Source organism: Methylobacterium sp. GXS13, from assembly GCF_001455965.1.
Taxonomy (GTDB): Bacteria; Pseudomonadota; Alphaproteobacteria; order Rhizobiales; family Beijerinckiaceae; genus Methylobacterium.
Map to the genome: position 1 here is coordinate 1 of NZ_LKKO01000102.1, position 55846 is coordinate 55846.

The 55846-nt window shown below is 66.5% G+C and carries 53 protein-coding genes and 7 pseudogenes (1 of these 60 cut by a window edge); 37 read left to right on the forward strand and 23 right to left on the reverse strand.

Features of this window, described 5'->3' with window-relative positions:
* From AO398_RS26475 to AO398_RS26485, 4 genes and pseudogenes are all read right to left on the reverse strand, one after another.
* Positions 1 to 120, reverse strand: a 120-nt coding sequence (locus AO398_RS26475) for a transposase (protein WP_152997577.1), incomplete at its 3' end; no start/stop codon positions are given.
* Positions 121 to 210: 90 nt separating this feature from the next.
* Positions 211 to 539: pseudogene (locus AO398_RS26480) on the reverse strand (IS5 family transposase); the annotation flags it as partial.
* 311 nt (positions 540 to 850) lie between these two features.
* The gene (locus AO398_RS27905) at positions 851 to 1105 is read right to left on the reverse strand and encodes a hypothetical protein (protein WP_082643465.1); all 255 of its coding nucleotides are present in this window, start codon (positions 1103 to 1105) and stop codon (positions 851 to 853) included.
* A 423-nt stretch (positions 1106 to 1528) separates the two neighbouring features.
* Complete coding sequence (locus tag AO398_RS26485) at positions 1529 to 1894, reverse strand: cytochrome c family protein (protein ID WP_058195198.1); 366 nt, start codon at positions 1892 to 1894, stop codon at positions 1529 to 1531.
* A gap of 348 nt (positions 1895 to 2242) precedes the next feature.
* Here AO398_RS26485 and AO398_RS29580 point away from each other — a divergent pair.
* Positions 2243 to 2788, forward strand: a pseudogene (locus AO398_RS29580) (SOS response-associated peptidase family protein); the annotation flags it as partial.
* Between the two features lie 35 nt (positions 2789 to 2823).
* Here AO398_RS29580 and AO398_RS26495 read toward each other — a convergent pair.
* Complete coding sequence (locus AO398_RS26495) at positions 2824 to 3153, reverse strand: helix-turn-helix domain-containing protein (RefSeq protein WP_058195199.1); 330 nt, start codon at positions 3151 to 3153, stop codon at positions 2824 to 2826.
* Positions 3154 to 3575: 422 nt separating this feature from the next.
* Positions 3576 to 4055, reverse strand: coding sequence for a hypothetical protein (locus AO398_RS26500; protein ID WP_058195201.1), 480 nt, complete (start codon positions 4053 to 4055; stop codon positions 3576 to 3578).
* Here AO398_RS26500 and AO398_RS28665 point away from each other — a divergent pair.
* Together AO398_RS28665 and AO398_RS29590 are read left to right on the forward strand one after the other, a co-directional pair.
* The gene (locus tag AO398_RS28665; RefSeq protein WP_152997670.1) at positions 4054 to 4290 is read left to right on the forward strand and encodes a hypothetical protein; all 237 of its coding nucleotides are present in this window, start codon (positions 4054 to 4056) and stop codon (positions 4288 to 4290) included. The two genes, AO398_RS26500 and AO398_RS28665, sit on opposite strands and share 2 nt — an antisense overlap.
* Before the next feature lie 346 nt (positions 4291 to 4636).
* Positions 4637 to 5119 (forward strand): annotated as a pseudogene (locus AO398_RS29590) (sigma-70 family RNA polymerase sigma factor); the annotation flags it as partial.
* A gap of 24 nt (positions 5120 to 5143) precedes the next feature.
* Here AO398_RS29590 and AO398_RS29595 read toward each other — a convergent pair.
* The 3 genes from AO398_RS29595 to AO398_RS26520 are packed head-to-tail and all read right to left on the reverse strand — an operon-like array spanning position 5144 to position 8954.
* Positions 5144 to 6580, reverse strand: coding sequence for an MATE family efflux transporter (locus AO398_RS29595; protein ID WP_160329363.1), 1437 nt, complete (start codon positions 6578 to 6580; stop codon positions 5144 to 5146).
* Positions 6581 to 6585: 5 nt separating this feature from the next.
* Entirely contained in the window at positions 6586 to 7917 is a 1332-nt protein-coding gene (locus AO398_RS26515; protein WP_058195205.1) for a SidA/IucD/PvdA family monooxygenase, read from the reverse strand.
* Between the two features lie 32 nt (positions 7918 to 7949).
* A complete protein-coding gene (locus AO398_RS26520) occupies positions 7950 to 8954 on the reverse strand; it encodes a GNAT family N-acetyltransferase (protein ID WP_058195207.1) in 1005 nt (334 codons plus the stop codon).
* 150 nt (positions 8955 to 9104) lie between these two features.
* Between AO398_RS26520 and AO398_RS26525 the strand changes: the two genes are divergently transcribed.
* Positions 9105 to 11945, forward strand: a complete 2841-nt coding sequence (locus tag AO398_RS26525; protein ID WP_058195209.1) for an amino acid adenylation domain-containing protein — start codon at positions 9105 to 9107, stop codon at positions 11943 to 11945.
* Positions 11946 to 11947: 2 nt separating this feature from the next.
* The gene (locus AO398_RS26530) at positions 11948 to 12715 is read left to right on the forward strand and encodes a GNAT family N-acetyltransferase (protein WP_058195210.1); all 768 of its coding nucleotides are present in this window, start codon (positions 11948 to 11950) and stop codon (positions 12713 to 12715) included.
* A 517-nt stretch (positions 12716 to 13232) separates the two neighbouring features.
* On the opposite strand, the gene AO398_RS26535 is transcribed toward AO398_RS26530, so the two are convergent.
* The gene (locus AO398_RS26535) at positions 13233 to 13556 is read right to left on the reverse strand and encodes a hypothetical protein (RefSeq protein WP_058195387.1); all 324 of its coding nucleotides are present in this window, start codon (positions 13554 to 13556) and stop codon (positions 13233 to 13235) included.
* Between the two features lie 198 nt (positions 13557 to 13754).
* Between AO398_RS26535 and AO398_RS26540 the strand changes: the two genes are divergently transcribed.
* Positions 13755 to 14123, forward strand: coding sequence for a hypothetical protein (locus tag AO398_RS26540; RefSeq protein WP_058195212.1), 369 nt, complete (start codon positions 13755 to 13757; stop codon positions 14121 to 14123).
* A gap of 3 nt (positions 14124 to 14126) precedes the next feature.
* Here AO398_RS26540 and AO398_RS26545 read toward each other — a convergent pair whose 3' ends face one another.
* Positions 14127 to 14381 (reverse strand): hypothetical protein, encoded by a 255-nt coding sequence (locus tag AO398_RS26545; RefSeq protein WP_058195388.1) that lies wholly within the window; start codon positions 14379 to 14381, stop codon positions 14127 to 14129.
* 439 nt (positions 14382 to 14820) lie between these two features.
* Here AO398_RS26545 and umuD point away from each other — a divergent pair, with 439 nt between their 5' ends.
* Together umuD and AO398_RS26560 are read left to right on the forward strand one after the other, a co-directional pair.
* Positions 14821 to 15273, forward strand: coding sequence for a translesion error-prone DNA polymerase V autoproteolytic subunit (gene umuD / locus AO398_RS26555; protein ID WP_058195214.1), 453 nt, complete (start codon positions 14821 to 14823; stop codon positions 15271 to 15273).
* The gene (locus AO398_RS26560) at positions 15270 to 16598 is read left to right on the forward strand and encodes a Y-family DNA polymerase (protein ID WP_058195216.1); all 1329 of its coding nucleotides are present in this window, start codon (positions 15270 to 15272) and stop codon (positions 16596 to 16598) included. Before umuD ends, AO398_RS26560 begins: the two co-directional genes overlap by 4 nt.
* Positions 16599 to 16861: 263 nt before the next feature.
* Here the strand turns inward: AO398_RS26560 and AO398_RS26565 are convergent, their stop codons facing one another.
* The 6 genes and pseudogenes from AO398_RS26565 to AO398_RS27920 all read right to left on the reverse strand — a co-directional run bounded on the left by AO398_RS26565 (position 16862) and on the right by AO398_RS27920 (position 25795).
* Complete coding sequence (locus tag AO398_RS26565; protein ID WP_058195218.1) at positions 16862 to 17095, reverse strand: hypothetical protein; 234 nt, start codon at positions 17093 to 17095, stop codon at positions 16862 to 16864.
* 339 nt (positions 17096 to 17434) lie between these two features.
* Positions 17435 to 18769: an IS1182 family transposase gene (locus tag AO398_RS26570; protein WP_058195220.1), complete on the reverse strand. Its 1335-nt coding sequence runs from the start codon at positions 18767 to 18769 to the stop codon at positions 17435 to 17437.
* Between the two features lie 323 nt (positions 18770 to 19092).
* Positions 19093 to 19524: pseudogene (locus AO398_RS26575) on the reverse strand (transposase); the annotation flags it as partial.
* Positions 19525 to 19839: 315 nt separating this feature from the next.
* Positions 19840 to 21111, reverse strand: coding sequence for an efflux RND transporter periplasmic adaptor subunit (locus AO398_RS26580; protein WP_058195225.1), 1272 nt, complete (start codon positions 21109 to 21111; stop codon positions 19840 to 19842).
* A gap of 13 nt (positions 21112 to 21124) precedes the next feature.
* Entirely contained in the window at positions 21125 to 24322 is a 3198-nt protein-coding gene (locus tag AO398_RS26585; protein ID WP_058195227.1) for an efflux RND transporter permease subunit, read from the reverse strand.
* Between the two features lie 708 nt (positions 24323 to 25030).
* Positions 25031 to 25795 (reverse strand): hypothetical protein, encoded by a 765-nt coding sequence (locus AO398_RS27920; protein ID WP_243959531.1) that lies wholly within the window; start codon positions 25793 to 25795, stop codon positions 25031 to 25033.
* 496 nt (positions 25796 to 26291) lie between these two features.
* Between AO398_RS27920 and AO398_RS26590 the strand changes: the two are divergent.
* The 9 genes and pseudogenes from AO398_RS26590 (at position 26292) to AO398_RS26625 (ending at position 33053) form a co-directional block, all read left to right on the forward strand.
* A pseudogene (locus AO398_RS26590) lies at positions 26292 to 27314 on the forward strand (IS110 family transposase).
* A gap of 609 nt (positions 27315 to 27923) precedes the next feature.
* Positions 27924 to 28112, forward strand: coding sequence for a hypothetical protein (locus AO398_RS28670; protein WP_152997671.1), 189 nt, complete (start codon positions 27924 to 27926; stop codon positions 28110 to 28112).
* Between the two features lie 783 nt (positions 28113 to 28895).
* On the forward strand, positions 28896 to 29336 hold the full coding sequence (locus tag AO398_RS26595) for a hypothetical protein (RefSeq protein ID WP_243959533.1): 441 nt from the start codon (positions 28896 to 28898) through the stop codon (positions 29334 to 29336).
* Positions 29333 to 29584, forward strand: coding sequence for a monovalent cation/H+ antiporter complex subunit F (locus tag AO398_RS26600; protein ID WP_082643469.1), 252 nt, complete (start codon positions 29333 to 29335; stop codon positions 29582 to 29584). The genes AO398_RS26595 and AO398_RS26600 overlap by 4 nt, the downstream gene beginning before the upstream one ends.
* Complete coding sequence (locus AO398_RS26605) at positions 29581 to 29865, forward strand: monovalent cation/H(+) antiporter subunit G (RefSeq protein WP_058195229.1); 285 nt, start codon at positions 29581 to 29583, stop codon at positions 29863 to 29865. The genes AO398_RS26600 and AO398_RS26605 overlap by 4 nt, the downstream gene beginning before the upstream one ends.
* Complete coding sequence (locus AO398_RS26610; RefSeq protein ID WP_058195231.1) at positions 29862 to 30113, forward strand: DUF4040 domain-containing protein; 252 nt, start codon at positions 29862 to 29864, stop codon at positions 30111 to 30113. Before AO398_RS26605 ends, AO398_RS26610 begins: the two co-directional genes overlap by 4 nt.
* Complete coding sequence (locus tag AO398_RS26615; RefSeq protein ID WP_058195233.1) at positions 30110 to 30886, forward strand: MnhB domain-containing protein; 777 nt, start codon at positions 30110 to 30112, stop codon at positions 30884 to 30886. The genes AO398_RS26610 and AO398_RS26615 overlap by 4 nt, the downstream gene beginning before the upstream one ends.
* Positions 30883 to 31302 (forward strand): cation:proton antiporter subunit C, encoded by a 420-nt coding sequence (locus AO398_RS26620; protein ID WP_058195235.1) that lies wholly within the window; start codon positions 30883 to 30885, stop codon positions 31300 to 31302. Before AO398_RS26615 ends, AO398_RS26620 begins: the two co-directional genes overlap by 4 nt.
* Entirely contained in the window at positions 31299 to 33053 is a 1755-nt protein-coding gene (locus tag AO398_RS26625; protein WP_058195238.1) for a proton-conducting transporter membrane subunit, read from the forward strand. Before AO398_RS26620 ends, AO398_RS26625 begins: the two co-directional genes overlap by 4 nt.
* A gap of 405 nt (positions 33054 to 33458) precedes the next feature.
* On the opposite strand, the gene AO398_RS26630 is transcribed toward AO398_RS26625, so the two are convergent.
* Positions 33459 to 34270, reverse strand: a protein-coding gene (locus AO398_RS26630) for an IS5 family transposase (protein ID WP_244498899.1) whose coding sequence is annotated in 2 segments (ribosomal slippage) — positions 33459 to 33487 and positions 33487 to 34270 — 813 coding nt in all. Because the reading frame shifts where the segments join, the coding sequence is not laid out codon by codon here.
* A gap of 583 nt (positions 34271 to 34853) precedes the next feature.
* Here AO398_RS26630 and AO398_RS26635 point away from each other — a divergent pair.
* From AO398_RS26635 to AO398_RS26680, 10 genes and pseudogenes are all read left to right on the forward strand, one after another.
* Positions 34854 to 35297: a DMT family transporter gene (locus tag AO398_RS26635; protein ID WP_058195240.1), complete on the forward strand. Its 444-nt coding sequence runs from the start codon at positions 34854 to 34856 to the stop codon at positions 35295 to 35297.
* A gap of 48 nt (positions 35298 to 35345) precedes the next feature.
* Positions 35346 to 35789 carry a DMT family transporter gene (locus tag AO398_RS26640; RefSeq protein WP_058195242.1) on the forward strand — a complete coding sequence of 148 codons (444 nt, stop codon included), beginning with the start codon at positions 35346 to 35348 and terminating at the stop codon, positions 35787 to 35789.
* A 110-nt stretch (positions 35790 to 35899) separates the two neighbouring features.
* Positions 35900 to 37100: pseudogene (locus AO398_RS26645) on the forward strand (IS3 family transposase).
* A 406-nt stretch (positions 37101 to 37506) separates the two neighbouring features.
* On the forward strand, positions 37507 to 37773 hold the full coding sequence (locus AO398_RS26650) for a hypothetical protein (RefSeq protein WP_058195244.1): 267 nt from the start codon (positions 37507 to 37509) through the stop codon (positions 37771 to 37773).
* A complete protein-coding gene (locus AO398_RS26655) occupies positions 37770 to 37970 on the forward strand; it encodes a hypothetical protein (RefSeq protein ID WP_058195247.1) in 201 nt (66 codons plus the stop codon). Before AO398_RS26650 ends, AO398_RS26655 begins: the two co-directional genes overlap by 4 nt.
* A gap of 323 nt (positions 37971 to 38293) precedes the next feature.
* Positions 38294 to 39919 (forward strand): hybrid sensor histidine kinase/response regulator, encoded by a 1626-nt coding sequence (locus AO398_RS26660; protein WP_058195248.1) that lies wholly within the window; start codon positions 38294 to 38296, stop codon positions 39917 to 39919.
* 57 nt (positions 39920 to 39976) lie between these two features.
* A complete protein-coding gene (locus AO398_RS26665; RefSeq protein ID WP_058195250.1) occupies positions 39977 to 40159 on the forward strand; it encodes a hypothetical protein in 183 nt (60 codons plus the stop codon).
* A gap of 75 nt (positions 40160 to 40234) precedes the next feature.
* Positions 40235 to 40792, forward strand: a complete 558-nt coding sequence (locus tag AO398_RS26670) for a PAS domain-containing protein (RefSeq protein ID WP_058195252.1) — start codon at positions 40235 to 40237, stop codon at positions 40790 to 40792.
* 45 nt (positions 40793 to 40837) lie between these two features.
* A complete protein-coding gene (locus tag AO398_RS26675; RefSeq protein WP_244498900.1) occupies positions 40838 to 40996 on the forward strand; it encodes a hypothetical protein in 159 nt (52 codons plus the stop codon).
* Between the two features lie 5 nt (positions 40997 to 41001).
* The gene (locus AO398_RS26680; RefSeq protein ID WP_058195257.1) at positions 41002 to 41202 is read left to right on the forward strand and encodes a hypothetical protein; all 201 of its coding nucleotides are present in this window, start codon (positions 41002 to 41004) and stop codon (positions 41200 to 41202) included.
* 247 nt (positions 41203 to 41449) lie between these two features.
* Here the strand turns inward: AO398_RS26680 and AO398_RS26690 are convergent, their stop codons facing one another.
* From AO398_RS26690 to AO398_RS28895, 4 genes are all read right to left on the reverse strand, one after another.
* Entirely contained in the window at positions 41450 to 41713 is a 264-nt protein-coding gene (locus AO398_RS26690) for a hypothetical protein (RefSeq protein ID WP_244498901.1), read from the reverse strand.
* A 1209-nt stretch (positions 41714 to 42922) separates the two neighbouring features.
* Positions 42923 to 43186, reverse strand: coding sequence for a hypothetical protein (locus tag AO398_RS26705; RefSeq protein ID WP_058195264.1), 264 nt, complete (start codon positions 43184 to 43186; stop codon positions 42923 to 42925).
* A 148-nt stretch (positions 43187 to 43334) separates the two neighbouring features.
* Positions 43335 to 43601, reverse strand: coding sequence for a hypothetical protein (locus AO398_RS28675; RefSeq protein WP_152997673.1), 267 nt, complete (start codon positions 43599 to 43601; stop codon positions 43335 to 43337).
* A gap of 119 nt (positions 43602 to 43720) precedes the next feature.
* Complete coding sequence (locus tag AO398_RS28895) at positions 43721 to 44302, reverse strand: hypothetical protein (RefSeq protein WP_160329364.1); 582 nt, start codon at positions 44300 to 44302, stop codon at positions 43721 to 43723.
* Between the two features lie 287 nt (positions 44303 to 44589).
* On the opposite strand from AO398_RS28895, the gene AO398_RS29600 reads away from it, so the two are divergent.
* The 10 genes and pseudogenes from AO398_RS29600 to AO398_RS27930 form a co-directional block, all read left to right on the forward strand.
* Positions 44590 to 45069 carry a hypothetical protein gene (locus AO398_RS29600; protein ID WP_244498902.1) on the forward strand — a complete coding sequence of 160 codons (480 nt, stop codon included), beginning with the start codon at positions 44590 to 44592 and terminating at the stop codon, positions 45067 to 45069.
* A 116-nt stretch (positions 45070 to 45185) separates the two neighbouring features.
* A complete protein-coding gene (locus tag AO398_RS26720) occupies positions 45186 to 45476 on the forward strand; it encodes a hypothetical protein (RefSeq protein ID WP_058195272.1) in 291 nt (96 codons plus the stop codon).
* A gap of 74 nt (positions 45477 to 45550) precedes the next feature.
* Positions 45551 to 46447, forward strand: coding sequence for a LysR substrate-binding domain-containing protein (locus tag AO398_RS26725; RefSeq protein ID WP_058195274.1), 897 nt, complete (start codon positions 45551 to 45553; stop codon positions 46445 to 46447).
* Between the two features lie 214 nt (positions 46448 to 46661).
* Positions 46662 to 47411: an SDR family oxidoreductase gene (locus AO398_RS26730; protein ID WP_058195276.1), complete on the forward strand. Its 750-nt coding sequence runs from the start codon at positions 46662 to 46664 to the stop codon at positions 47409 to 47411.
* Positions 47412 to 47423: 12 nt separating this feature from the next.
* Positions 47424 to 48290 carry a transketolase gene (locus AO398_RS26735; RefSeq protein WP_058195278.1) on the forward strand — a complete coding sequence of 289 codons (867 nt, stop codon included), beginning with the start codon at positions 47424 to 47426 and terminating at the stop codon, positions 48288 to 48290.
* The gene (locus AO398_RS26740) at positions 48287 to 49309 is read left to right on the forward strand and encodes a transketolase family protein (RefSeq protein ID WP_058195280.1); all 1023 of its coding nucleotides are present in this window, start codon (positions 48287 to 48289) and stop codon (positions 49307 to 49309) included. Before AO398_RS26735 ends, AO398_RS26740 begins: the two co-directional genes overlap by 4 nt.
* Complete coding sequence (locus AO398_RS26745; protein WP_058195282.1) at positions 49300 to 50181, forward strand: NAD(P)-dependent oxidoreductase; 882 nt, start codon at positions 49300 to 49302, stop codon at positions 50179 to 50181. The genes AO398_RS26740 and AO398_RS26745 overlap by 10 nt, the downstream gene beginning before the upstream one ends.
* Before the next feature lie 216 nt (positions 50182 to 50397).
* A complete protein-coding gene (locus AO398_RS26750; RefSeq protein ID WP_058195283.1) occupies positions 50398 to 51414 on the forward strand; it encodes a TRAP transporter substrate-binding protein in 1017 nt (338 codons plus the stop codon).
* Positions 51415 to 51426: 12 nt separating this feature from the next.
* On the forward strand, positions 51427 to 53319 hold the full coding sequence (locus tag AO398_RS26755) for a TRAP transporter large permease subunit (RefSeq protein WP_058195285.1): 1893 nt from the start codon (positions 51427 to 51429) through the stop codon (positions 53317 to 53319).
* 155 nt (positions 53320 to 53474) lie between these two features.
* Positions 53475 to 53939: pseudogene (locus AO398_RS27930) on the forward strand (transketolase); the annotation flags it as partial.
* Positions 53940 to 54457: 518 nt separating this feature from the next.
* On the opposite strand, the gene AO398_RS26765 reads toward AO398_RS27930, so the two are convergent.
* Positions 54458 to 55846, reverse strand: partial view of an acyl-CoA synthetase gene (locus tag AO398_RS26765; RefSeq protein WP_058195289.1) — the 3' portion only. The gene runs 252 nt beyond the window's last position; the window shows 1389 of its 1641 coding nt (coding positions 253-1641); its start codon lies off the right edge, out of view; the stop codon is at positions 54458 to 54460.

The window sequence follows — 55846 nt, forward strand, 5'->3', positions numbered from 1 at the left end:
GCGGTAGAACGTCGGCTCGGACACACCCATCTTCCGGCAGACCTCGTCCACCGTCGCGCCGTTCTCCGCCTGCCGAAGGGCAAAGGCGATCTGTTCGTTCGTGAAGCGTTTGCGAGGCATGGCATCCTCCCTCCTTCAGGGTTCAGGATGCCCGAAAAACTTGCGCTAAGCGCGGACCAGTTTGCTGGGTCAGGGTCACCGGGCTCCAGGCCCCCCTTTTCCGCCCGATGCCGAGCGGTGGGCCTTCACGTGCGTGGCATCGAGCATCAACTCGTCTGGAACAGACCTGCGGCTGCGATCTTGGCAAACAGCCGCTGCCAGATCCCGCGCTGCGACCACCTGTTGTAGCGGTTGTAGATCGTCGTGTGGGGCCCGTAGGCGGAGGGCGTATCCTGCCAGCGGCAGCCGACCTTCAGGACGTGCAGGATGCCGCTGATCACCCGCCGGTCGTCGACCCGAGGCTTGCCGGGTTGGCCGTGCGGCAGGTGCGGCTTGATCCGCGTCCAGGCTTCATCCGAGAGCCAGAACAACCGTGCCATCGCAATCCTCCTGCGCTGGAAACCTCAAACTCATGAAGAAAACGCAAGCGAGCGCAGATGGTTGTATGAGTTCCCTACCTAGTCGCTCCCACACTCGCAGCACATGTGCTGCGGCGCCTAGCCCCCATCCGCCTTCGCCACCTGGCGTCCATGGTTCTGCGCGATGTCGAGGAAAGTGCGACGCGCCCCGTCAGGAGCGCGCCGCAAGTTGGCTCGCGGTCTCCACGACGAGCCGGCCTCCTTGGCAAGGCCTGGGCCATACAATCGAACCGTGCAAGCAGGGTCGATAAATCGAAGGGTATGTTTTACGCTTACGTTTTTTCAAAAGAAATAACCGCTGACGACGGTGTTACAAAGAAATCCAGTCTGAATAGTATCAGATCTGTACCATCCGTTACTTCCATTCGCCACTCTTGGCCAAGGCTTTCTAGCCTTGCCCCTTCTTCTAGGAGCACACCGGCATACCGGATAGCCTCACGGCGAGCGAAAATTAAGTCTGGCAGCTCGACACCCTTTTTGTCGAGCAGGACGACGCCGTCATAGACGTTGAAATGGTAGCGAGGCATGCGTTTTCCCGGCCGTCGCAAGGCGGGAGCCATGGCTCCCAATCATGGTCATGCCTGAGTCAGGGACCGCGACTACCGTCAGCTGTGCCATACAGCGGCGGGCAGTGATTACATATGGATCAGGTTTCCCGACCCCCGAAAAATATGCCGCACTGTATGGGCGAACGGTATAGTCGCCAAAAGAAAGCCCCACCCGGCGACTGCCGGCGGGGCTAAGGTAAATGGACGCTCGGTGCGTTACGCCGGCGACTGTTTTCAGGATAGCGATTCTGATTGCAATATAAAACCTGTGAAGTAACGGCTTGATACTATTTTTGCCAAGGCGTGTGCTGATGCGCGGAAAGGGCCGTTCAAAAGCTCACAAGCCACCAGAGAGGTTAGGCTTGAAAAAAATGCTGCTTATCTAAGCGAAGTTTTGTTTTCTTAGGATTGTGTTTTAAGATAGGCGATGACGTCACTGATTTTCTTGTCGTCTGAGAAGCCTTGAAAAATCATCTTGTTGCCTGGAACTTTGGACTTCGGATTTTTCAGCCATTCGTGGAGCGTGGCCTCGTCCCAGGTGAGGCCGGAGTTCTTCAGAGCGGCGGAATAGTTGTAACCCGCGTAGGTGCCGGCCTTGCGTCCGACGACACCCTTCAGGTCCGGGCCCACGCCATTCTTCTGGAAGTTGTGGCAGGCCTTGCAGGGCGCGAATGCCTTCTCGCCAGCCGCAGCATCGCCGACTTCTTGGGCTTGGGCAGAGAGCGGGATCAGAACGGCAAGAACGGCGCCGAGAACGATAGAACGCATGAATTTCCTCATAGGCCAAGCGTGGGTGATGGCGATGCGAAGCTTGGCGCAGTGAGGCATAGACGTCCGCTGAAGAGGCTTAATCCAGCCGCTCCTTCAATTGCGGCTAAGGCAGCCGAAGTTGGGACCCATTCCGCCCGCCGCATCTGAGCGCCGCTACGCAGAAGGCCATGCCGTGCCCTCAGTCGGGGCCATCGTCTGGCCGCGGCTCAGCGCTCCGTCCTCGAACAGATTGCCGGAGGCCGAGGTCCTGACGTTGGTATCTAGCCCTGCTTCTGAACGAGGACGTTGACGCTGCCATTCGCCTCGACCTTCGTGCCGCCCACGATACCGGCACGGCCGGCGGAGATCCGCATGCGCGACGGCGCCCGTGCCCTCTCAATGATGCGGTGGGGCATGCCGTCGCCCGCCTTCGCCTTGAAGGGCAAGAAGGTCGATCCCGGTGTCACGAACGTGTGCAACATCGCCTCGCCGCACTGGCGCCGCTGGCTGTCGCCGGAGCATCGCTGCCTTGTGCCGTTCACGAGCTTCTCGGGAGAACGAGAAGGCCGCGGACGGCTCGCACCCGCCGGTGTGGTTCGCTCTGACAGAGGATCGGCCGCTCACTTGCTTCGCGGGCATCCTGGACGAGGGCTGGCAGAGCGTGCGGAAAGTGAAGGACGGCGAGACGACTGACGACCTCTATGCCTTCCTGACCACAGAGCCGACGTGGAGGTCGGCGCCGTGCACCCGAAGGCGATGCCGGTGATCCTCACGAAGCCGGAGGAGTGGGCAACGTGGCTGTCAGCGCCCTGGCCGGAGGCGAAGGATCTCCAGCAGCCTTTGGCCGATGATGCCCTGGTCGGAGTAGCCCGTGGCGCTCGCCGGGATGGGCGAGCTGATGATATGGATTAGTGGCGCCACCCCGTGATGATCGAACGGCGGGCGTGTCAGCCTTCTTCGCACTCCGATTTACGCGACACCCGCCTCGCTGCGCGCCGTTCCTTGAGCAGAGCTTTGAAGTCGATCGCCTCGTACTTGGCGGACATCGAAATGCGACTGCGGCCCGTCGTGATCTCGGACGGCCAGTCTACCCGCCGCTGGCTATCTCGGAACCGGACGAGATCCTCGGGGCTGAACCGTCTGCGGACTCGCTTAAGGCCCAACCCGACCGCGATGTAGGCGATGTCACCTCGGGCCACGTGGTTATCGGAGGTCCGCCGGCTGATCCGCAGCAGATTGGCCGCCTCGTCGGCTGTGAGGAGGTCGATTGCGGGCATAGGGCCCTCCCAAAGCGGGCATCGTGAAAGCTGCTTCTCAAGGGATAACTGCCGATGCAGCTACCTCACGCCCGCCCTCATCGGACAGCCACGCTGATTCAGCGGGGCTGGAAGCCTTGAGCACTCATTGACAGCAACCTGCGGTAGTACGCAGGAATTATCTATGTTGAAAAAACTCCCTCATGGCGCGGCCACCTTTCGCGGTCGCGGATTGGCGTTCGTTCACGGCTCCCACCTCGTAATGAAGGTTTGCCCAGAGTGTTCTCAACGGAACGCCCCAAAGGCTGCCGACACGGGCGTGTGTGGGTGGTGCGCCTACGTCCCCTTCTATGAAGATGTGGAGCCCGTCGTCGAACTCGAAGTTGCAGCTTAGAACTGGCCGGGCCGGCGGCGAGCTACGGTTGCTGCTTGGCCTAGACGGCTCAGCCCTTGAGCTGCTTGTTGCACACCGAGTAGTAGCCGCCACCCTTTTGAATCCACTTCGCATCGCCGAGCGTGCCAGCAGCCTTAGCGGCGTTGTAGCTGTCCAGGCAGGTATGCATCCGGGCCTTGCCCGCTGATTCCTTGGCGTACTTCGGATCGATCGCTCGGGGGTACGCAGCAGATCCCGGAGATGGCGCCGGCGCGGCCCGAGAAGCGGACGTTGTCGGCGCTGGGGCGGGTGCCGCGGTCTTGGTGGCGCCCTGTGCGACGGGGTTCGGCACGGTGTTCGTCGCCGCATCCGGAGCTGCGCCGCACTCGGCCTTGCGGAAGTCGTTCCACTTCTGCCCGTTGAGAGTCCCGGCCTGCTTCGCCGCCTGATACTTCACAGAGCAGTCCTTAAGGGACAGGGCCGCGGCGGGCGTGGCGAGCATGCCGGCGCCAAGGGAGAGAAGTGCAGCGGCAAGGATGGTGCGAGACATGACTGATGATCTCCGGGAAGCTCTGTCGAGCCGCATAGTCACGCTACAGCTAACGAGATTCCTCCGAAAGGCGCTCGGCTTCACGATGTCTTTGGCTTTTGCCATGGCTCTGCCCGCCCATGCCGCCGACATGGTCGATTTCCTGGGCACCTGGGAGCAGGCCACCACAAACGCCGACGCCTACCTGGACTGCGAGGGCACCGGCAAGATGATCGCGGGTATCGGCGGCAGCTAATCGGCTCCGCTGCGTCTTCCGTATCGATGGCCCGGAATGCGCGGTGACCCCGGCGATGCCGCCCCGCACCTACCCGGCAGCGACGCGGATCTGAGTGGAGGCCGGATCGAGAGCAGGATCGCGCAGGGGCACGGCTTCACTTCGCGAGGTTAGAATCTTAGTCTAGACGCTGGAACTTGTAGCATAAAACTCCAGTGTTCTAGCTTGGGACGTAAGTAATTATTTTCAGCGTCCTATATAAATAAATCTGCAGCTCGGCGGGTGGATCGAATTAAAACAATTACAAAATACTCACGGAATATTTCTATCGTGGTGGTTCTGTGTATGCTGTGCCATCCGGAACAGCATGAGTGCGTCGTCCTTGAACAGACACAAGCACCAGGAAAGGGTGGCGCTCGCGTCGCGCCGGGCCGACGCGGCGTCAAAGACGGCGCCCGGGGCTTTGGCATTCACCCAGTGGCATCATTCGGCCTATGTCTCGATCGCGCGGCGCATACTCGCGTGCCGCGAGCAGGCGGAAGACGTCGTGCAGGACGTGATGCTGCGCCTCGCGGCCGCGCCGCCCTCGGACGAGGTCCGATCGACGGCCTATGTCGGGCGCATGGTCCGCAACCTCGCCATCGATCAAGCGCGGCGGCGCACGCTCGAACGGCGGCTGTTCGCCCATCTCGACGAGGCCGTCGACCCCGCCGACCCTGTGGCCGGGACGCCGGAGGATGCGACGGCTGCACGGGAGGCTCTGCAGCGGGTCACTGCGGCGATGGCGCAGCTGCCGGAGCCGGTCGGCACCGCCTTCCGCCTGCATCGGGTCGACGGCGTGCCGCAGAACGTGATCGCTGCGCGGATGGGCGTCTCACGCGCTCTGGTGTGCGGCCTCGTGCGCCGGGGGCATCTCCACTGCCTCGCTGCCCTCGACCTGCGCTGCGCCGCCTGCCCTGCGAGTGCCCGCACCGGACAGCCACGCCAGCATCAGCGCGAGGCCGAGACCGTCGGCGAAGAACTCGGCCAAGATCCGACTCGCCAGCACGCCGTCATACCCGAACAGCCGCGGCAGGATCAGAAGCGGCGGGATCAGCGCCAGCCCCTGCGCAGCCAGAGAGACGGCCGCGGCCCGGCGCGGGGCGCCGATCGCCTGGAACAGGGTCGCGGCGGTGAGCTGTAGTCCCACCGGGGCGAACGCCACCGCGAAGGCGGCCGTGGCGCGCGCGCCTTCCCGGGCCGTCTCAGCATCCTGCGCGAACAGGGTGGTCAGGGGCTCGGCGAGGGAGAACATCAACCCGCCCACCACCACCCCGTAGGCCAGGGAGGCGGCGGTCACGAAACGGAAGGTCTGGTCCAGGCGGTCGTCGCGGCCGGCGCCGGCGGCATGACCCAGGACGGTCTGGGCGCCGGCCATCATGCCGAGGAGCGGCAGGGCCGCCACCAGGACGAGGCGCAGGGCGAGCCCCTGGGCCGCCACCGCGGCTTCGCCGTAGGGGGCGGCCGCCTCGACGAACAGGGCCATCGCGAAGGCGGCGAGCAGGCTTGATCCGGTGGCCGGCACCGCGAGCCGCAGCGCCTCGGGAAGCAGGCCCGGCCGGATCCGCCCGCCGCCGGGCCGCCGGAACCGGATCCGGTCCGGGCCCCGGGCCAGGGCGAAGTGCAGGCCGTAGGCGGCGGCCCCGGCGGCCTGCGCGCCGATCGCCGCCCAGCCGGCGCCCGCGGTGCCGAGGCCGCAGAGCCGGATCAGGACCCAGTCGAGCAGGATGTTGAGGCCGAAACTGCCGATCATGATCGCGCCGCTGAGGCGGGCATGCCCCTGGGCGCGGACCACGAAGCCGCCGACGATCATCACCAGCATCAGCGCGGTACCGAGGGTCGCCAGCGCTGTGTAGGGGGCCGCGGTTGCGGCCAGCCCGGCATCGGCGCCGAGGAACCCGAGCCAGAACGGCGTGTCGACCAGGATCGCGGCCGTGACCACCCCGCCCGCCGGTAGGCAAAGCCAGAAGCCCAGGGAGGCGGCCTCGTCGGCGTGGTCGCGGTCGCCGGCGCCGAGGGCTCGGGCGACTTGCGAGGCTGCCGCGATCCCGGCCCCGTAGCCCAGCGCCGCCACGAGCAGCGTCACGGGATACGCGATGGCGATAGTGGCGATCGCCGCCGCGCCGAGATCGGCCACGAACCAAGCGTTCACCAGCATCTGCAGCGCATGGGCCGAGATGCCGAGGATCGCCGGCCCGGACAGACGCACGACCAGGGCGATCACCTGGTCGCCGTCGAGATCCACCGGCCCGCGGCGGGGCCGCCCCTCCATGCGCATCACGGCTTGGCCGCGGCGGTCCGGATCGCCGCGCGGGCCGCCCGCTCTTCCGCCAGGATCGTCTGCGCGATGGCGCCCGCCCGCACCGGCAGGATGGACAGCAGCGTCTCGGTCAGCCCGTGGGTCGGCTCACTGAAGCCCTGCAGATGCAGGCTGACCCGCGGTTCGGCGGGGTCCAGCGGCAGGCGGTAGTGCCGGTCGGCGGTCTCGCCGGCCATGAACGGGCGGAGCGGGTCGAGGACCGCCGGGACCGCGGCGCGCGCGTAGCCGGTGGCGCAGATCACGGCCGCGTAGATCTGGCGCTCCTCGGTCCCGGCGACGTCGTCGCGCATCAGCGCGGACAGGCCCTCCGGGCCGGCCTCCAGGGCCAGCACCTGGGTGCTGCGCCGCAGCCGGTAGCGGGTCACGCCGCTGACCTCCTGCTCGTACAGCGTGGCATAGAAGGCCTGGATCAGGTCCGCGTCGACGACCGCGTAGTTGGTGGCGCGGTGGGCCGCGATCAGCTCCGCCCGCACCGGTGCCGGGGCGTCGTGAATGCGGTCGACGGCAGCTGGATCGAAAATCTCGTTGACGAACGGGCTGTCGTCGGCGGGCTTCAGGGCGGGCCCGCGGATCGCGAGGTCGATCAGCGCGCGGGGGTAGCGCTCGCCCAGGTCGGTGGCGATCTCCACGGCGCTCTGGCCGCCGCCTACCACCAGGATGCGGGGCTGGGGGCCGTCGAGCCGCGGCTGCCCGAGGGCGCCGGTGATCCCCGGCAGGTACCAGGAGGAATGGATCAGCCGCGCGTCATCTACCAGCGGCGCGAAGGGCGACGGGATCGCCGAGCCGCCGCCCCCCGCTACGACCAGATGGCGGCAGCGGCGCAGGCGGCGCACGCCCGCCCCGTCCCGGGCCTCGACTATGAATGCGGCGAGCCGGCCCTCCCGGGTCTCCGGCCGGACGGCGTCCACGGTCTCGCCATACGCGACCAAGTCGGCGAAGTGCTCGGCCGCCCAGGCGAGGTAGTCGTTGTACTCAATCCGCGACGGGTTGAACGTCTTCAGGTTGAGGAAGGTGTTAAGCCGCCCCTTCACGTGCAGATAGTTGATGAAGCTGAACGGGCTCGTCGGGTCGCGCAGGGACACGAGGTCCTTGACGAAGCTGATCTGCATGTCGGCCCGAGGCAGCATCATCGCCCGGTGCCAGCCGAAGCGCTCCTGCCGCTCGAGGAAGCGGAAGCTCGGGCGCATCTTGTTGCCGACCATCGCGTCCCGGAGGGCGATGGCGAGGGACAGGTTGGCTGGGCCGAAGCCGATGCCAATGATGTCGTCGGTCGCGGGGTGATCCGTCATCGCGCGTCTCTCGTCAGGTCGTGGGAAGGCGATCAGGCGGCTGGCACCGCCGGGGGGCGCGGTGCAGCGTCTGCGACGGCGGCACCCGGCACCCAGAGTCGGTCGCGGACGAAATGCTCGCGCGACAGGCTGACCAGGGCGGCGCGCTTGTGCGGGAAATCGATCGTGGCGATCGTGGCGAAGCCCGAGCCGTGCAGGTTGCGGATCTGCTGGGCGTGGTCGGCCCGAGGCTCGCCGACGATGCGCTGCGTGCGCGGCTCGTCGAGGAACAGATAGTGCATCAGCGAGGGCAGCCAGGCCGAGAGGTACGGGCGCCCGCGGATAGCGGCATCGCCGATCGCCACGTGCCAGCCGCGGTCGTAGGGGCCGGCTTCGTAGAGGGGGCCGACGCGGCTCTCCCGGGCCCAGTACAGTTCGAAATAACCGAACGGCGCGTCGTCTAGGCAGCCGAGCAGCGGCAGGCTGGCCGGATCGGCCTGCAGCCGGGCGATATAGGCCTGGTGCTCCGTCAGCGTGCCGCGCTCCTGCCAGACCTCGGCGACTCGGGGATCATTCATCCAGGCCGAGAACAGCGCGACATCCCCGGTCTCCGTCATCGTGCGGAAGCTCAGGCGGCGGCCGAGCCACGGGATGTCCCGGGTGTAGACCGTGCCAGCCAGCGTCCCAGGCCGCAGCGGATGCCGGCGTCCGTCCGTCACCGTGACCAGTTCGGGAAAAGGCGGTCGGGAATCGGGCAGCCAGCGGGCGGCGCATTGCCAGAGCAGGCCGGGCAGGATCTCGACCCCGGTTCCGATCTGCCGTGCGGCTCCGAGGGCGAGTAGCCGCGCAGCGGTGTGGGGACCGGCCTCGACGCCGATGCGCAGGACCCGCGTATCCTCGGCCGTCAGCGCCTCGGCCCGGGCCAGGATCGCCTCCGCGGCGATCTGCGGTGGGGCCGGATGGACGAGCCGGATCACCGGCGCCTCTGGGCTCCCGTCTAGGCCGAGCCGCACCGCCCGAGACTCGTTGCTCGCCTCGTCCCTCAAAATGTCCGTCATCCGCCCTCCGCGTGTCGCCAGCACCTCCCTGACGGTTGGTCCCGGCCGCGGTTCAGCATTTTTTTGCCGCCCTGCGGGCGCTCCGCCGTGAACCGTGCCCGGCGTCAACCGTCAGATGTGTCGAGGCCCGAGGGGCGCAGGAGCGAGCGGATGGACATGCAAGCCGGCGGGGATTTGACAGAGGATCCGAGCGCGGATTGGACCCGGGACGCGGTGGTTGTGGCGCGCGACACAGCCGGGCACGCCGCCTTCTGGCCAGCCGGACGCGAACTCCCCGCCGGCTGGACCCAGGCGCACGGCCCCTGCGGGATCGAGGCGGCGCGGGCCTGGATCGAGGAGCCGGCCAACGCTCTGGACCCGGCACCAGCCTCCGCGCCCGACGCCGATCCAGAGAGCGTCCCGGCGCGCCTCGCAAGCCTCGCCGCAGCGGATCCCGAAAAGCCGGCCGTACTGTTCGGCGGAGAGACGCTCACCCGGGGCGACCTCGATGCCCGCGCCGCCGCCGTGGCGGCCGGGCTCGCCGCCCGCGGGATCGGCCGGGGGGAGCGGGTGGCGGTGGCGCTGGAGCGCTCCCCGGAGATCATCGTCGCGCTGCTCGGAGTTTTCCGAGCCCGGGCCGCCTTCCTGCCGCTCGATCCCGAATACCCGGCCGCCCGCATCCACATGATGCTGGAGGATGCCGGCATCACGCAGTGCATCACTACGCCGGAGATCGCCGCCCGGCTCGACCTGCCCGCGGGGATCGCCCGGCTCGATCCCGCCGCCCTGGCTGCGCCGGGCGAGCCCGTGCTCCAGATGCCAGAGCCCGATGACCCGGCCTACCTGATCTACACCTCGGGTTCGACCGGTCGGCCGAAAGGCGTCCTGGTCGAGCACGGCCCGCTGGCCATGCATTGCCGCACCACCGCGGACGCCTACGAGATGGACGCGGCGTCCCGCGAGCTGCACTTCCTGTCCTTCGCGTTCGACGGGGCGCACGAGCGCTGGATGACCCCGCTGGTCGCGGGCGGTTGCATCGTGCTGCGCGGCCCGGAACTGTGGACCGCGGCCGAGACCCTGGCGCAGATCCGCCGCCACCGGGTCACGCATGCCGGCTTCCCGACGAGCTATATCGGCCAACTCGCCGACTGGGCTGAGCGCCTGGGCGAGGCGCCGGAAGTGCAGGTCTATTCCTTCGGCGGCGAGGCGATGGCCCGCGAGACCTTCGCGCGGCTCGGCCGCATCTTGAAGCCGCGGCTGCTGATCAACGGCTACGGGCCGACCGAATGCGTGATCTCGCCGCTGATCTGGAAGGTGCCGCCGGGCACGACCTTCGAAGAGCCCTACGCGCCGGTCGGCAGCTCGGTGGGTGCGCGGGCGGCCTACGTGCTGGGGCCCGATCTCGAGCCGATGGCGCCGGGTGAGACCGGCGAGCTCTATATCGGCGGCGGCCTCGCCCGGGGCTACTGGCGCCGGCCCGCCCTGACGGCCGAGCGCTTCCTGCCCGACCCGTTCGCCCCGCAGGGCGGCCGGATGTACCGCACCGGCGACCGGGTCCGGCAGAGGCCCGACGGCAGCCTCGCCTTCGCCGGGCGGGCGGACGATCAGGTCAAGATCCGCGGCCACCGGGTCGAGATCGGCGAGGTCGAGGCGGCTCTGCGGGCGCTGCCCGAGGTGGCCGACGCCGTGGTCCTGCGCTGGGAAGCCCCCGCGGGCGTGTATCTCGCCGGCTACGTCGTCCCGGCCAGCGGACGTCGCCCGGAGGCCGGACGCCTGCGCGCCGCCCTGGCCCGCCGGCTTCCGGAACCGATGGTCCCGGCGAGCCTGACGCTACTCGACCGGCTGCCGGTGAACGCCAACGGCAAGCTCGACCGCAATGCCCTACCGGACCCGGCCGGGGATGACCGGCGAGGGCGCCCGCCCGGTAGCGCCACGGAGCGGCGGCTCGCCGGGATCTGGTCCGAGGTGCTGGGCTTCCCGGTTCAGGTCGCGGATCGGCGCTTCTTCGCGCTCGGGGGTGATTCCCTGTCGGCCCTGCGGCTGGTGGCGCGCCTGCGCCTGATCGCGCCCCGGGGCGGGATCGGGGTTGCGGATCTCCTGCGCGATCCGACTATCGCGGATCTGGCCGCCCGGATCGACGCGGAGGCGGAGGCCGCCGACGAGGGTCTCGCGCCGACGGTCCGGCTCTCGGCCGGTGGCGGGTCCGAGCGGCCACTCCTGGTGCTGTTCCCGGGCCTCCTGGTCAGCACCCGGGAATACGAGCCGCTGGTCGCCCATCTCGGGCCCGGGCAGGAGGCGCACGGCATCCTGTGCGCTTCCCTGGTCGAGGCCGTGCGACCGCTGCCGGAGATCGCCGAGCTCGCCGCCGCCTATGCTGAGCGGGTGCGGGGCCTGATGCGCGGCCGGCCGCGCGGCTGCGCGTTCCTGGGCTGGTCCTGGGGCGGGGTGCTCGCCTACGAGACCGCCCGGCTGCTCGGGCCAGGATTTCCCCTGGAGTTCGTCGGCATGCTCGACGCCTGCGGGCTAGAGCCGAATTTCGCCAGCGGCGCCGGCCGTCCGATCGAGGCCGAGGAGCGGGCCGCGCACGAGTCGATGGTGACCGGCTGGCTTGAGCGCTCTCCGATGCGCGCCCAGTGGGAGGGCCTGCGGGAGCGCATGGACCCGGAGGCGGCGGTGCAGTTCCTGCGCTTCCTGGCCGCCGATCCACAGCCGCTGCCCACCGACGGCCCCGAGGTCGGTAGCCGGGAGCGGATTCTGTGGACGCTGGTCGATCACGCGATCCAGTTCCGGGCACTGCGTCTCGTCCCTGGTTCGGTGCCGATCCGCAGCTTCGTGGCCGCGCAATCCCGCGCCCGCGGCCTGCCGGTGATCGACTGGCAGCCCCTCACGACCCGGCTCCTATCCGTGGAGACCGTGCCGGAGACCGATCATCTCGACATCGTGCTGTCGCCGCACCTGCACGCCCGGATCGCCGCGCTGACAGCGCCGCGCCAGGCCTGGAGCGCAGCCTGAGCATGGGCGCGCACACCTTCGAAGAACTGCGGGACGCGCATCTGACCGCGCTCACCGGCTCCCTGATCGACGGCGTCGAGCACGGTCCGGGCGGGGCCATCTATGTCTGGTCGCGCGCGATCCCGGATCCAACCCTGAACTTCGCCTGCGGGGTCTGCCGGCCCGACCAGTTCAGCTGGGCCGGGGCAATGGCCCCTGGACGCGCCAGGGCCCCCGCCTTCCTCGCCCGGGACGCGGCCGAGGCCGCGGCCCTGCGGACGCTGTTCGAGCCGGCCGCCGCTTATCCGGCGAGCTGGATGGTGGCGCGGCTGACCCCGTCGCAGCCCGCCCCAGACCAAGTCGTCCGCGCCCATGCCACACTCGCACCGCCGCCGGATTTCGAGCAGGTCTTCGCCCATCTGTCGGACGACCCGGCCGTGAAAGCGCATCTGCGCCGGTTCTACCTGCCGGCTCTGCGGGCGGCGCGGTCTCGGCCGGGGCTGGTGCCGGTCCACCTCGTCCTGCAGGACGCGAGCGGTCCAGCGGCCTGCGCAAGTCTCTACCTGCGCGGCGGCCTAGCGGGGCTGTACAACGTCAGCACCCGGGCCGACCGGCAGCGTCGGGGGCTTGGCAGCGCCGTGACGGTTGCTGCTCTGCGCGAGGCGCAGGCGCGCGGGGCGCGCTGGGCTTTCCTGCAATGCCCGGCCGGCGGCGGCATCGAGGCGCTCTACGCGCAGGCCGGGTTCAGGACGGTCTACGCGCCGGAACTACTCTGTATGAGCGAGCCGTAGCATGTGCTTGCGCGAATCCACGACATAGGAGGTATCCTGGCTGCTAACATCTCCGTTAGTTGGGCCGGCGCCAGGATTTGGGTGCGGTCTCCGCCCTGATCGCTCTCCGGGTCGGCATCATCGCCGACCGGTCGCTCCCTCGGGATCCATCGAGCTGACACAGCGATCCGGTCAAAATACTCTGATCCCCTCCCATCCCGGCCTGCTCGGGCCAGCGCGGCGGAGTGCTTTTTTGTATCCGCGGCAGCGATACAATGCCCATGGATCCGGCTCCGCCACCCCTCGGGGATCAGATCTGGGAAAGCCCGCTCGGGGCCCACCGGAGCGGGCTTTTTCGTGCCCGAATCCCGGGCTGGGATTGGCAGCTTTGAAGACGCAGCATGCCCCGGTAACCGCCCGGTCTCATCCTGTCCCCGAGCCGCGTTGCGTATCGGCTCGACCGCTGGTGAGATCGGCCGGGCGCCCGCCCCGTGAGCAGATCGGGGCGGGGCCGAGCGGATCATTCTATGCGGGAAGGCTACTCCGATTTCCGGTGTCCGCGCCCGTGCTGCTCCTTTTCGGCACCGGCCGCAGCCGCAGCCTCCTTCTCAGCCTTGCCCACTGTCGCCGAGCTCGTGGCCGCGTCGCTGGTCCCGCCTGCCGGTGCATTCGATGCCGCCGACTTGGGATGCCCCTTGCCCTCGGTCGTCGACTCCGCTTTCCCACCTTCGAGAACCTCAGGGTGGCCTGCGTCGGCCTTTGCGCTCCCGGCCTCTTGGACCTCGGCAGCCTTCTGTTCCTTGGCGCTCATCGTGCTGTGGCGCTGGCCATCGCCGTGCTGTCCCTTGGCTGGGTTCGACATCGCGCTCTCCTCCATCGTGGTCAGGCGGCAACTGCGTGCGCCGCTGACGGTTCGGAGGAAAAGCCAGCGTGCGACGAAAGGCCGAGCGCTCACCGTCGAGGGAGCGGCGGCGAACACCGCTAATGACATCTGCCCACCCGGCCCAGCGACTGGCCGGTTTTTCCGTTTCGGCAATCATTCGCCCGTACCGCCGGGGGCATGTCAGACCTGCCACCCGCCGTCGCCACCTGGCGCGATCAACTCGAACGCATCTCCGAGCGCGCCTCGCCCTGTCGCTACCTCACGCCGACGCAGTGGGCGACGTTCCGGGAATCGGCTATCGACTTCTGCGATCAATTAGGCGCTGACGCGGTCGCGCTCGGCTGGACGGATCGGCAGCTATTCGGAGTGCATCCTGAGCACGGCACGCTGCGGGTCGACTACTGCGGTGCGCTGATGATCGCCGGCAAGAAGGCGCAGGCCGTCGAGGCTGAGAGGGTCGTGTTCGAGCGGACCGCCGGCTACCGGAATACGCCGGGCAAGGCGTGGGGCCCGCCGATCTGGGAGTTCAAGGCGAAGGTCGGCTGACCTTCACCCGCCCTGTAGGCTCTCGGCGAAGTCGTCGGGGATCTCGCCCCACTGCCCGAGGATCGTGACGCCTTCCAGCTCGCCAGTCTCGTCGTCAGCTACCGCCTTCAGCGCCGCCGCCCCGGGCATACGGTTGGCTAGGTTTTCAGCCTTCTTCAGGGCGCCGCCCTCAGTCTGAGCGGCCTCCTGGCGGGCAGGACGCAAGCGCTTGCGGTGGATTTCGAACGGCTGCACCACGTAGCTGGTTTTCATCGCTATTGCGTCTCTCCCGTCTGCTACGCCTACTCGCAGGCCACCTTCACCAAAGTGAACGCCCGCATCAGCACGGACCGGCCTGCGGCGTCTCGCACATCGACGATCCACGCAGTCCAGTCCTGGCTGCCGCCACCCGCCATCAGGTCTATCGCTACCCGATCCGCTTGCTGTCGGACCTCGCGGCTGCTCGATAGCCATCGCCCGTTCAAATCGAACACGGCGTCGCCCCCACCCAGGCAATGGAAGCGGTAAAGCCTCCGCGGCATTGGCCTTTTCCCGACCTTTCCACACTCGCCCACTGCGATCTCGGCGGGGCCCGACACAGCCATTGAACTACGCTCACGCGCCGTGTTTGTTCATGGTGTGTTCTATTCGATATGGAGGTCGCGATGCACGCCCGGTGGTACGAACCAGCTGTGGACGCCGGAACTCGCTGAGTCTCATGCCAGCTCACCGGATCGACGAGTTGCTCGTCGGCAGTCCCGACGCCGTGCGGGTCCCGCTGATCGGGCAGGCCCTATGCGCTGGCTTCCCCAGCCCAGCCGACGACTTCCTAGAGGGCGCGCTAGAACTGCCGCGCTGGCTCGTGCCGAACCCGCCCGCCACGTTCCTATGGCGCATCTCCGGATCGTCCATGGAGGGGGCCGGGATCTACGACCGGGATCTCGCCTGCGTCGACCGCAGCCTCAAGTCGTCCCATGGTAGCATCGTCGTTGCGGCGGTCGACGGGCAGATGAGCTGCAAGCGCCTGGTGATCGACGGCAACGTCGCCCGATTGGCGTTCTGCAATCCAGCCTTGCCAGCCTTCGCGGTCGACGAACTCGGCGAGGGCGTGATCTGGGGCGTGGTCCGCTTCTCGATCCGCTGGCACGTCGCCCGCGGGCAGCTGTCGTGAGTGCGCCGGCCCCGCGCCAACGCGACCGCATCGGTGGCGGCCGCGCCGTGGCCTTGATCGACGGCAACAGCTTCTACTGCTCGTGCGAGCGCGTGTTCGATCCGAAGCTCGCCCTGGTGCCGGTGATCGTCCTCTCGAACAACGACGGCTGCGCCATCGCCCGCACGGCCGAGGCCAAGGCGCTCGGTATTCGGATGGGCGAGCCGTACTTCAAGATCCGCGACCTGTGCCGGCGGCAGGGCGTGCGCGTCTTCTCGTCGAACTACACCCTCTACGGTGATATGTCGGGGCGCACCAACGCTGTGTACCGGCAGTTCAGCCCGCAGGTGGAGATCTACTCCATAGACGAGAGCTTCCTGAACCTCTCGGACGTGGCGCCGGGTCTACGGGAGGAACTCGCCCGGGATCTGCGCGCCACGGTGCGGGCCTGGACTGGCATCCCGACCTGTGTCGGCATCGGCCCGACCAAGACACTGGCGAAGCTGGCCAACCACATCGCCAAGACCGTGCACGAGCTGCAGGGTGTATGCGATCTGACTGACCCGGTCGCCTACGAGCATTGGCTCTGCCGGATCGATGTCGCCGAGGTCTGGGGTATCGGCCGGGCCTCGCTGGCGAAGCTGGAAGCGATGGGCGTAGAGAGCGTAGCGGACCTGCGCGACCTCGACTCGCAGCCGGTGCGCAAGGGCCTAACGGTAGTGGGCGAGCGCATCATCCACGAGCTGCGCGGGCTCGCCTGTCTGCCCTTGGAGATGGTGCCGGCCCGACGGAAGGGCTGCGCGGTCACGCGGTCGTTTAGCAGCCGCATCACCGAACGGGCGGTACTCGAGGAGGCGGTGGCCGCACATGCTACCCGACTGGGCGAGAAGCTGCGGCGGGAGGGGCTGGCCACCAACCACGTGTCGATCTTCTACCATACCAGCGAGCACGATCGGGATGCTCCGATGCGCTCGGTCTCCACTACCATCACCCTTCCCGAGCACACCAACGACACGCTGGCGCTGATTAAGGCAGCACGGCTCGGGGTGGCCAAGACCTGGCGCGAGCCCGGCCAGCGGTCGTGGCGGTACTCCAAGGCCGGCATCATCACCAACGACCTAGTGCCGTTGTCGCACAGCCCGCGGGCCTTGATCGACGCCATGGACCGGGAGCGGTCAGGGCCGCTCATGGCGGCGATGGACGCCTGCAACGCGCGCTGGGGCCGCGGGGCCGTAGTGCCCGCCCGCTCGGGGCTGGTGGCCAAGCGGAGGTGGAACACGAAGTTCGAGATGCGGACGCCGCGCTACACGACGCAGGTGGGCGAGCTGCCGGTGGCGCACGCCTGATGATCGCAGGTCGCATCCAGCCATGGTGTGGAAGCGCACCTGAGAGCTGAAACAACGCCACTTATGCGCGGGCTACAACCTATGGGCGGTTGTTCGCTGCACTGAAGGTGCATAGGTCGATGCTGTGGGACGGCGATGACATCGTGGTCCTGCAGCCCTCCCAAGGGCGTTTCCTCCCAAGACTTCGGGCCGCTCCTTCGGGGGTGGCCTTTTTTCTGCCCAGGCCTGATCGGGGTCGCCGAAATCACAGGTCCAAGGCGTCGTTACCCGGCCTCGGCCAACTCCTCGACACTTGAAGCCACTGTGAAGCCTTCGCGATCGAACACGCTGTAGATCACCGCCGCCGGTTTGAGGTTGAGGCTGGCGATGTGCACGGCAGCAGCCTCACTAGCGCTTGCTACCGTTTCGTAGGGATCGGGCAGTTGGTACATGCGCGTCTCTACCTCCTCATCGGTTGAAGCAGGCTCGGCGATCGTGATTTCGACCGTATAGGACATGTTTGTGCGCACCTTAGCTCGGTGAAAGACACCAAATAACCATAGAAATAGGATGATATGCAGCGGTTTTTAGATTAGCCATAGCAATCCGCCGCGTAGCATTTCTGCCTCCGTACGCTCGCCTAACTCGCTCCGTTCTGAGCGATTGCCAATAAGAAACGCACGAAGACGATAAAGCGATGCGTGTCCCCAGAATGAAAGCTGGGAGTTCGCTGAGTGCTACTCGCCCACCCTCCCGCACCTCTTCCTAACTGCAAGCCCTAGGAGCCCGTCCGAGTAACAGGTTTGCGGATCGAGATCAGGGTTGAGATCAGGGCGAGCTAGCAGCCTGCGTCATGCTCAGTGCCCGGCCTTGGCCAGCTTGAGGAGGTTGTGGGCGGTGCAGATCATCGCCCATTCGCCGCGGACCTGATCGAGGCCGCGTAGCAGGAACTGTCGGAAGCCCCCGGCCTGCTTGACCTGCCCGAACACCGGCTCGACGATCTGCTTCCTGAGGCGGTAGCGGCTCCGGCGGCCAGCCCGCTTCAGCCGCGCGGCCATCGCACGCATTAGGGGCGTCTTCGTCAGCCTTCGACGACCGGTCGCATCGCCCTCGCCGTGACGCGCCCGCCCCGGAGCGAGATAGGGGGTGATCCGCCGCTGCTTCAGCGCGGCCAGGTTCGCCTCGTTGGCAAAGCCTGCATCGCCCGAGACCTCGCACGGTTTGCGCCCGAGATGAGCGCGGACGTCATCGATGAGTGGCACGAGGGCGCGGGCGTCGGCGGCGTTTGTCACGAGGCGGGGCGCCACGATGATCTGATGCGCGGCATCGACGGCGATCTGCCTATTGTAGCCCTGTACGAGCCCGTCGCGGGTCGGCAGGATCCGGCTGTCTGGGTCAGTGAAGTTGCGCTGCGCCCGGTCCGGTCGTCCGCCGTCCTCGGCACGTAGGGGCCGACCCTGCCAGCGCATGCCCGAGGATGCACCCGGCCCGCTCTCGTCCTCGGGGTTGGGCGGATCGATCGCTTCCGCTCCCAGGGCAGCCTTGGCGGCACGGATCGTCTCCAGCCGTCGCTGCTTGTCGGCCATCCAGTCCGGCGTCTCGTCGCCCCGTCGGTTCGCGCCCTGCACCGCATCCCCGGCCGCGTCCGCCTCGCCCGCTTGCTCCAGCCAGGCGTCGACTTCGGCGGCCAGCCCCGGCTCAGCCGTCTTCATGCGTCCGTAGCTCATCGCCTTGTGGCGGGAGGCGTTGGCTTTCACCTTGGTCCCGTCCACTGCCACGTGGGCGAACTGGACCAGACCAGCCGCGCGGCACAGGCGCAGCACCTGCACGAACAGGTCCGACAGGGCCACGAGGTGGCGCTTGCGGAAGTCGGCGATGGTGCGGAAGTCCGGCCGGTTCAGCCCGGTCACCGCCATGACGTCGACCCGTTCCTCGCAGGCCCGGGCGAGCTGACGCGTCGAGTACAAGCCGCGGCTGTAGCCGTAGAGCAGCAGCGCCACCATCATCCCCGGATGGTAGGGTGGGTAGTCTCGCTCTTCGGTGTAGGTGTCGAGGATGGCCGAGAGGTCGAGCGCTTCCCGCACCGTGTCGCGAACGAAGTGCGCCACGTGCCCGGGCGGCACGAACTCGTGCAGCGAGGGCGGTAGCAACCAGCCCTGATCCACATCCCAGGAGCGAAACACCTTAGCCATGAGCCGAGTGAATCACCCTCTAACGTCGCCGTCGAGAGGATTACTTGGACGGGCTCCTAGCGCTTCGGCGAAGGCAAGTGACATTCTGGCCCCGCCTCTCCAGTCTCGACGCGGAGTTCCGGCGCGCTCGCAATCTGCACGGTGGTCGAAGGCTCGGCAGTCCACTAGGCGGCTAAACCACCTCAGCGTGACCGCATTAGCGCCCTGCCCCGAGAAGGCGCATAGGGTGTCATCTCTCCGCGCAATCCCGTGCACTGGGCCACCAACTGAAGGCCACGATGGCGCGCGAACTGACGACGGACAGGACCGCCTTGAACTTCGAGCCCGTCGATTGCGACGCGCGTCCCCGTCAGAAGGCCGATCTCGCGACACAACGCGATGAAGCCGGCACAGACGCGTCCGATGGCCGGTCCGTTCTGCCGGCGGAACTCGGCAATGGTCTTGTGATCGGGCGACAGCTGGCCTGTCAGCCACATGACCTCGACGTTGCGGCCCGCTTCACGCTCCAGACGCCGGCTCGACGGGACCCGGTTGAGATAGCCGTAGACGTAGAGTTTTAGGAGAGCGGCCGGATGGTAACCCGGTCGTCCCGTCCGTGCCGCATCGACGCCCGCGAAGCCGAGCGCGCCGAGATCCAGCGCGTCCACGAAGGCATCGACCACGCGGACCGGGTTGTCCTCGGCAATCCAGTCTTCAAGACAAGGCGGAAACAGCGTCGTCCGATCGCGCTCGGCACCGACAACAAACCGTCCCATGCCATCCTCCGGTCGATCCGGAAAAGATACCATCACCAAGGTTTTGACACAGCCAGGACCTTTTTCCGAAGTTCAGAAAGATTGCTTACCGTAAGTCTGATCCTCATCCGTGACCAATCTTGGTCGGAAGCTGTCCGGCAGATGTAGCTCGTTCGACGCAGCGAAGGAGCGGCCTGCATCAAGTTGCCAAGCCGGGGCCGCCGGCGGCCAGCGAAAGCGCCGTGTTGTCCGGTTGCAGAGGAGCCTGTCCCAGTCGCAACAGCAAGTGAAGTTGCACCGCGCGGAGGCCTGGAACGTCGGTCATGGAGGCTATCGTCAGTTCGCTGAGGCGGTACGCGGCGCAGTCTCTTCCCCGGCGACGCGGACGACGTCTCCGCTGGCCAGGAACTCCTGAGGGTTGTCGATAAGCCGATCGGTAATGCCCACGCCAGCGCGCACCTCGACCTCGTTGCCGAGGTTCCGCCCGAGCGTCACAGGCTTAAGTGCGACCCGGTGATCGTCGCCCACCTGCGCCACCTGCGTGCCGTTGCGGTCGAAAACCAGCGCGGTGGCGGACACGCGCAGCGTCCCCGGGTCTGAAGGCACGTGGAACCGGACCTCCACGAACGCCCCCGGCCAGAGTTTGCCTTCCGGATTGTCAGCCTGGAGCTCCACCAGACCCTTGCGGGTGTCTTCCGCGATGGCATTTGCAGTCGAGGTCACCTCTGCGTCGAACGATGCCTCCTGCCCTGGCACGTGCAAGGAAGCCTTCAGCCCCGGCCTCATCACGGCGAGGAAGGCCTGCGGCACGTTCACGTAGACACGCACCCGGTGGAGGTCCGAGACCCGATAGAGCGGCCGACCCGAGGTTCCCCCTGCGGTGAGCAGGTCGCCGATGTCAACGTTGCGCGCGGTTACGACGCCGTCGAAGGGTGCTCGGACCTCCTTGAATCGTGTCAGTTCCTCCAAACGCCCGACGTTTGCCTGCTGGGCGACGATGTTTGCTTTGGCCACCGATAGGGCCGCCGTACGCGAGGCCGCGGTGAAGCGGTCGGTGTCGCCGCGCTCCTCGCTAGACCAGCCCTGCGTTACCAGGCGGGCGGTGCGCTTGTTGGTGGCCGCACTGAGATCGGCGTTCGCTTGGGCTTGGTCGACCGCAGCCTGGAGCTGAACGAGGGTAGCGCGCGCCTCGGCGAGTTGCTGGTCGAGGTCGGGCGCCGAGATCTCGGCCAGGACCTCGTCCTTGCGCACGCGTGCGCCGATGTCCCGGTGCCAAGCCGTGACGTAGCCGCTAGCGCGGGCATACAACGTACCAGTGTAGAAGGCGCTCAGCGAGCCGGGCAGGGTCAGGTCTTCGTCCATGGGCCCGCGCCGCGCGTGCACTACACGGACGGTGGGTACTGCTTGCTGTTCGGTCCAGCTCGCGACCTCCTGCATCCCCTTCGCCCGGTCGTTGATGCCGACCCAGGCGAGCGCCGCGGCGCCGATTGCCACGCTGGCCAGCAGCAGGCCGACCCGGCGCCCCGATGGAAGGCGAGGCGATGCGACAGCTGGCTCGGCGCCCGCGTGCGCGGCGTCCTCGGATTTGACGTGTTGGGTGGGGTGCATGCGAGATCTGGGGTTAGGCTGATGGGGATGAGAGGGCTTGAGGGGAAGCGTCTTCGCGTCGGGCCCCGGCGCGGCGGGGCCGTCCATGCACGATGCCGAAGACCACCGGCACGAAGAACAACGTCGCAAGCGTGGCGAACAGCAGTCCGCCGATCACGGCGCGGCCGAGCGGCGCGTTCTGACCCGGCTCGATCGCCATCGGCGCCATGCCGATCATCATCGCCAGCGCGGTCATCAACACAGGCCGCAGACGCGTCGCCCCGGCCGCCAGGGCAGCCTCGATCGCCGTGCGTCCCGCGTCGAGCTGTTCGCGGGCGAAGCTGATGACTAGAATCGAGTTGGCGGTCGCGACACCCATGCACATGATCGCCCCCGTCAGCGCCGGCACCGAGACGTGGGTGTGCGTGGCGAACAGCATCCACACGATGCCGGCGAGCGCCGCTGGCAGCGCCGTCACGATGACGAACGGGTCGACCCAGGACTGGAAGTTGACGACGATGAGCAGGTAGATGAGCACGATCGCGAAGGCGAGGCCCACGAGCAGTTGCTGGTAGGCTTGCGCCATGGTCACCGCCTGCCCGCGCACCGTGACGGTCGCCCCCTTCGGTAGGTCGGCCCGCGTCTCGTCGATCGCCCGCTGGATGTCCGCGGTGACGCCGCCGAGATCTCGGTCCTGCGTCGTGGCCAGGATGTTGACGGTGGGGGCGATGTTATAGTCGGTCGCCACCGCGCTGAGCGGCTCCGGGCGGATCGTCGCCAAGCCCCCCAGGAGCTGCTCCGAGCGGGCGGCGGTGATCGGCAGGTTGTTGAGTGCGCCCAGCGTGTCGATCGAATATTGCGGCGTCTGGACTGAGACAGGGTAAGACACGCCGTTGCGCGGGTCGAGCCAATAGGTCGGGGCGGTCTGCGTACTGCCCGACAGCGTCGCTTGGAGGCTCGCGGCCGCGTCGCCCTCGGTCAGGCCGACGACCCCGGCAAGCGCACGGTCGAAATCGACCCGCAACGCGGGGTTGCGCGCCTGCTCCTGGATGCGGGCGTCCGCCACGCCGGCGCGGCGCCGAACCCGGGCCAGGAGCGTGTTGGCGTAGGCGCGGCCCCCCGCCACGTCGCGGCTGGCGACCTGCACGTCCAGCGCGGCGGGGGAGCCGCAGTTCAGGATCTGGCTGACGATGTCGGCGGGCAGGAACGCGAAGGTCACGCCGGGAAAATCCTGCGGCAGACGCTCGCGCAGCTGTCGGGTCAGGGCCGCGGTCGATCGCCCGCCCTCCCCGCCGCCTCCGGCCTCGTCGAGGGTCACAAGCATGTCGGCGTCGAAGGTGCCGATGGTGCCGCTGTTGCCGTAGGAAATGTTGATGCCACTGATCGGAAGGCCGATGTTGTTGACAACGCTAGCCACGCGTCCCAGCGGGATCAGCGTGCGCAGTCTTCCCTCGACCCGCCCGGTCAACGCCGTCATCTCCTCGATGCGCGTGCCCGTGGGAGCCCGCAGGTGGATGCGTAGCGCCCCCGCATCCATGTCCGGAAAGAAGTCCCGCCCGAGATAGGGGACGAGGCCGAACGACAGGCCGACCACCGCGAGGAAGCCGACCGCGAAGGACTTCCGGAGCGACAGCGCCAAGCCGAGCAGCCCGAGATAAGCCTGCCGCAGGGCCTCGAAGCGGCGCTCGAAGCCCCGCTGAAACCGGGCGAAGAAGCTGGGCTTGCCGGCCGAATCCTGTCCGTGTGCGTGCTCGGTCAGCAGGTAGCGCGCCAGCGTCGGCACCAGGGTGTAGGTAAGCGCGTAGGACGCGATCATCGCGAACACCACCGCCATCGCCAGCGGCCGGAACAGGAAGCCTGCCACGCCGCCTAGCGCCAGAAGCGGCACGAAGGCGATGCAGATGCAAAACAGGGCGACGGTGGCCGGCGGCATGATCTCCTGCGCCCCGCGGGTGATAGCGGTGACGATGTCCTCGCCGAACTCCTCCATGTGTCGATTGATGTTCTCGATGGTCACGGTGGCGTCATCCACCAGGATGCCGACCGCCAGGGCGAGCCCGCCAAGCGTCATCACGTTGATGGTCTGCCCGAGCGCCGAGAGCGCGATCAGCGAGCACAGCACGGCGAGCGGGATCGACACGGTGATGATCAGGGTCGAGCGCCAGCTGCCCAGGAAGACCAGAATCATCAGGCCGGTCAGCGCCGCGGCTATGACCCCCTCGCGAACCACCGCCACAACGGACTCGCGCACGAAGCCCGACTGGTCGGCCACGTACTTGAGGTCGACGCCCGTCGGCAGCCCCGCCTGGATGGCGGGCAGGCGCGCCTTGACGTCGGCGATGATGTCCAAGGTCGAGGCGTTGCCGATCTTGAGGATCGACATCAGCACGCCCTTCTTGCCGTCGAGCTGGACGACGTTGGTCTGGGGCGGCGAGCCGTTGCGCACGTGGGCGACGTCCCGCATGAAAACCACGGCGCTGTCCACGACCTTGACCGGCAGGTCGTTGAACGCCTCGATGGTCTTGGGTGAGTCGTTGAGGTCGACGATCCACTCGAAGGTCCCGATCTTCTGGGTGCCTACCGGGTTGATCAGGTTCTGCCGGGCCAAGGCTGCGCCGACGTCGGCCGCCGACAGGCCGTGGGCGTGCAGCGCCGACTGGTCGAGATCGATCTGCACTTGGCGCGCGGCGCCGCCGTAGGCGTAGGGCAACTGCGCCCCGGGGATCGTGGTGAGTTGAGGCCGGATGAAGTTCTGCGCGAGGTCGTTGAGCGCCGTCTGCGAGAGGCTGTCGCTGGACAGGGCGAGCTGGATGATCGGCACGCTCGACGCGTTGTAGGCGAGCATCAGGGGCGGCGTGACGCCCGGCGGCAGCTGCTTGAGCTGCGTCTGCGAGATGGATGTGACCTGCGCCTGGGCTGCAGTGATGTCGACGCCGGGCTGGAAATAGATCTTCACGATCCCGTAGCCCGGGACCGACTGGGATTCGATGTGCTCGATGTCGTTGACTGTGGTGGTCAGCGAGCGCTCGAACACCGAGACGATGCGCCCCGCCATGTCGTCGGGCTGCAACCCGGTGTACTGCCAGACGACGCTGATCACCGGGATGCCGATCCGGGGGAAGATGTCGGTCGGGGTGCGCACGATCGCCATGACCCCGAAGATCAGGATCAGGATCGACATCACGACGAATGTGTAGGGCCGCAGCAGGGCCAGTCGGACGATCGCCGCCATACCTTGAATTCGCCTTGATCAATCCGGTCGACGGGTCCTAACGGACGCGTACAGAAGCATATCGTATTATGCATTCATCGGGCCAGTGCGGCAATTTGATGATGTTGTTCCCGAGAATGGCCAGAAACATGGAGATACAATTCACCATATGCGCTCATTTTATTTACCTTTGCTGTCCTCGACGGTTCTGAACAGCCTTCAATGCGTAATTTTGCGGCATGCCGAGCGCTCACTGCGCCTTGACAATTTGGACCACCGTTGCGGAAAACTGAGCTACCGACTAAATGAGGGCGTGGTGGAACTGGCCCATCCGCGCTTTGAATCAACAGCTGATCTCGGACGACACGGGGCGCTTCGCCGGCGGCTCATCGTTCGTTGAGGTAGACGCCGATGCCCCGACTGAGACCGTGCCGACCTTCATTGGCCGAGGCGCGTTAACCAGGGTTTGCGGATGGTGAACGCATTTCCCACCATGAGGATTGATGGATCGTACCGAGGTCCGCTTCAATCAAGGCGAAGGCCTCGGACGTCCCCGGACGGGCGCAACTCCAAAGGTTCCCTTCTGAGCTTTGACATAACTTCCGCTCCCTACCCTTCTCCGAAATACAGAGGGTCCGCTTGCGGTTCGCTTAATCCAACTCTGTGATTGATACTGCCTAGCTCAGCGAGTTCCCCACGGTCCTGTCGAGTCCGCATGTTATCGTCGCCCTAAACCCTCCGAACTATGCCAATCCGACGCCAATCTCTGGCTGGAGCGGCCTCCTCCCATTCACGATCCTGGTCCGCCAGCAATGCGGCACGACGGACCTCGGTTGTCTCCATTTCCGCTGACAGCGCTTCCCTTGCCCCGTCGCCGGGGTAACGAGCGGACGTCCTGCACGCTCCCAGAAAACGGGCGAGCGTCATGACGAAACAGTCTACGTCGATGGGCGTCACAAGTCCTGTACCGAGGAGGTTGAGGCGCGAACGGCCGGCCATATCCGCACAAGAGCTGCCAGCGAACCCGAGCGCTGCGATCTTGTCGGCGTCCAGTGCCAGACGTTTGATTTGCGTTTCGCGCAGCAGCTCGAGCCTTCGTTCCCTGGTAGCCGCGACTGCGTGCGTCTGACGTGCGCTCGGCAGCCAATGTGCAATCTCATCGAGGATGAAAGTTCGAATAAGCTCGACCCGGACCGGTCCGAATTTCCTGATGCGAGCGATCTCTTCGGGAGAAGACTGAGCCAAATGAGATAGGTCGCGAAATCCTGCTTTGCGCAGGCGGGCTCGGAGGGAGGCTGTCAGGAAGCCGCGACCGAATCCCAAGGCTGAGAGATGCTGAATGTTGTCGCCAGAGAGGCCCTCGAACAGAGGGAGGCGCAAGCTGACCTCGTCAAAGAGGCTATCGTACCGGATGGTGCGCGTTGATCGCCTGGGCATCGCCGTCGCGCATACGGCGGTTTGCGGATGCACACAATGGGCGGTCGCCGCGGGCATTCGGAAGGTCTGCTTGTCTGGGATCTGATCGGGCTGGAAAGGACCAGATTGGCCGATAGCTGCCGGTCCGCTTCGGAGCTGTGCGGCGAGAAAGCAGACGGCTTCCTACCGACCCAACTCGATTGCCTGGGGCGCCATCGGCGCTTCCCGAAAGCGGCCATTGGTCCGCCATCAAGCAACTTCGGCTTGGAGTGCAGGCTGCGTGAAAACTTAGGTCCAAGCCGAAATTGTGGAACAATCTCCTACGCTGCTGCCATTTGAGCATCCTGTATGGCGGCGGTGATGCCGTCGGAATGCCTGCGCTGGCTGCGACCCGGGGCGCACCAGGGAAATTCTTCAACAAGCCATGAGTTTTCACACATGAGGTAATCGCTTGAGCGTTCCCCTCAGGGCCGGAGTGAGGCGGTCTACAATGGAAGAGATGGTTGTTCCCGGCAGGATGAAGGTGCGGGCTCACAACTGGACGCCGGGCCTATACATTGAGCGGAGAACGACCATGAGCGAGTATATCGGTCCCGATGTGTCGTTGAAAGACATTGCGATCTGTGTGCGGCGCGACGGTCAGCGGATTTGGCCGGGTAAGTGCGCCTTCGATCCCGTCGTCATTGCCGGGGCTGTGCGCACGCACGCCCCCGAAGCTCGACAGATCGTGTTCGAGACGGGGTCCTTGTCGATCTGGTTCTTCCATGCCCTCACGGCGGAAGGTCTTCCGGCGATCTATATCGACGCTCGCCATGGCAAAGCTGCCCTCGACATGGCCGCCAACAAGACCGGCGCCAACGATGCCGATGGTTTGGCTCATCTGGCCAAGGTCGGCTTCTTTCGCGAAGTCTGTGTGAAGGGATACGACAGCACGCTTGTGCGGACGCTGGTCGCCGGGCGGGACAAGCTCGTGCGGATGACGACCGAACTCTCCAATGAGATCTGCGGTCTGATAAAGACGTTCGGCTTGATCGTGCCGGGCGCAAAGGGCAGATCGTTCGAGGCGGAGGTTCGACGTCTGTTCTCGGACTAGGACGGTCTCGCTCGCGTCATCCTCCCGCTGCTGGAGGCCTGGGGTGCGGTTCGCCGGCGGGCGGCGGAACTCGGGCGCCAGCTCCTGGCCAGTGCCTGGCAAAGCCAAGCCTGCCAGCGTCTGATGGCGATCTCCGGGATCGGGGAGATCACCGCACCCGCCTTCGTGACCGCGATCGAGGGTCCTGCGAACTTCAGATCGTCACGTTCCGTCGCCGCCTGGTTCGGGCTGACGACGCGACGTTATCAGTCGGGCGAGATCGACTATGACGGCCTCATCTCCCGGAGAGGAGACGCGCTTATGCGGGGGCTCTTCTACGAAGCCGCAACCGTTCTACTGACGCGAAGCCGAGTGGACAGCGACCTGCACGCCTGGGGGCTGAAGCTGCGCGAGCGGCTGGGCTTCAAGCGTGCCGCCGTAGCCGTCGCGCGCAAACTGGCTGTCGTCATGCATGCCATGTTGCGGTCCGGCCAGCCCTGCCTGGCGAAGGCTGCCGTGGCCTGATCCCAGAACCCCCGAGCTTGCCACGCGTCAAAGCGCGTCAAGGCGTCCCTGCCGGGACGTGAGCGAACCATTCCGCCGAGGCTGTTGCACCCTGAGATCCTCACCGGTCCATCGAGCGCGTCACACATCGGAAGGTTCATCCTGCGAAGCCCCATCATGCGGCGGCTCATGCCGACCGCAAAGACGACCGTGCTCCCGGCAAACGACAGCCAGACTATCCAAAGAGGAATTGCTTTATACCGGGCGATTAGACGACAGCCTCGACCCATGTCGGTCGTTGGGACAGCTAGCGGCGCTTCCCTTAGCGGTCATTCGCCGACCGTCCGACGACTCGGGCCCAGGATGGATCTCGCCCGGACAGCTTTCGAACGGCAGCACAATAGATGGGCGCTGTCATCCCACCTGCTGATGGCGATTTGCCGGGGTTAAATATGCACGCCGATTATGATGGGATATAAACTATACAAAAATCTATCATCCTGAGCTGCTGGTTCGTGTGCTAGCCAAACCAGCAGCTCAGTAGTTATTCAGTTGCCCCACATTCTCCGATGCTCGAAACGACGACGAGCCATCCGATGCCGCATGTGATAACTGGTCATGCGACGCTGCATGCGTACGTTAGTGATCATACTGGAAGGAGCCGAGGCGATACCTGAATTGATTACGGCGGCAGAGGCTGGTGTTGCAAGTGAAACAACACTAAGTGCCATGAATGCCGCGACCGAGACGAATGATATGCGCAAAACGAAACCTTTCTGCTTTACAGTGAAGTTTCAAAACAAAACCTCACAATGGTGATCCATCGCCCTAACTCCCGAATTGCAAATTGGCTCTCAATTACCACAACAAATTTCCGTTACCTGGCGTCCGGTGGACGTTCCGGAGCTCGCAAGAAATTGCGCTTCACACGAAGGAGTAATTACGACTAAGCCTTACCGTCCAGTGGACCTTGACGAAGCCAGTCGGCGGTCTGTCGCGGGTCGGGAGGGGCCCCTGTGGCTGTGGTCTACTTTGATTTTCATGCATCCGCTGCTGTGAAGCAGACCGTTAGAAACCCACTAACCCAGCCGTTCAGAGGCGTCCGCCAAAACCACCGAAGCTGGCCTAAAACCGCTGGTTTGCTTCGAAGTAGATCGGCTGGATAAGCAGACAGGCTCACTCAGGTCCGACCCGCACGAAGGAAGCGGATGTCAACGATCTCGTCTTTCATCGATCGTTCCGGATGGCTGTGCTCACCCGACCCAGGGACTGCCTTGCGCCAACAACTCTTTCTGCAACGTGGCGCCCTACAGGAGGGGCAGTCCAGATCGATGCATCTTCCGCCGCCTCATTTCAGGCCCGCTGACCAAAGCAGCGCAGGGTATGACGGTAGGGGAATAAGGCGCACCCCGGTGAGCCGATACCTTCCTACACAAATCTGTGTCTCCGAATTCCAGGAACGGCATCAGTGCGGCCACGGTTAGTGCACGGCGGGTGCATGGCCACGCTTCGCGTGACGCACTTCGTTCAGGATCGATGCGGGCGGGGTCGATGCAGGTAGGACCAATCAGAAGCATCGCGGAGCAGTCGACGCGCGACGCTGTGGCGATCTGGATTGCTCTCGCCCTTACCTACCTCGTTTTTGCCGGTACGGTGAGCGTCAACGAGGGCTTGGCCGCGATCGTTTGCGCCACGCTCGGTACGGCCTGGTGGTGGGGCGTCGGGCGGCGTAGCGGCTTGCGGTTCCGCTTCGATCGAGCGGCGCTTCGCCCGCTCGGGGCCGCGATCCTCAACCTGCCCCGACAAACCGCCCAAGCGGGGCGTCACCTGATAGAGGCCGTGCGCACGTGTGGTGCGGGCGGAAAAATCTGCGAGCGCAGCGTGGCCGGCCTGGGCTGGGCGACGCCGGACGGGCCGACAGCTCGGGCCGCGCGAGCCGTCGGTCTGCTCGCCGCGTCCCTGGCTCCGGACAGCTTCGTGCTCAACCTGGACCGCGCTCACGGGACAGTGACGACGCACGCCCTGAGGAGCGAGGCGCCGTGACGATCTGGACGGCCGCCATCCTGGCGCTGATGCCGCCCTTCACCCTCGCGGTGATGCTGGCGTGGCGCGGCAGCCCCAGCCAGCGTTTCGCCGCCTACCAGTTCGCCGGCACCGTCACGGTGCTGATCCTGACACTGATGGCCTTCGCCACAGATCAGGCGTCGATCACCGATCTCGCCCTGACACTCGTGCTGCTCAGTCTGCCCGGCACGATGCTTCTAGCGGTTTTCCTGGAGCGCTGGATATGACCCTCGCGATCGGCTTACTGCTGAGCCTCACCATAGCCATTACGTGGCTGGCGTCTCTTGCCTTGTGGCGCCTGCCCCGAGCACTCGAACGGCTGCACGTCCTCGCCTTCCTCAACGTCACGACCTCCGTCCTCGTAACGGCGGCGGCCTTCCTGGCGGACGGCGTCTCAGGGCGTTCGGTGAAGATCCTGCTGATAATGGTCGTCTTCCTCGCTTGGGCGGCGGTGCTATCGCATGTGTCCGGCCGGGCCATGCTGATGCGCGAAGGGCGCTCGGCATGAGCGCGATCCTGCCCCTGCTCTTCCTGCTCACTGCCCTCTCGGGAACCGCCGTGGTGCTCGTCCGGGATCCCACCCGACAGGTCTTCGTCATCGCGGTCAATGGGCTCGTCCTGACGATCCTTTTCGACGCGCTGCAGGCCCCGGATGTCGCTCTATCGGAGCTGGCAGTCGGCTCGGCGGCGGTGCCGCTCCTCTACCTCGTGGCGCTCATGGCGGTACGCAATCAGCTACCCGGGAAGGAGTCGTGACACCGCGTATTCGCGTCGCATTGCTCGCCCTGGCCGGCGTAGTCCTGCTCCCGGGCGCCGCAGCGGTGATCACCGGACTGCCGCCCTTCGGTGCCACGATCGCCCAGTACGGCGAACGCATCAACGCAATCACGCCAGAGGCGCGGCACGTCGCCAACATGGTCAGCGCGATCAACTTCGATCTGCGCGGGCTCGACACTCTGGGCGAGGAGTTCATGCTGCTCGCCGCCATCACCGGGACGGTGGTGCTGTTGCGTGGCCGCCGCGGCGAGGGCAACACCGAGCGTGCCCTGCGCCGGCCTGGACGTGCGGTAATACCGCGCTCCGAGGCCGTGGTGCTCGTGTGCCGGATCGCGGGCCCGCTCACGGCCCTGTTCGGCTTGTATGTGGTAGTGCACGCGACCGTTACCCCAGGCGGGGGCTTCCAGGGCGGCGTGATCCTCGCATCCGGGACGCTGATAATCTACCTCGGCGAGGGCTATGCTGGCTGGCGCGACGCGGTGCGCAGCCACTGGCTCGATGGGCTGGAGGGCGGGGGCGCCCTGCTCTTCACCCTGTGTGGGTTGGCACCGATGCTGACCGGTGCCGCCTTCATGCAGAACATAATGCCGCTCGGTACCTTCCGCGACCTGATGTCGGGCGGCCTGATGCTCGTCGAGAATCTCGGCGTCGCCTTAGCGGTGGCGGGGGGCTTCACTCAGCTCTTCCTGGAATTCATGGAAGAGACCCGCGAAGCGGACGAGCTCGACGAGCCCGGAGAGGAATCCGCGTGAGTGTGGTCTCGAACATCCTGCCTTATGCCGTCGCTGTGTGGCTGTTCGGCGCAGGCCTCTATGGCATCGCCACGAGCCGGAACTTAATCCACCTCGTGGGCTGCCTCGGCGTCTGCCAGTCGGCGACCTACGTGCTGCTGCTCGGCCTCGGCTACCGCTGGGGCAGCATCGCGCCGATCTTCTACGATCACCCTCCGGGCACGCCAGCCGTCGATCCGGTCATGCAGGCGCTGGTGCTCACCGACATCGTGGTCGGCGCGACCCTAACAGCCCTGCTCCTCGTGCTGACGATCCAAGTGTACAAGCGTAGCGGTAGCCTCGACCCAGAGAAGCTCCGCCCCATGCGCGCCCGGCAGGGCTCCGACCGCGCCGAGGGATCGGACCGCGGACACGACGGTAAGCGGACAGTCTTGTGACCCTCGGGCCCTCCGCGCTTCTCCCCCTGCCGGTCGCCATCCCGCTGGTCTTCTGCGCGGTGATGCTGGCGACCGCCCACCTGCTGCCCGGCCGGCTGCCCGACATCCTGGCGACGCTCGCCGCGCTCAGCGTCGCGATTCTGTCCGGCATGATCGCTGTTCACGCTGCCGACGGTCCCCTGGTCTACTGGTTCGGCGGCTGGGAGCCGCGTGACGGCGTCCATCTCGGAATTGGCTTCGGCGTGGACGCGGCTAGCGGCTGGATCGCGGCCTTCATCGGCGTGCTCTACGTATTAACCTTCATCTTCGCGTGGGGCTTTTTCGACCGGACCCACGGTCACTTTCACATCCTGATGCTGCTGTTCCTGGCCGCCATGATCGGGTTCTGTTTCACCCGCGACATGTTCAACCTGTTCGTGTGGTTCGAGGTGATGAGCGTCGCTGCCTTTGCACTCACCGCCTACCATCTGGAGAAATCCGCCCTCTCGGGTGCGATCAATTTCACCGTCATCAACAGCCTCGCCGGCTTCTTGATGCTCGGCGGCATCGGGTTGATTTACGCCCAGACCGGCAGCCTTGACTTTGAAGGCATCGCATCTGCGGTGGGACGCGGCGGTCGGGATCCGGTAGTGGCCGGGGCTTTCTGCCTAGTGGCGACCGCTCTGATGATCAAAGGCGCGATCGTACCGTTCCAGTTCTGGCTCGCGGACGCTCACGCGGTGGCGCCGAGCCCGGTTTCAGTGATCTTCTCTGGCGCGATGGTGTCATTAGGACTCTTCGGCCTCGCGAAGGTGAGCGCCGTTGTTTTCGCCGGCTCCGACCAAGTCCAGCATGCTCTACCAACTCTTCTCGAGGGGTTAGGCAGCATCACCGCCATCCTCGGCGGCTGGATGGCGCTGCTGCAACGCCACATGAAGCGAATGCTGGCCTTTTCGACGATCTCGCATGCCGGGATCATGCTCACCGCCCTGGGAGCCCTTTCGCCGGCTGGCACAGGAGGGATGCTGGTCTACGTCGTGGGTCACGGTCTGGTAAAAGGCGCGTTGTTCATGATTGCCGGCATCCTGCTGGCAACCCGGGCCAGTATCGACGAGATTGCTCTGCGGGGCCTCGGACGTGGGATCGGGCCAGCCGGATTCGCGATGGCTCTGGCCGGCCTCCTGCTATGCGGCCTGCCGATCGGCGTCCTCGACCAAGGTACGCGTCTCGTCCAGGGCGCGCTTTGGCACCAAGAGCGCTGGATCGCGCTCGCCGCTGGCGCCATCGGCGCGGGGCTGACGGGGGCAGCCGTTCTACGGGCGACAGGCCGCATCTTTCTCGGACTCGGGCCCGATCCCGGCGACGAGGGCGGGGCGCCGAGCGAGGACGAGCGCGAGAAGGCCAACCGTCCGCTGTGGGTGATGCTAGGACCGTGCTGCGTCCTGTTAGCCTTTGATGTCGGATTGCCGGCAAGCCTGATCGCCAACGCGACGCCGGAAGCTGCCTCGGCCTTCATGCATCAGCCTTCCGTGTCAGCGAAGGCCGAGGGGCCGGCATGGCTGACTTGGATCTCCGTTGCGCTGGCCCTGGCGGGGGCCGGCTACGGCCTGTTTCGGACGCGGTTGCCGAAGCTCGTCATCCGCCCGCTCCGCGCCACACAATCGGTGCCAACGCGCGCTCTCGAGCTGCTGCACAGCGGACTGATCGGCGACTATGCGGCCTGGCTCGCGATCGGCGTGGCGTTGATAGCGAGCATCCTCGCTGTGTCATGAGCGTCTCATTCAGTTATCCCGTGCGTGAGGCAGGCGCGAAAGACTTAGAGTAGTCGATGACCGCCAAGGCAATCCCGCGAGGCGGGACTGGCTCATTCGTACCCCGGAACCCGACGCGATGGCGAGCTACCGGTCCGTCCGCGAATAGCTTGGTCAGATGAGCACCGATAACCGACTGCTCCGTTCTTCGAGGTATTGAGCGGCAGCCCCGGGGCGAGACACTCGCCCCCAAAGCACCCATCGACCTATCCAGCCGCGTCTGCTTGAAGGATGATGATTGCTCAGATTAAATGGCTCGGTTGTGTCGTCGATCACCAAGCAGCATCGGATCCGCAGACCAGCCGGTCCGCGGAGCGGCCCAACTCCGTTCAGAACAGGTTGTCGTCTCAGAGTCCGTCCGAGAAGTCATGGTGATCGGGCGAGACGTCTGACGAAATCATGACGGCTGCGGCGTAGAGGAAGGCTTTGGCAGAGGCGAGGGTCGCTTCCGGGTCCTTCCAGAGGCGCCGGTTGCGACTGATCCAGGCGAAGAACCGCTCAACGACCCACCGGCGTGGATGCACAGCGAAGCCGACCTGATCCGGCGGCTTGCGCACGATCTCGACGGCGATGATCGTCGCGCTCGCTGCCTTGTCGCCAGCATAGCCGGCGTCGGCGGAGGCCTTGGTAATGAACGGGCAGCTTCGGCGTGACACGTGCAGGACCGGCACGGCTCCGTCCCGGTCCCGCACGTCGGCAGGCTGCGGATCGAGGACGAGCGCACGCCCGTCCGTATCGACCAGCGCTTGGCGCCTGCGGCCTTTGACCTTCTTACCGGCGTCGTAGCCGCGCGGCCCGCCGCTCTCCGTGGTTTTGACTGTCTGGCTGTCGAGCACTGCGGCGGACGGCGAGGCTTCGCGTCTGACACGCTCGCGATCAGCCATGAGGAGGTGGTGATTGATCCGGCTAAACAGCCCTGCGTCGCGCCAGCGGCTGAAGGAGCCGAACGTGGTCGATCGCGGCGGCAGATCCTTGGGGATCAGCGGCCATGCGATGCCGCCGCGCAGGACTGAGACGATCGCGTTCAAGATCTCCCGCGGCGTCCAGACCGGAGGCCGCCCGCGTGGCTCAGGCCTCGGCATCAGCGGCTCGATCACCACCCACTCGGCATCGGTGAGATCGGTTTCATAGCGAAGGCATGCGCGGCTATGCTGCCGCCGGGTGGTCGGGGTCCACATGGCGCTTCCAGGTTAGGCTTCAGCAACCCGCCTGGAATCATCGCCATCCCGGCCCCTCAACCCCGCCTCGGATCGTTATCGGACGGGCTCTAAGTGATGTCTCCGACTGTCTAGGTATTATCGAGGATGTCTCGCAATGAGACGCCAACGTGGGCGGTATCAAGTTCCGGCAGAATGTCATTTTTAGTTATATGATGCAGAATACTCAAATAATGCTCTTGAAAGGCCGTATTTTTTCGAAACGTATGGTCGCTAGACAGTCCAATCCGCTGATGTGCATCAAGTTGTCTGCTCGTTCCGTCCAAGCTTCTCGCTGCTATCGGCCTTGCCGGGCAAGGTTGCTATGGGGCCTGCGCCCAACGATCCCTCCCGAAATAACAAAGATCAAGGTCGGCCTGGTTTTCACCCGGATAGATGGAGTCGGCCCGTGCAGCTGACACCTGGGAAATCCCCTGGGGCGATCTGTCCCTGGGCCAGGGCGCCAATGTGATGCAGTCAACTGTCGCGCTGCTGTGTTTGGCAATGGACCCGTCTCGCGGCCCCGTTCAGCGCGGGGTGGGCGCAGAGATAGCTTAGGCCGCCCATGTGGTACCTCTACGCCATCGCCCTCTTGGCCGGCGTCGCCAACGCCATCGAGCCTGGGCAGAACGCCACCCTGGCGAAGGCCACGGGACAACCCATGCTGGCAGGTCTGTTCTGCTTCGGCTTATCGGTCGTCTGCCTCCTCGCTGTGATGCCCGTTGTCCGCCTCTGGGGCAAACCCGCGGTCGATGCCACGTCGAGGGTCCCGTGGTGGGCTTGGCCCGGCGGCATTTTAGGAGCTGCGATCGTTCTGGCGCAGCTCTACGTCTCCGAGAAGCTCGGCGCTGCGCCGTTCCTGGGCTGCGTCGTCACGGCGGGCGTCATCGGCTCGATCATCCTCGACCATTATGGTCTCGTGGGCTTCGATCGGCATCGCGCCAGCCGCTGGCGGGTCGTTGGCGGGGTTCTGATGATTACCGGCGTCGCCCTCGTGGCGTTGTTTTGACAGCCACGGCCAATGCTCCGAACGCCTTGCGTCTAGCAGGATCACGACATGCTTTTTCTCTATGGGTTCGTGCTGCTGGCGGGCATCGCCAGCGCAATCGAACCTGGCCAGAACGCTGGCCTCGCGAAGTCGCTCGGGCGGCCACTGCTGGCGGGCATCATCAGCCTAATCATCGGCATTGCCACGTTTGCAGTGGTGATGCTGGTGACCGGACAGTACGGATGGCCAGGAATGGACCGTCTGGCGCAGGTTCCCTGGTGGGCTTGGTACGGGGGAGTGCTGAGCGCGGTCCTGGCACTTGCCCAGCTCTACGTATCCAAGAAGGTCGGAGCAGCGACCTTCCTTGGGTTGCTTGTCACGGCGGGTGTCGTCACGTCGATCCTTCTCGACAATTTCGGCCTCGTCGGTTTCAAGGTCCACGAAGTCAGCCTTTGGCGAGTACTGGGCGGTACCATGATGATTGGGGGCGTTGCGCTGGTTGCACGGTTCTAACGTGGGATTGGGATTGCCCCGGTTTGATGGACATTGAGACCGCTTTTGCGTGAGGTGTTCGTCCGATGCCCAAGACCTGTCCCGCATCCCCCGCCGAGTTCCACCGGTAGATGGTCGATCTGGTCCGCGCCGGCCGTGATCCCACCGATTTGGCTCGCGAGTTCGAACCCTAGGGCCAGACCATTCGGAACTGGGTCGCCGAGGTCGATTGTATCGAGGGGCGTCGGGAGGAGAAGCTCCCGGGTGCCGATCCCGGCCTGACGACGGTCGAGCGCGACGAACTCATCCGGCTACGGCGTGAGAACCGACAGTTGAGGCTGGAGCGCGATATCCTCTCTCGCGCGACAGCCCAGTTTGCGCGGGAGACTGGAGTTCTGCCCTTGGGGTCTTCCGGTTCATGAGCGCCAACCAGGCCGACTTCCCGATCACGGTGATGGCGCACACCCTCGGCGTGTTGAAGGCCGGGTATTATGCCTGGGCCGACCGGCAGCCCTCGGCGCGACGTGTGGCGGACGTTGCCCTGCTGAAGCGGATCCGCACCGTCCATCTCAGCTCGCACGAGACCTATGGCGCGCCACGCGTCCACGCCGACCTGCGCGAGCAGGGCGAGCGGCATCCCGCAGACACGGGTCCCATTGCACATGTGCAATGGGTGCCCGCCATTGCCCAGCTGATGCGCGAGGCCGGCTTCGTCGGGGCCAGCCATCGGCCCGGTGGCCCCATCACGACGCGCCGGGACCGGGAGGTGCGTCCGGCTCCCGATCTCGTCGACCGCAACTTCGCCGCCGCCGCCCCGAACCAACTGTGGGTGGCGGATATCACCTATGTGCCGACTGCTGCCGGCTTCTTCTACCTCGCCGTCGTACTCGACGCCTTCAGCCGCCGGATTGTCGGCTGGGCGATGGCCAATCACCTCCGGTCGGAGCTTGTCCTGGACGCCCTGGAGATGGCCGTCACCCAGCGCAGGCCCCGCGACGTGATCCGTCATTCGGATCAGGGTTCACAATACACGTCGCTAGCCTTCGGCAGCCGCTGTTAGGAAGCGGGCGTGCGACCCTCAATGGGCTCGGTCGGCGATGCCTACGACAACGCCATGGCCGAGAGCTTCTTCTCGACCCTCGAATGCGAACTGCTCGCACGTCGTCGCTTCCGCTCGCAGGCCGAGGCACGGATGGCCTGCTCAGCTACATCGAGGGCTTCTACAATCCGCAGCGCCGGCACTCGGCGCTTGGATACCGCGCCCCCGTCGTCTACGAGCAGGAAACCCAGCCGGACCCGTTACCCGAGCCCCTCTTCAGCCAAGCCCTCTAACCGTCCACAGAAACGGGGCAATCCCACTGTCGGGAAGGCTCCATCTCTGGGACAAGCCGGAGCCGACACTCAAAGCTAGACCTCGGCGTTCTAATTCAAGGCAGGCCGCCAGCGTCGGGCCATTGCGCTGGCTCAACGGTACGCCAGCCCGGTATTTGATCACGCTGGTGCTGACAGCATGGTCTGTCAGCACCTTGAGGATCGCTTGTTCTAGATTCTTCAAGGATCGCATTCGGAACACGATGCATGACCCGACGCCAAGCGCACGTTTCGATTGCTCACAATCCTGTTAGGCACACACCTCGTGCCCGGTGATCTGAGGTTTTCGATATGTGATGCGACGAGCCTTGATCGATACGGTGGTTGAAACGCTCGACGCATTCGTCGCACCGCGCTACCGACCTGAATGGCCAGAGAGATCCCCAGCGTCGGCGACCTGCGCCGCAAGTCCGAGGTGACGGACGACGAGACCGAAGCTGCAACGGATGCCTACCTCAAGGACGAGGACGCAGAGCCGTTCGTCTTTGAGTCTGGCCACCGGGTCGATGTCGCCAAAGCAATCGAGATGCACCCCCAGGCCAGGAAGGTGCTGGCGGAGGAGGGCACCGCGCCAGGTCTACGCCGCACGATGGTCATGACCGCTGTCATCATGGGCTTCCCGGTCCAGGGATGAGCGGTGAGCCAGATGACGCTCACGGCGTTGTCGTTGCCCGGCTGATGCTTCAGCTGTTCGGCTTCGCGCAAGGTCTCGGGGTAGACGAAGCGACGGTCCAGCACATCGTAGAGCGCGTCATCGTCGAGATGCCGATGTGCCCGGACGAGGAACGCCTAGTGAGAGCACGCAACTGGCTGCTGATCGCGGCGGCGTAGGGGAGGCGTCGGGGTACTACCCCCGTGAGGCCGTAGGTTGCCAAAATCGTCACCGGCGGTGTGAAGCTCAAGAGCGAGCCCGCGCTACTTATCCGCGAGACGATACGATCAGCGCGGCGAGAGAGTCTTGGGTTCTTTCGGATCGCCGTTAGGGGAGATCACCCGTTGGGGAACTGCGACCGCAGGTAGCCGCATAGCCCCCAGGCGCTCTACGGCGCTGCATGATAGGCACTCTCCGGTCTCTGAATGCACGGCCGCTGATTTGGCCTGTCGTACCCACGGTCCGGTCCGGTTCGGCCCTGATCTGTCTTGAAGCGCAGCCGATGGTAACGACCCCTGAGAAGCCTGCGATCCGCGGCCCCCACACGCCAGTCAGCGGGAGCGGCCCGGAGGGTGTTGTCGATCAGCACCACGACATCTTCTTCGCTGCCGTCGAGACGACACGCATGCCGATGATCGTCACCGATCCGCACCAGCCGGACAACCCAATCATCTTCGTCAACCGCGCCTTCGAGCGCATGACTAGCTATACGCGTGCGGAGTTGATCGGTACGAACTGCCGATTCCTTCAAGGGCGGGAGACCGACCGGGATACGGTCGCCGAGATCCGCTCCGCCATCGCCGAGCAGCGCGAGTTCTCGACCGAAATCCTGAACTACCGCAAGGACGGCTCCTCGTTCTGGAACGCCCTGTTCGTCAGCCCGGTGTTCAACCGGTCGGGCGACCTCGTGTACTTCTTTGGCTCCCAGCTAGACGTATCCCGGCGACGGGACGCCGAAGAGTCACTTCATCAGGCCCAGAAAATGGAGAGCCTGGGCCAGCTTACCGGCGGCATCGCTCACGACTTCAACAACCTGCTCCAAGTGATCTCAGGACACAACGAGGTGATGCTGGCGCTGATCGACCATCCCACCATCGATGTCAGTCGGCTTCGCAGAGCCGGTGAGGCCGTGCGCGATGCCAGTGAGCGTGCTGCCAAGCTGACCCATCAGCTTCTCGCCTTCTCGCGCAAGCAGCGCTTGGAGGGGCGCCTCCTGAACCTGAATGGCCTCGTGCAGAACATGAGCGAGATGGCCGAGCGCACGCTCGGCGAGCATGTTGAGATGCGTCTGGTGCCCGCAGAGGACCTCTGGAATACACGCATCGATCCGACCCAGGCCGAGGTCGCGCTGCTGAACGTGCTTATCAATGCTCGTGATGCCATGCCGGGCGGCGGCACCGTCACCGTCAAGACAGAGAACCTCCTCGTTGAGGACGAGGACAGCGCGTTGTTCAAGACGGTGGGGCCGGGTGCCTACGTGGTCGTCTCTGTCACCGACACAGGGGCGGGCATGCCCCCCGAGATCCTGGCGCGGGTGATGGAACCGTTCTTCACCACGAAGGCTGAGGGCAAAGGCACCGGGCTCGGCCTCGCGATGGTCTACGGGTTTGCGAAACAGTCCGGCGGTTCAGTCAAGATCATCTCCGAGGTTGGTCATGGCACGACGGTGCGCCTACTGTTTCCCGCCACCGACCAGAAGATCGAGGATGACCGGAAAGCCTCGCAACGTGCTGCGGACCGGCACGGTACGGAGACGGTCCTGGTCGTCGATGACCGTCTCGATGTGGCGGCTACCGCCGGTACCATCCTTGAGGACTTCGGCTACAAGGTCATCATCGCGGATGGGCCTAAGGCAGCGATTGAGATCCTCGATGACGAGGGCCGGATCGATCTTCTGTTTACCGACCTGATCATGCCCGGCGGCATGAACGGCGTGATGCTGGCTCGCGCCGCCCGCGAGCGGCAACCCAAGATCAAGGTGCTGCTGACCACCGGCTACGCTGAAGCATCGCTGGAGCGCACAGACGCGGGCGGCACCGAGTTCGAGGTTATCAACAAGCCGTACAAGCGCTTGGAACTCGCTCGGAGGATACGCCGTGTCATCGACGGCCCAACGGGGATCGGTTGAAGAACGCAGTAGCGTCAAATGGTGGGACCAGCGATCGAAGGACTTGATTTGGGGGCCATGCACAAGCGTGCGGTGTTCCAAAGCCTGACGCGACGCCTGGACGGGTTCACCCGTGGCCTCGGTCTCGATGAGTTGACCGTGCGCACGATGGTCGAGACGGTGGTCGCCGACATGCCTGATCAGTCCGACGAGGAGCGCCTTACCGAGGCGCTTCGCCGGATGAACGTCGCATCCGCGTAATCACGCATACCGAATGAAACATTCGTGCCCGGTTCGTCGTAAGAAGATTACGATGGACGTATCGGGGACGGTCGGATGGTAGCTCTCACCGCAGCGGTTCCAGCTTTGCATGCCGCCGGACTGATCGGGATCTGGAACACAGATGTCGCCGCAGGCCGCTCCGTGCTGGATGAAGGGGCAGCGGCTGTGATGGCTGGCAACCCCGGCCTCGCCGGCCAGCCGCTCCCCCTTGAAGCTGCACTTGGACGCATACACCCCGACGACCGGGACTGGTTGTTCAGGCAGATCCGCCAAGTGCGCCGGACCGGCGGACCGTTCTCGGCCGAGTTTCGGGTGCTGGGCGAAGCGGGCGCTGTACGCTGGATCCTCAACCGAGGTACTATCTCGCATATTGAGGACGGCCGGATGCAGGGCCTCGGTGCCTACATCGATACCACGGTCGGTCACCGTAGTTCGAGCGTCCCAGCCGCCTTGTTCGCTCAGGGAGGCGAGGATCCGCTGCTTGTGGCAGCCGATCGCTGCATCGAGGCGCACACGGCATTGAAGGCGGGTGATCACGTCGACCTCCGGAGCCTCTCCGAACTGCTGCTGACAAGCATCGGTCGTACCCTTGCCCGAAGGCTGTCGAGCTAAGCGCGGCGTCCGCGTAGCCGCATGTTCGAGGAAGATCTTATCGCTGTGGCCGTAACGGTGCTCACGTCCCGCGGCCACACGGTGGAGCCGGACGTCGATTTCGAGAACTGGCGCGTCGCCGGCGGCACCTGGCTCACCGCTGGCGGTCTCTTGGCCCTGGCCATCCGCCTCTGCCTGAACTCCGGGGTCGGCCGGCTGCAGTAATCGCGATGCCTCAGACCCTTACCGGCTGGATCCTGTTTGCTGCCGTCATCGTCGCTGGCGCCGATGGCGGCTATTTGGTCGTCAGGGTTGTGATGAGTACTCGCGATAACCGGAAGATCGACAGGCGCAACGTCGTGGCGGCCATCACCTTCGGGACCATGCTGATCGTGTCCGGCACACTGCTCTTGTTCGTCGAGGGCCGCTGACCGGATGCCGACCGAAAACCGTACGCGCCCCGATCCGAGGCCGCGCCTTGCGGGCGCTCTGGGCCTGCGCGGCCCATCCGCAGGGCCTCCGGCATAGAGCTTATCCGACCTACATGCTGATGCTGGCCGAGATGGGGCTGGTTCAGAAGCGGCACGTGCGTGGGCCCGGGCGATCGCAGCCGGCGTGGTTCCTAACAGCGGCCGGGCCGGCGGTGATCGCGGAGCTCGGACCGAGCGAAGTGCGGGATTAGCCGCCCTTCGTCTTGAACTCCCAGATCGGCGGGCCCCACACTTTGCCTGGCGTGTTCCGGTAACCGGCGGTCCGCTCGAACACGATCTGATTCCCCTCGACCGCCTGCACCTTCTTCCCGGCGACCATCAGCGCACCGCAGTAGTCGACCCGGAGCGTGCCGTGCTCGGGGTGGACGCCGAAGAGATGAGGCGACGTCCGGTCCAAGGCGTGGGCCTCGGCGCCGAACCGGACGCAGAAGTCGAGCGCTGCCTCCCGCATCGCGGCTCACTGCGCTGGCGTTAGGTAGCGACATGGCGAGGCGCGCTCGGAGATATTCTCAATGGCGCCGTACCACATGTCGACGGGGTTCGGGATCAGGGTGGGGGCGAGACCGGATGACATCCGGCCGAGCTACGCCACGAGCTGTCGGCAGGCCATGCGGCCAGAAGCGGGATTGCTCCGTGTCTGAGGCCCCCGACCCGTTCCGTGTGAGGGGGGATTTGGACCGAGCCGGTGGGTGTCCCTCAAGACGACACGCCATGCTGCACCGCAGCGCTAATCAATCAAGGTCCAAAACGAGCAGGCCCGCCCTGGTTTTCCAGTGGCGGGCTTGATGCGACTGCGCCGACGAGGCCGCACCGTGTCATCCCGAAGGCGGTGCTGCTCTTCCGGCGCCCGGCTACACAGCCGATCTCTGGGAGCAACCTGGGACGTTATGGTTAACCAATTGTTGCTGCTGTGAGCAGCAGTTGCTTGGGACACCGAGGCCTGAGACCCGGACATAAAACTATGTCGGTAGGGCAGCATAAGGCCGAGCTCCGCCGCGGGTTGTAGATATTCGACGCTGCCAGAGCTGGACTTCTCGGTGCAAGGGAGCCTGATCGGCGTCTTCAGAGGCTGCAACAACGCCATACCTGATAGGACTGATCGGGTTCGTTTTTGGTAGCTTCACTACCGGGAGTTGCGCCTAGGCCTATGTTCTAATGCGGACCGAGGGGGCGGCATGGCAGACGGTGGCGATGACGACGAGGGCGACGAGCCGCGATCGGACCATGCGTCGCTACGGCTGGTGTGGTTGAACCCTGGGAATGGGATCACCGTCCTAGGGTCGCTCGGTACAGCCGTGGCGCGGCGGAACTCCTTGCCGGCGAGGCTGCACTTGCAGGGCGAGACCTCGCGCCCGATGAGGCTTTAGCGGGGGTCTACGACGACGTGGTCTGGCTTCGAAGCCAGATCCATCATGGTTTGAAGGGGCTCGGCGAAACGGTACGCGAGCACCGTGTTCGCTCTAAGCAGCACGGTGTTCGCTGCGCGCTGTGCCGCGGGCGAACCTTCTTCGATACCCAGGGTGATGCGACGACCTCCGTCGGCATCGTCATCGACATCACATAGCTTGGGGCGGACGGGCATTGCCGGTTCGGAGCAACCGACCCGGTTTGCCCGAGCAGTAAGCGCGCGATCCTTCGACCGTTCGGGCAGTCCGCCGGCTTAGCGGCTGACGCCGGTGCCGCCACCGATCGGGCCGATAGTGTTCGGCCCGGTATTGGGAGCGGGCGTTGCGGCCTGGTTCCGCTCGATGTTCATTTGGAGGGTGTTGCCCTGCGTGGTCTGCTCCTGCCGCAAGGAGCGCATCTGGCTGTTGTACTCCATGGACTGGTTCGCGGCGTTGGGATTGCCCTGTTGCACCTGAGCCAGGACGGGCGTCGCGCCGATTGCGGATAGGCAGGCGGTGGCGAGGAGAAGGGCGCGCATGATCGGACTCTAACGGTTGATGGGGTCGTGAAGTCGACGCGTCCGGAGCACGGACGGTTCCGACCCGGGGCAGCGACCTGATGCATCAGGGCGGAGCATCACGGCTCAGGCTCGACGGCGTCCTTGCTACGAGCCAGCCTCCGCGTCGCTAACAGCCTACGCAGACCCGAGGATCCCATTTCGGCAGAGGCTTCAGCGGCGGCAATGCTTTCGGCGCCGGGTTCGTGGTGGTTACGCTCTGCTCGGGAAGCGTTACCGCGGCTGGTCGTGCGTCGGCGAGGGCCGCAACATCCTGGACCGATTCAGCCGTGGCGGGCCGGGCGATGCTGCCCGTCAGATACCCATCCATCGCTCGCGCGGCGTTGAGGCTAAGTGCGACGGCGAGGCCGGCGGCGATGAGGCGGATGACGATCATAGGAGGCTCCGCCGGCACAACGTGATGCGGGCGGCGGGGTTCAATCCCCCTCCCCGTCTGCCGTGCGGCGTTTTAGGCCCCTGATCCCGGCGCTTGATGATGGCCCGCTTGGCGGCGTGTCAGGAGCGCCGCGGGCGCAGCGATGACGCCGGCAGGATCGTCGCGTGCCACCGGTTGTCATCCTGCGGCACCCACGGGCGCTCGCCGGGCGGTTCGGGCAGCGGGTACGCGACCGGCATCGACCCGACCGTCCAGGCGACCGGCGGCGTGTAGAGCTGCGCGAGCCTGCGCGGGGGCAGGCGCTTCGCCAGCCGGACGGGATGCGCTCGCAGGGCGAGCCTGCGGCGGTCGTGCCGGTGGAGCCGGGCGTAGCGCTTGCGCAGCTGGGCGAGGCGCATTTTGGCCCGGGGGCGGCGCGTCGCCGTCTGCACGCGCGGGGCCAGCTGCGCCAACTGGATCAGGCTTGGCTTGTCGTAGCTGACCGTTGCGACACGGTTGGCCGCGGTGATGCAACCCGTACAGATCGATCCTGACAGTTGTTGCCAAGTCCGCTGCTGACGCTCGGCGATGAGCGCGCTCCGATCGGAAGCCGGCTTGGGCTGTTCCATGTCCCGGCGGGCGGGAAAGGCCGCGCTTATGGACGGCAACCCGATGGCGAATGCAGCAAGTGCCGCCGTTAAGGAGTGTGCAACGCGCTTCATGACCCATCTCGGCGACAGCCCAAGGCCGCCAAGCGTCTTGTTGCCCTGTGGGTGCGGGCGAGCAAACCGTTTTCTTGAGACTTCGGTACTCAATACGTATGCTGCCGGTGCGGTTTTAGGCCGGCCGAGCCGGCGATGCTTTCGTCGTCCGCGGTTGATCGGCGCAAGATCATTGTGCTGTTTCCCGGTGGTGGCAAGTATTTGAATCCTGTTCGTGGGTCATGACGATGGCGGTTCATTGGACAGTCGCTTAATTATTCGATAATGCAAAGGGATTGCGGCCTGCGATGCGAGCCGCGTCTCGCATCGGGGCGATCATGATCTCTGTGCCGCGGATCGCGACTTTAGGTTTGGTGTTGCTGGCGGGGGCGTGCTCGCGTCTGCCGAACGTTCCGACTGCCTACAGTGCATTGCCGCGCACCGCTTCATCCGCCCCGGCGACGCCGGTATCCACGGTTCCGGAGGTGCCGGTCGCATCGGTCGTCGACCTGCCGCGCATCGTCATTCCCGGGACCCTGAAGGTCCCGGCCGCCACGGTCGAGCCCCACGGCCTGAACCCGAACGCGGCCCTGGACACGTCCCGGCGCAGCCGCATGACCTGGGAGGCGCTGCGCCCCGGCGATCTCCTGAAGCCGCCGGTTCTCGCATCCGCGGACGGGGCGGTATCGGCAGGTGTCGCGCCCCGGACCTACGACCGGGAGGCGGCAATGGACCGCCTGCTGAAGGGCGGTCGGGACGCCGCGAGCGGCATCTGCTCCGGCTGTTGATCTCGGGTTGCCGCGCGGCGTCATGGTTAGCCGATCGGGGCTCTCGGCGCGGTCTTTTTACGCACTGTTAACATGTCCGCCCCACGTTGCAGCCAGCGACCCGAGGGAGGCGTGGCATGCGGACCTTGAAGGCGGAAGACGAGCAGGCGGTCGAGCGCCTGACGCTGCGGCTCCTCCAGGACGCTTATTGCGATCTCGCGGCGGTGCTCCGGGGCGCGCAGCCTGCGGCCGCCGCGGCCATCCTCGCCGTCATGGAACAGCGCGTCACCGACGTCCTCACCCGGATCTGCCAGCAGGGCTCGGAAGGCGCGGCCTCGGACCGGATCGCGATCGCCGTGGGCGAGCGGATCGGCGAGGTCATGGATCAGGCGCACGGCCGGGACGGAAGCACGGCCTTGGCAGCCTGAGTTAGGTCGTCCGCGCGCCGGACGTGCTTCGCGGCCATTGCCAGTACCGATAACCCCGGCCCATCCTGCCGCGGATGCGTCCGCCCGTTCCCCTTTCCGCCGTCCGGATCTTCGAGGCTGCAGCGCGGCGACGCTCGTTCAAGGCGGCGGCCGGCGAGCTGAACCTGTCGCCGAGCGCGGTCAGCCACGCCGTGCGCAAGATGGAGGAAATTCTCGGCGTCGCCCTGTTCGAGCGGAACGGGCAGGGCATCGCCCCGACCCCGGCCGGCGAGGCTCTGTGCGATCATGTCGGGGGCGCCTTCGCCGAATTGAATCGCGGCCTCGACCTCGTGGCCAATCGCGGGCCGCAATTGCTGCGGCTGCACTGCGCACCGAGCTTCGCGGCGCAGTGGCTCGCGCCAAGGCTGGCGCGCTTCCTCAGAGAGCATCCGGGCTTCGAGGTGCGGCTGGCTGCCGGCATGGACTATGCCCGCTTCATCACCGACGAGTTCGACGCCGACATCGTCTACGGCCCGCCCCGGGGCGAGGGGCTGGTGCGCATGTCGCTCGGGCGTGAGACGGTAACGCCGCTCTGCGATCCCGAGCGCGCCGCCCGGATCGCCGGCCCCGCCGACCTGTTCGCGCAGACCCTGATCCAGAGCGACAACAAGCAGGTGCGCTGGACCCATTGGTTCGAGCGCAACCGGCTTACCGCGCCACCCACCGCCGCCATCCGCTTCGACCGGAGCTTTTTGGCCCTGGCGGCGGCGGCCGAGGAACTCGGCGTCGCCCTTGAATCCACCCGACTCGCCGAGCGGGAGATCGCCGCCGGTCGGCTGGTGGCACCGCTCGCCGGGCGGGCGGAGGATATCAGCTACATCGGCCACCATTTCGTCTGCCCGGCCGATGCCCGCCGCCGGGCGCCCCTGCGGGTCTTCGCCCGCTGGCTCGCCCGGGAACTCGCGATCGAGCTGGACGCAGAACTCGCCTGAACCGCGAGGGCAGGTGAATCCCATTCACCTGCAGGTGCAGGATTCGCGTTTGTCGCGCGGGCCGCCCCGGGCCAATGTCGCCGCAACGAACAAGACGCGAGGAAACGTCACCGCGAAGCCGTCGATCCCCGGATCGCGGTCGCCGGCTGGCCCTAGCCTCCGTCGCGACGACAGGCTTCGATGCCGCACGCGCGCGGATCGCCGGGAGGGTCCCATGGTTCTGAACGATCGGGTCTGCGTGATCACCGGCACGGCCTTCGCCCGCGGCATCGGGAAGGCCACGGCGCGCCTGTTCGCGCAGTCCGGTGCCCGCATCGCCGTGCTCGACCTCGATGCCGGCCAGGCCGAGGAGGCCGCCCGCGACATCGGCTCCGGCCATATCGGCCTCGCCTGCAACGTGACCGACCGGGCCGCCTGTGACCGGGCCGCCGAGGAGATCGCCGCCCGGCTCGGGCGCATCGACGTGCTGGTCAATAATGCCGGCATCACCCAGCCGCTCAAGATCATGGACATCGCGCCGGAGAACTACGACGCCGTCACCGACGTGAACCTGCGCGGCACGCTCTACATGAGCCAGGCCGTGATCCCGGGCATGCGCGGCCAGGGCTCGGGGGCGATCGTGTGCATGTCCTCGGTCTCCGCCCAGCGCGGCGGCGGCATCTTCGGCGGCCCGCATTACAGCGCCGCCAAGGGCGGCGTGCTCGGCCTCGCCAAGGCCATGGCCCGGGAACTCGGCCCCGACGGGATCCGGGTGAATGCCGTGACGCCCGGCCTGATCCAGACCGACATCACCGGCGGCAAGCTCACCCCCGAGCTCAAGGTCGAGATTGCCAAGGGCATCCCGCTGGGGCGCCTCGGGGTGGCCGACGACGTCGCCAAGGCCTGCCTGTTCCTGGCCTCCGACCTGTCCGCGTACATCACCGGCGCGGTGATCGACGTGAACGGCGGCATGCTGATCCACTGAGGGGGGAGTCCCATGTCGACCGATAGGCCGCCGACCGAACGGCCCCGCGCGGGGTCCAACGTCCCGCTCAGCGAGCGCGCCTACCGCATCCGCCGCCACGCCCTGCGCATGGGCGAGGTCCAGGGCCAGGGCTACATCGCCCAGGCCCTCGGCATCAGCGACGTGCTGGCGGTGAGCTACTTCCACGCCATGACTTACCGGCCCGAGGATCCCGAATGGGAGGGCCGCGACCGGTTCCTGCTCTCGATCGGCCACTACGCCATCGCCCTCTACGCGGCGCTGATCGAGGCGGAGATCATCCCGGAGGACGAGCTGACGAGCTATGGCGGCGACGATAGCCGCCTGCCGATGTCGGGCATGGCCGCCTACACGCCCGGCATGGAGATCACCGGCGGGTCGCTCGGCCACGGGCTTGGGATCGCGGTCGGCATGTGCCTCGGGCTGAAGCGAAAGGGCTCGAAGAGCTTCGTCTACAACTTGTTCTCCGACGGTGAGCTCGACGAGGGCTCGACCTGGGAGGCCGCCATGTCGGCGGGCTCGTTCAAGCTCGACAACCTGATCGGCCTCGTCGACGTGAACGGCATGCAGGCCGACGGCGCCTCCACGGGGGTGCTCAACTTCGAACCGCTGGCCCCGAAATTCGAGGCGTTTAACTGGTTCGTACAGCGGGTCGACGGCAACGACATCGACGCGCTGGTGGCGGCCTTCGACGCCGCCCGGAACCACCCGGGGCCGCAGCCCCGGATCATCATCTGCGACACGCGCATGGCCAAGGGCGTGCCGTTCCTGGAAGCGCGCGAGCGCAACCACTTCCTGCGCGTCGAGCCGGATGAATGGCAGCGCGCGCTGGCGATCCTGGACGAAGGGAGGGTGCGGTGAGACGCTCGAAATACGAGAAGCCCGCTCCGCGGGAGGGCGGCAGCCTCAAGACCTCGGCGATGATCGCCTCGCTGGCTGCCCCCGGGCAGCGCACCAAACCCGCGCCCTTCGGTCATGCCCTGGTCGAGCTCGCCAAGACGCGCCCCGACATCGTCGGCCTGTCGGCGGACCTGTCGAAATACACCGACCTGCACATCTTCGCGCAGGCCCATCCCGAACGCTTCTACCAGATGGGGATGGCCGAGCAGCTCCTGATGAGCGCGGCGGCCGGGCTCGCCCGGGAAGGCTTCACACCGTTCGCCACCACCTACGCGGTGTTCGCCGCCCGCCGGGCCTACGACTTCATCTGCTTGGCGATCGCGGAGGAGAATCTCGACGTCAAGATCGTCTGCGCCCTGCCCGGCCTGACCACCGGCTACGGCCCGAGCCACCAGGCGACGGAAGACCTCGCGATCTTCCGCGGCATGCCCAACCTCACGATCATCGACCCTTGCGACGCGCACGAGATCGAGCAGGTCGTGCCGGCCATGGCCGCCCATAAGGGGCCGGTCTACCTGCGGCTCCTGCGCGGCAACGTCCCGCTGGCGCTCGACGAGTACGGCTACACGTTCGAGCTCGGCAAGGCCAAGACGATCCGCGACGGACGCGACGTGCTGGTCGTCTCCTCCGGCCTGATGACCATGCGGGCGCTGGAGGTGGCCGACGCTTTGCGCGACGACCGGATCGACGTGGCGGTCCTGCACGTGCCGACGATCAAGCCGCTGGACGAGGCGACGATCCTGCATGAGGCCCGGCGCGGCGGCCGGCTCGTGGTGGTGGCCGAGAACCATACGGTGATCGGCGGCCTCGGCGAGGCGGTGGCGGGCCTGCTCATGCGCAACGGCACGATGCCCGAGCGCGGCTTCCGCCAGATCGGCCTCCCGGACGAATTCCTGGATGCCGGCGCCCTGCCGACGCTGCACGACCGCTATGGGATCTCGGCGGCCGCCATGGCGCGGAGCATCCGCGGATGGCTGTGAGCCGCCTCGCCTTCGTCGGCCTCGGCGCCATGGGCCTGCCGATGGCGGCCCACCTCGTCGCCGCGGGTTTCTCCGTGCGCGGCTACGACATCCGGGCGGAGAGCCGCGCGGCGCTCGTGGCCCTGGGCGGGGCGCCGGCCGAGACCCTGGCGCAGGCGGCCGAGGGCGCCGACGTGCTCCTGCTGATGGTGGTGAACGCCGCCCAGGCCGAGGAGGTGCTGTTCGCGCGCGGCGCCCTCGACGCCCTCGCCCCGGACGGGATCGTGGTCCTGATGGCGACATGTCCGCCGGGGGCGGTGGAGGCCATCGCGGCACGCGTCTGCGCCACCGGCCGCCGGTTCGTGGATGCCCCGGTCTCGGGGGGGGTCGTCGGGGCGAAGGCCGCCAAGCTCACGATCATGGCCGCGGCCCCGGCCGCGACGCTGGCGGCGATCCGCCCGATCCTCGACGCGCTCGGCGACCGGATCTTCCATGTCGGCGAGCGGCCGGGACAGGGCGCCACCGTCAAGGCGGTGAACCAGCTCCTGTGCGGCGTCCATATCGCGGCCGCCGCCGAGGCGATGGCCCTGGCCGGGCGGGTCGGGGTCGATTGCGCGGTGGTGCTGGAGATCCTCTCGGGCTCCTCGGCTGCGAGCTGGATGCTGCGCGACCGCGGCCCCCGGATGCTGGAGGTGGAGCCGGAGGTGACCAGCGCGGTCGACATCTTCGTCAAGGATCTCGGCATCGTGCTGGAGGCCGGCCGCAGCGCCGGTGCGGCCCTGCCGCTGGCGGCGCTGGCCCATCAGCTCTTCGTCTCGACTTCGGGCCGGGGCGACGGCGGTGCCGACGACAGCCAGGTCGTGCGCGCCTATCGCGCGCTCAACGGCAAGTAAATGTAGGGGCTTGAATGTAGGGGCTTGCGGGCCGGCGCGGCTTGTCCGTGCGCCGCGGAGCCCGGATGATCCGCGCCGGAGAAGAAGCGGCGCGTGAGACGCACGATAACGGCACCGGAACCCGTATCCGGGGCCGAATAACGGAGGGACGTACGATCCACATGACCGGCTAACGGCGGGGATCGGGCGGCTCGGGACGACCCAGGGAGTGAAATCATGCGCGACACGCGTTTCAGCCGCCGCAGCCTGCTCGCCGGCGCGGCTGCCGTGCCGGTCTTCGGCATCCTGACCCGGCGCGGACAGGCGGCTGAGTTCTCCTACAAGCTCGCCACCGGCCAGGACCCGACCCACCCGGTCAACGTCCGGGCGCAGGAGGCCCTCGACCGGATCCGCGAGGCGACCGGCGGGCGCCTGGAGATCAAGCTGTTCCCGGCCAATCAGCTCGGCTCCGACACCGACCTGCTGGCGCAGGTGCGCAACGGCAGCGTCGAGTTCTTCAACCTCGCCACCTCGATCCTCGCCACCTTCGTGCCGGCCACGAGCCTGCCCAACACAGGCTTCGCGTTCAAGGATTACGACGCGGTCTGGTCGGCGATGGATGGCGGGCTGGGCAACTACGTCCGGGCCGAGATCGCCAAGACGCCGATCCTCACCGTCTCGAAGGTCTGGGACAACGGCTTCCGGCAGATCACCTCCTCGACCCGCGAGATCAGGACGCCGGAGGACCTGAAGGGCTTCAAGATCCGCGTGCCGCCGGCGCCGATGCTGACCTCGCTGTTCAAGGCCCTCGATGCCGGCGCGGCGCCGATCAATTTCAACGAGCTGTATTCCTCGCTCCAGACCAAGGTGGTCGAGGGTCAGGAGAACCCGCTCGCCATCACGGCCACGGCCCGGCTCTACGAGGTGCAGAAATCCTGTAGCCTGACTGGGCATGTCTGGGACGGCTACTGGATCCTGGGCAACAAGAAGGCCTGGCAGCGCCTGCCGGCGGACCTGCGCCAGACGGTCTCGCGCGAGCTCGACCGGTCCGGCACCGACCAGCGCGCGGATGTGGCGACGCTCAGCCTCTCTCTGCGCGAGAGCCTTGCCGCCAAGGGCATCGCCTTCGTCGATGTGGACCGTGCCCGCTTCCGCGACGCGCTGGGCCGGACGAGCTTCTACCGGGACTGGAAGGCCAAGTACGGCGATGCGGCGTGGGCGTATCTCGAAGACGTATCCGGCAAGCTCACCTAAGGAACGGACGCCATGCAAATCGACATCGCGGCCGTCGAGAGCGCGGCCGGGCTTGAGCTGGCAGGGCCGCCCCTGCGTGCCCGTACCTGGCTGCGCAAGCTGGACGTGGCCCTGGGCTACCTCGTGGAGATCCCGGCAGCCCTGCTGGTGCTGGCCGAGATCGCCGTGCTGTTCGGCGGCGTGGTCAGCCGCTACGTCTTCCGCGAGCCGCTGGTCTGGTCGGACGAGCTGGCCGCGATCCTGTTCCTGTGGCTCGCCATGCTGGGGGCCGTGGTCGCCTTCCGCCGCGCCGAGCACATGCGCATGACCGCCATCGTAGCGATGTGCGGCCCGCGCATGCGCGCCTTCCTGGAAACGGTCGCCCTCGTGGCCGGCCTGATCTTCGTGGCGCTGGTGCTGGAGCCGGCCTTCGAATTCGCCAGCGAGGAGACCTTCGTCCAGACCCCCGCGCTGGAGCTCAACAACGCCTGGCGGGCCGCCGCCCTGCCGATCGGCTTCGGCCTGATGCTGCTCGTCGCGCTGATCCGCCTCTTGGAGACCGCCGACTGGCGGCTCACCGTCGGGGCGCTCGCCATGGGCGGCGGCATCGCCGCCGGGCTCGTCGCCCTCCAGCCCGTCTTCGCGGGGCTCGGCAATCTCAACCTGCTGCTGTTCTTCGTCCTCGGCGTCGGCGCCCTGGTCTTCTCCGGCGTGCCGATCGCCTTCGCGTTCGGGCTGTCGACCTACGCCTACATCACCCTCACCACCGGCGCGCCGTCGATGGTGGTGGTCGGGCGCATGGACGAGGGCATGAGCCACCTCATCCTGCTCGCAGTGCCGTTGTTCGTGTTCCTCGGCCTGCTGATCGAGATGACCGGCATGGCCCGGGCCATGGTCGGGTTCCTGGCCTCGCTCTTGGGCCATGTCCGCGGCGGCCTGCACTACGTGCTGGTCGGTGCGATGTACCTCGTCTCGGGCATCTCCGGCTCGAAGGCCGCCGACATGGCCGCCGTGGCGCCGGTGCTGTTTCCCGAGATGAAGGCGCGGGGCGCCAAGGAGGGCGACCTCGTGGCGCTCCTGGCCACCACGGGCGCGCAGACCGAGACGATCCCGCCCTCGATCGTGCTGATCACCATCGGCTCGGTCACCGGCGTGTCGATCACGGCGCTGTTCACCGGCGGGCTGCTGCCGGGCTTGGTCCTGGCCGTGACGCTCTGCGCCCTGGTCTGGTGGCGCTACCGCGGGGAGGATCTGAGCCACGTCGCCCGGCCCTCCGGGGAGGGGATCGGCCGGGCGCTGCTGGTGGCGGTGCCGGCCCTGGCGCTGCCGTTCGTGATCCGCTTCGCGGTGGTCGAGGGCATCGCCACCGCCACCGAGGTCTCGACCATCGGCATCGTCTACGCGGTGCTGGCGGGGCTCCTGATCTACCGCCAGTTCGACTGGCGGCGGCTCTACCCGATGCTGGTCATGACCGCGACGCTGTCGGGGGCGATCCTGCTGATCATCGGCGCGGCCACCGGCATGGCCTGGGCGCTGACCCAATCGGGCTTCTCGCAGACGCTCGCGGTGGCGATGAAGAGCCTGCCGGGCGGCCCCGTCGGCTTCCTGTTCGTGTCGGCGGGTGCCTTCATCATCCTCGGCTCGGTGCTGGAGGGCATTCCGGCGATCGTGCTGTTCGGCCCGCTGCTGTTCCCGATCGCCCGACAGGTCGGCGTGCACGAGGTCCACTACGCGATGGTGGTGATCCTCGCGATGGGGATCGGCCTGTTCGCCCCGCCCTTCGGGGTCGGCTACTACGCCGCCTGCGCGATCAGCCGGATCCACCCGGACGCGGGCATGCGCCCGATCGTCGGCTACATCCTGGCCTTGCTCGTCGGCCTCGTCGTCATCATCCTGGTCCCCTGGTTCTCGATCGGGTTCCTCTGAAAAACCCGGATTCGAAAGGTCCGAGACCTTTCGTGGGTCCAGGGCAAAGCCCTGCTCTCGAGCAGCCTGGTCCATCAGGGCTCCGCCCCGATACCCCGCCAAAGGGCTGAGCCCTTTGGAGACCCTGACGCACGCCTGAGCCCCGAGCTACCGCGATGCCGGAGACTCGAGAGGCCCTCACCGCCCGGATGGCCGACGCGATCCGCTTCCTGTCCCTCGACGCCATCGAGCCGGCGGGTGATGGGCATTCCGGCGCGCCGCTTGGCTGTGCAGAGATCGCGGTGGCGCTGTTCACACGTCACCTGAAGTGCAACCCAGCCGACCCGGAATGGCCGGACCGCGACCGCTTCGTGCTCTCGAACGGGCACGGCTCGATGCTGCTCTATGCTGCGCTTCATCTCGCCGGCTATGCCGGCCTGCCGATGGAGCGGATCCGGTGCTTCCGCGAGCTCGGCTCGCACACCCACGGCCATCCGGAGATCGCCCCCGAGCTCGGCATCGAGGCGACCACCGGGCCCCTCGGGCAGGGCATCGCCAACGCCGTCGGCATGGCCGTGGCCGAGGCCAAGCTCGCCGCCACGTTCGGTCTCGATCTCGTCGATCACCGCACCTACGCGCTTCGGCTGGGACCGCTGGATCGGCGAGACGGGCGGCTTCGTCGGCATGACCGGCTTCGGCGCATCCGGGGCGCCGGAAGCCCGATTTCGCCACTTCGGCATCACCGCCGAGGCGGTGGTGGAGGTGGCGCGGGCGCGTCTGACTTAGGGCGTCTCCGCCGGTCAGATCATCCCGGCGCCGCCGGTGCGCACGATGCGCGCGCGCTGCTCGGCATAGCGACCGTTGGCGACGCGCTTCAGCGCGCTTTCGAGGCGGTTCGCGACCTGGCCGAGAAGCGAACGCTCAGCGCGAAAGCCAACGAGATACGCGAGGGTCGCCATCGTGCCTGATCCCGAACGAGGACCGGGCCATGCGCCCGGTTGCTGCGGTGCAATATGCGCCCGCCCGGGATTGCGTGTCAGGGAGGTCTCAAGTGGCCTGCCATGCAGAAAAGGCATGCAGAGGACACGGAATCTTCATCGGATTGATCTGAGGACTATATCCGGCTCGTGCAGTGCAGCGAATGCAGTCGCCCGCGCCCTCACCGTTTGACAGCGGGACCTGCCTCGAGGAGTAGGCAATTCCGGGCTTCGAGTTCCTGGCGGATCGACTGCTTGGTGATCTTGCCGTAGCCGGATTTCGGCAATGCGTCCCAGAAGAACACCCGCTTCGGCAGTTTGTAGCGGGCGACCTCGCCGGAGAGCCATGCGATCAGCGCGGTCTCGGTGATTTCGGCCCCGGGACGGACGACGCAGACCGCCACGCCGATCTCGCCCCAGGCCGGGTCGGGTACGCCCAGAATCGCGGCCTCGGCGATGGCAGGGTGCCGCAGCAGCTTCTCCTCGGTCTCGCGCGGATACACGTTCGACCCGCCGGAGATGTACATGTCCGAGGCGCGGCCGGTAATGAACAAAAACCCTTCCGGGTCGAGGTGGCCGAGATCGCCGGTCCGGAACCAGCCGTTCCGGAACGCCGCCGCGTTGGCCTCCGGGTTGTCGTAGTAGCCTGCGAACACCGCCGGGCCGCAGACGCAGATCTCGCCGGTTTCGCCCGCCGGCAATTCCTGCCCTGCCCCGTCCTGAATCTGCACCTGCATGCCGGTGCGCTCGAACCCGCAGGTGCCCACCTTCACCCCCGGCCCGTCCTCGGCGGCATGGAGACGTGGCGGCAGCACGGTGATGTTGCCGGTCACCTCGCCGAGCCCGAAATACTGGACCAGCACCGGCCCGAGCGCCCGTAGCGCCCGCTTCTGATCCTCCCGGTACATCGGCGCGCCAGCGTAGATCACATGGCGCAGGCTGGTGTGATCGTGGGCCGCGACCGCCGGGTGCTCGGTGATGAGCTTCACGATGGTCGGCACCGTGAACAGATTGGTGATCCGCCACCGCTCCACCAGGGACCAGACCTCCGCGGGGTCCAGGCGCGCGCCGCCGGTGAGCACCGTCTTCGCGCCGGCCGCGACTTGGGCGAGCTGATGGATGCCGGCGCCGTGCGAGAGCGGCGCGACGACCAGGGAGGCGTCGGCCTCGGTGGTGCCCGGCATCAGGTCGCAGAGATGGTTGGTGATGACGAAGGCCATCTGGCCGTGGGTGAGCACCGCCGCCTTCGGCCGGCCGGTGGTCCCCGAGGTAAAGAAGAACCAGCACGGATCGTCGTGCTCGACATCGGCGGTCGGGGCCGCCTCCCCCGCATGCGCGTCGACCAGGGCGTCGTAATCCAGCCCGAAGGTGGAGCCGCCGATCTCGAGCACGAGGCCCAGCACGGGTGCGGCCGCGCGGATCGCGGCGGCGTGGTCGGGGAACTCCGTGCCGCAGATCAGCGCCGCGGCGCCGCTGGCGCTGGCGAGATAGGCGACCTCCGCGGGCGTCTGCCGGAAATTCGTCGGCACCCAGACGGCGCCGAGTCGGAAACAGACGAACATCGATTCGAA

What these genes read in the sequence shown, in the direction of transcription:
- AO398_RS27905 (WP_082643465.1), bottom strand. Translation starts at nt 1,105, where the DNA reads ATGCCTCGCTACCATTTCAACGTCTATGACGGCGTCGTCCTGCTCGAC.
- AO398_RS26485 (WP_058195198.1), bottom strand. Translation starts at nt 1,894, where the DNA reads ATGCGTTCTATCGTTCTCGGCGCCGTTCTTGCCGTTCTGATCCCGCTC.
- AO398_RS26495 (WP_058195199.1), bottom strand. Translation starts at nt 3,153, where the DNA reads ATGCCCGCAATCGACCTCCTCACAGCCGACGAGGCGGCCAATCTGCTG.
- AO398_RS28665 (WP_152997670.1), top strand. Translation starts at nt 4,054, where the DNA reads ATGACTGATGATCTCCGGGAAGCTCTGTCGAGCCGCATAGTCACGCTA.
- AO398_RS26500 (WP_058195201.1), bottom strand. Translation starts at nt 4,055, where the DNA reads ATGTCTCGCACCATCCTTGCCGCTGCACTTCTCTCCCTTGGCGCCGGC.
- AO398_RS29595 (WP_160329363.1), bottom strand. Translation starts at nt 6,580, where the DNA reads ATGGAGGGGCGGCCCCGCCGCGGGCCGGTGGATCTCGACGGCGACCAG.
- AO398_RS26515 (WP_058195205.1), bottom strand. Translation starts at nt 7,917, where the DNA reads ATGACGGATCACCCCGCGACCGACGACATCATTGGCATCGGCTTCGGC.
- AO398_RS26520 (WP_058195207.1), bottom strand. Translation starts at nt 8,954, where the DNA reads ATGACGGACATTTTGAGGGACGAGGCGAGCAACGAGTCTCGGGCGGTG.
- AO398_RS26525 (WP_058195209.1), top strand. Translation starts at nt 9,105, where the DNA reads ATGGACATGCAAGCCGGCGGGGATTTGACAGAGGATCCGAGCGCGGAT.
- AO398_RS26530 (WP_058195210.1), top strand. Translation starts at nt 11,948, where the DNA reads ATGGGCGCGCACACCTTCGAAGAACTGCGGGACGCGCATCTGACCGCG.
- AO398_RS26535 (WP_058195387.1), bottom strand. Translation starts at nt 13,556, where the DNA reads ATGTCGAACCCAGCCAAGGGACAGCACGGCGATGGCCAGCGCCACAGC.
- AO398_RS26540 (WP_058195212.1), top strand. Translation starts at nt 13,755, where the DNA reads ATGTCAGACCTGCCACCCGCCGTCGCCACCTGGCGCGATCAACTCGAA.
- umuD (WP_058195214.1), top strand. Translation starts at nt 14,821, where the DNA reads ATGCCAGCTCACCGGATCGACGAGTTGCTCGTCGGCAGTCCCGACGCC.
- AO398_RS26565 (WP_058195218.1), bottom strand. Translation starts at nt 17,095, where the DNA reads ATGTCCTATACGGTCGAAATCACGATCGCCGAGCCTGCTTCAACCGAT.
- AO398_RS26570 (WP_058195220.1), bottom strand. Translation starts at nt 18,769, where the DNA reads ATGGCTAAGGTGTTTCGCTCCTGGGATGTGGATCAGGGCTGGTTGCTA.
- AO398_RS26580 (WP_058195225.1), bottom strand. Translation starts at nt 21,111, where the DNA reads ATGCACCCCACCCAACACGTCAAATCCGAGGACGCCGCGCACGCGGGC.
- AO398_RS26585 (WP_058195227.1), bottom strand. Translation starts at nt 24,322, where the DNA reads ATGGCGGCGATCGTCCGACTGGCCCTGCTGCGGCCCTACACATTCGTC.
- AO398_RS27920 (WP_243959531.1), bottom strand. Translation starts at nt 25,795, where the DNA reads ATGCCCGCGGCGACCGCCCATTGTGTGCATCCGCAAACCGCCGTATGC.
- AO398_RS28670 (WP_152997671.1), top strand. Translation starts at nt 27,924, where the DNA reads ATGCGTACGTTAGTGATCATACTGGAAGGAGCCGAGGCGATACCTGAA.
- AO398_RS26605 (WP_058195229.1), top strand. Translation starts at nt 29,581, where the DNA reads ATGACCCTCGCGATCGGCTTACTGCTGAGCCTCACCATAGCCATTACG.
- AO398_RS26610 (WP_058195231.1), top strand. Translation starts at nt 29,862, where the DNA reads ATGAGCGCGATCCTGCCCCTGCTCTTCCTGCTCACTGCCCTCTCGGGA.
- AO398_RS26635 (WP_058195240.1), top strand. Translation starts at nt 34,854, where the DNA reads ATGTGGTACCTCTACGCCATCGCCCTCTTGGCCGGCGTCGCCAACGCC.
- AO398_RS26640 (WP_058195242.1), top strand. Translation starts at nt 35,346, where the DNA reads ATGCTTTTTCTCTATGGGTTCGTGCTGCTGGCGGGCATCGCCAGCGCA.
- AO398_RS26650 (WP_058195244.1), top strand. Translation starts at nt 37,507, where the DNA reads ATGGCCAGAGAGATCCCCAGCGTCGGCGACCTGCGCCGCAAGTCCGAG.
- AO398_RS26655 (WP_058195247.1), top strand. Translation starts at nt 37,770, where the DNA reads ATGAGCGGTGAGCCAGATGACGCTCACGGCGTTGTCGTTGCCCGGCTG.
- AO398_RS26660 (WP_058195248.1), top strand. Translation starts at nt 38,294, where the DNA reads ATGGTAACGACCCCTGAGAAGCCTGCGATCCGCGGCCCCCACACGCCA.
- AO398_RS26665 (WP_058195250.1), top strand. Translation starts at nt 39,977, where the DNA reads ATGCACAAGCGTGCGGTGTTCCAAAGCCTGACGCGACGCCTGGACGGG.
- AO398_RS26670 (WP_058195252.1), top strand. Translation starts at nt 40,235, where the DNA reads ATGGTAGCTCTCACCGCAGCGGTTCCAGCTTTGCATGCCGCCGGACTG.
- AO398_RS26680 (WP_058195257.1), top strand. Translation starts at nt 41,002, where the DNA reads ATGCCTCAGACCCTTACCGGCTGGATCCTGTTTGCTGCCGTCATCGTC.
- AO398_RS26690 (WP_244498901.1), bottom strand. Translation starts at nt 41,713, where the DNA reads ATGCGGGAGGCAGCGCTCGACTTCTGCGTCCGGTTCGGCGCCGAGGCC.
- AO398_RS26705 (WP_058195264.1), bottom strand. Translation starts at nt 43,186, where the DNA reads ATGCGCGCCCTTCTCCTCGCCACCGCCTGCCTATCCGCAATCGGCGCG.
- AO398_RS28675 (WP_152997673.1), bottom strand. Translation starts at nt 43,601, where the DNA reads ATGATCGTCATCCGCCTCATCGCCGCCGGCCTCGCCGTCGCACTTAGC.
- AO398_RS28895 (WP_160329364.1), bottom strand. Translation starts at nt 44,302, where the DNA reads ATGAAGCGCGTTGCACACTCCTTAACGGCGGCACTTGCTGCATTCGCC.
- AO398_RS29600 (WP_244498902.1), top strand. Translation starts at nt 44,590, where the DNA reads ATGCGAGCCGCGTCTCGCATCGGGGCGATCATGATCTCTGTGCCGCGG.
- AO398_RS26720 (WP_058195272.1), top strand. Translation starts at nt 45,186, where the DNA reads ATGCGGACCTTGAAGGCGGAAGACGAGCAGGCGGTCGAGCGCCTGACG.
- AO398_RS26725 (WP_058195274.1), top strand. Translation starts at nt 45,551, where the DNA reads ATGCGTCCGCCCGTTCCCCTTTCCGCCGTCCGGATCTTCGAGGCTGCA.
- AO398_RS26730 (WP_058195276.1), top strand. Translation starts at nt 46,662, where the DNA reads ATGGTTCTGAACGATCGGGTCTGCGTGATCACCGGCACGGCCTTCGCC.
- AO398_RS26735 (WP_058195278.1), top strand. Translation starts at nt 47,424, where the DNA reads ATGTCGACCGATAGGCCGCCGACCGAACGGCCCCGCGCGGGGTCCAAC.
- AO398_RS26745 (WP_058195282.1), top strand. Translation starts at nt 49,300, where the DNA reads ATGGCTGTGAGCCGCCTCGCCTTCGTCGGCCTCGGCGCCATGGGCCTG.
- AO398_RS26750 (WP_058195283.1), top strand. Translation starts at nt 50,398, where the DNA reads ATGCGCGACACGCGTTTCAGCCGCCGCAGCCTGCTCGCCGGCGCGGCT.
- AO398_RS26755 (WP_058195285.1), top strand. Translation starts at nt 51,427, where the DNA reads ATGCAAATCGACATCGCGGCCGTCGAGAGCGCGGCCGGGCTTGAGCTG.